General features: G+C 67.9%; 55 protein-coding genes and 4 tRNA genes (1 of these 59 cut by a window edge). 44 read left to right on the forward strand and 15 right to left on the reverse strand.

The window, feature by feature from the left end; genetic code table 11:
- Positions 1 to 118: 118 nt before the first annotated feature.
- On the reverse strand, positions 119 to 1,222 hold the full coding sequence (sepH, locus tag ACQCX5_RS00590) for a septation protein SepH (RefSeq protein ID WP_434540084.1): 1,104 nt from the start codon (positions 1,220 to 1,222) through the stop codon (positions 119 to 121).
- 188 nt (positions 1,223 to 1,410) lie between these two features.
- Positions 1,411 to 1,626 carry a DUF6458 family protein gene (locus ACQCX5_RS00595; protein ID WP_434540085.1) on the reverse strand — a complete coding sequence of 72 codons (216 nt, stop codon included), beginning with the start codon at positions 1,624 to 1,626 and terminating at the stop codon, positions 1,411 to 1,413.
- A gap of 275 nt (positions 1,627 to 1,901) precedes the next feature.
- On the opposite strand from ACQCX5_RS00595, the gene ACQCX5_RS00600 reads away from it, so the two are divergent.
- Positions 1,902 to 2,198 carry a DUF4193 domain-containing protein gene (locus ACQCX5_RS00600; RefSeq protein ID WP_434540086.1) on the forward strand — a complete coding sequence of 99 codons (297 nt, stop codon included), beginning with the start codon at positions 1,902 to 1,904 and terminating at the stop codon, positions 2,196 to 2,198.
- A 117-nt stretch (positions 2,199 to 2,315) separates the two neighbouring features.
- Here the strand turns inward: ACQCX5_RS00600 and ACQCX5_RS00605 are convergent, their stop codons facing one another.
- The gene (locus tag ACQCX5_RS00605) at positions 2,316 to 2,609 is read right to left on the reverse strand and encodes a DUF4235 domain-containing protein (protein WP_434540087.1); all 294 of its coding nucleotides are present in this window, start codon (positions 2,607 to 2,609) and stop codon (positions 2,316 to 2,318) included.
- A 48-nt stretch (positions 2,610 to 2,657) separates the two neighbouring features.
- Here ACQCX5_RS00605 and ACQCX5_RS00610 point away from each other — a divergent pair, with 48 nt between their 5' ends.
- The 4 genes from ACQCX5_RS00610 to ACQCX5_RS00625 all read left to right on the forward strand — a co-directional run bounded on the left by ACQCX5_RS00610 (position 2,658) and on the right by ACQCX5_RS00625 (position 4,970).
- Positions 2,658 to 3,221 carry a DUF3093 domain-containing protein gene (locus ACQCX5_RS00610; RefSeq protein ID WP_434540088.1) on the forward strand — a complete coding sequence of 188 codons (564 nt, stop codon included), beginning with the start codon at positions 2,658 to 2,660 and terminating at the stop codon, positions 3,219 to 3,221.
- Positions 3,214 to 3,672, forward strand: coding sequence for a dUTP diphosphatase (gene dut, locus ACQCX5_RS00615; RefSeq protein WP_434540089.1), 459 nt, complete (start codon positions 3,214 to 3,216; stop codon positions 3,670 to 3,672). The genes ACQCX5_RS00610 and dut overlap by 8 nt, the downstream gene beginning before the upstream one ends.
- A gap of 90 nt (positions 3,673 to 3,762) precedes the next feature.
- Positions 3,763 to 4,581, forward strand: a complete 819-nt coding sequence (locus ACQCX5_RS00620) for a DUF3710 domain-containing protein (protein WP_434540698.1) — start codon at positions 3,763 to 3,765, stop codon at positions 4,579 to 4,581.
- Between the two features lie 2 nt (positions 4,582 to 4,583).
- Entirely contained in the window at positions 4,584 to 4,970 is a 387-nt protein-coding gene (locus ACQCX5_RS00625) for an OB-fold nucleic acid binding domain-containing protein (RefSeq protein WP_434540090.1), read from the forward strand.
- Positions 4,971 to 5,018: 48 nt separating this feature from the next.
- On the opposite strand, the gene ACQCX5_RS00630 is transcribed toward ACQCX5_RS00625, so the two are convergent.
- Together ACQCX5_RS00630 and ACQCX5_RS00635 are read right to left on the reverse strand one after the other, a co-directional pair.
- Positions 5,019 to 5,738: a potassium channel family protein gene (locus ACQCX5_RS00630; RefSeq protein WP_434540091.1), complete on the reverse strand. Its 720-nt coding sequence runs from the start codon at positions 5,736 to 5,738 to the stop codon at positions 5,019 to 5,021.
- A 29-nt stretch (positions 5,739 to 5,767) separates the two neighbouring features.
- On the reverse strand, positions 5,768 to 6,415 hold the full coding sequence (locus ACQCX5_RS00635; protein WP_434540699.1) for a potassium channel family protein: 648 nt from the start codon (positions 6,413 to 6,415) through the stop codon (positions 5,768 to 5,770).
- Positions 6,416 to 6,601: 186 nt separating this feature from the next.
- On the opposite strand from ACQCX5_RS00635, the gene ACQCX5_RS00640 reads away from it, so the two are divergent.
- Complete coding sequence (locus ACQCX5_RS00640; protein ID WP_434540092.1) at positions 6,602 to 7,828, forward strand: dicarboxylate/amino acid:cation symporter; 1,227 nt, start codon at positions 6,602 to 6,604, stop codon at positions 7,826 to 7,828.
- Between the two features lie 39 nt (positions 7,829 to 7,867).
- Here ACQCX5_RS00640 and ACQCX5_RS00645 read toward each other — a convergent pair whose 3' ends face one another.
- From ACQCX5_RS00645 to ACQCX5_RS00655, 3 genes are all read right to left on the reverse strand, one after another.
- A complete protein-coding gene (locus tag ACQCX5_RS00645; RefSeq protein ID WP_434540093.1) occupies positions 7,868 to 8,728 on the reverse strand; it encodes an oxygenase MpaB family protein in 861 nt (286 codons plus the stop codon).
- Between the two features lie 110 nt (positions 8,729 to 8,838).
- Positions 8,839 to 9,789: a transketolase family protein gene (locus ACQCX5_RS00650; protein WP_434540094.1), complete on the reverse strand. Its 951-nt coding sequence runs from the start codon at positions 9,787 to 9,789 to the stop codon at positions 8,839 to 8,841.
- Complete coding sequence (locus ACQCX5_RS00655; RefSeq protein ID WP_434540095.1) at positions 9,786 to 10,628, reverse strand: transketolase; 843 nt, start codon at positions 10,626 to 10,628, stop codon at positions 9,786 to 9,788. The genes ACQCX5_RS00650 and ACQCX5_RS00655 overlap by 4 nt, the downstream gene beginning before the upstream one ends.
- A 145-nt stretch (positions 10,629 to 10,773) precedes the next feature.
- Here ACQCX5_RS00655 and ACQCX5_RS00660 point away from each other — a divergent pair, with 145 nt between their 5' ends.
- The 19 genes from ACQCX5_RS00660 to dxs all read left to right on the forward strand — a co-directional run bounded on the left by ACQCX5_RS00660 (position 10,774) and on the right by dxs (position 35,417).
- On the forward strand, positions 10,774 to 12,804 hold the full coding sequence (locus ACQCX5_RS00660; RefSeq protein WP_434540096.1) for an APC family permease: 2,031 nt from the start codon (positions 10,774 to 10,776) through the stop codon (positions 12,802 to 12,804).
- Positions 12,805 to 13,143: 339 nt separating this feature from the next.
- Entirely contained in the window at positions 13,144 to 14,349 is a 1,206-nt protein-coding gene (locus ACQCX5_RS00665) for a substrate-binding domain-containing protein (protein ID WP_434540097.1), read from the forward strand.
- 46 nt (positions 14,350 to 14,395) lie between these two features.
- A complete protein-coding gene (locus tag ACQCX5_RS00670; protein ID WP_434540098.1) occupies positions 14,396 to 15,175 on the forward strand; it encodes an ABC transporter ATP-binding protein in 780 nt (259 codons plus the stop codon).
- Positions 15,172 to 16,038: an ABC transporter ATP-binding protein gene (locus ACQCX5_RS00675; protein WP_434540099.1), complete on the forward strand. Its 867-nt coding sequence runs from the start codon at positions 15,172 to 15,174 to the stop codon at positions 16,036 to 16,038. Before ACQCX5_RS00670 ends, ACQCX5_RS00675 begins: the two co-directional genes overlap by 4 nt.
- A complete protein-coding gene (locus ACQCX5_RS00680) occupies positions 16,035 to 16,910 on the forward strand; it encodes a branched-chain amino acid ABC transporter permease (protein ID WP_434540100.1) in 876 nt (291 codons plus the stop codon). Before ACQCX5_RS00675 ends, ACQCX5_RS00680 begins: the two co-directional genes overlap by 4 nt.
- Entirely contained in the window at positions 16,907 to 18,061 is a 1,155-nt protein-coding gene (locus tag ACQCX5_RS00685; protein ID WP_434540101.1) for a branched-chain amino acid ABC transporter permease, read from the forward strand. The genes ACQCX5_RS00680 and ACQCX5_RS00685 overlap by 4 nt, the downstream gene beginning before the upstream one ends.
- Positions 18,048 to 19,604 carry a class I adenylate-forming enzyme family protein gene (locus ACQCX5_RS00690; protein WP_434540102.1) on the forward strand — a complete coding sequence of 519 codons (1,557 nt, stop codon included), beginning with the start codon at positions 18,048 to 18,050 and terminating at the stop codon, positions 19,602 to 19,604. Before ACQCX5_RS00685 ends, ACQCX5_RS00690 begins: the two co-directional genes overlap by 14 nt.
- On the forward strand, positions 19,601 to 20,221 hold the full coding sequence (locus ACQCX5_RS00695; RefSeq protein WP_434540103.1) for a TetR/AcrR family transcriptional regulator: 621 nt from the start codon (positions 19,601 to 19,603) through the stop codon (positions 20,219 to 20,221). The genes ACQCX5_RS00690 and ACQCX5_RS00695 overlap by 4 nt, the downstream gene beginning before the upstream one ends.
- A complete protein-coding gene (locus ACQCX5_RS00700) occupies positions 20,221 to 20,967 on the forward strand; it encodes a 3-hydroxybutyrate dehydrogenase (RefSeq protein WP_434540104.1) in 747 nt (248 codons plus the stop codon). The genes ACQCX5_RS00695 and ACQCX5_RS00700 overlap by 1 nt, the downstream gene beginning before the upstream one ends.
- Positions 20,964 to 21,944 (forward strand): alpha/beta fold hydrolase, encoded by a 981-nt coding sequence (locus ACQCX5_RS00705; RefSeq protein WP_434540105.1) that lies wholly within the window; start codon positions 20,964 to 20,966, stop codon positions 21,942 to 21,944. Before ACQCX5_RS00700 ends, ACQCX5_RS00705 begins: the two co-directional genes overlap by 4 nt.
- Complete coding sequence (locus tag ACQCX5_RS00710; RefSeq protein ID WP_434540106.1) at positions 21,944 to 22,732, forward strand: CoA transferase subunit A; 789 nt, start codon at positions 21,944 to 21,946, stop codon at positions 22,730 to 22,732. Before ACQCX5_RS00705 ends, ACQCX5_RS00710 begins: the two co-directional genes overlap by 1 nt.
- 1 nt (position 22,733) lies before the next feature.
- The gene (locus tag ACQCX5_RS00715; RefSeq protein WP_434540107.1) at positions 22,734 to 23,381 is read left to right on the forward strand and encodes a CoA transferase subunit B; all 648 of its coding nucleotides are present in this window, start codon (positions 22,734 to 22,736) and stop codon (positions 23,379 to 23,381) included.
- Positions 23,378 to 24,457, forward strand: coding sequence for an alpha/beta fold hydrolase (locus ACQCX5_RS00720; RefSeq protein ID WP_434540108.1), 1,080 nt, complete (start codon positions 23,378 to 23,380; stop codon positions 24,455 to 24,457). The genes ACQCX5_RS00715 and ACQCX5_RS00720 overlap by 4 nt, the downstream gene beginning before the upstream one ends.
- On the forward strand, positions 24,454 to 25,641 hold the full coding sequence (locus ACQCX5_RS00725; RefSeq protein ID WP_434540109.1) for a thiolase family protein: 1,188 nt from the start codon (positions 24,454 to 24,456) through the stop codon (positions 25,639 to 25,641). Before ACQCX5_RS00720 ends, ACQCX5_RS00725 begins: the two co-directional genes overlap by 4 nt.
- A gap of 27 nt (positions 25,642 to 25,668) precedes the next feature.
- The gene (locus ACQCX5_RS00730) at positions 25,669 to 26,844 is read left to right on the forward strand and encodes a class I SAM-dependent RNA methyltransferase (protein WP_434540110.1); all 1,176 of its coding nucleotides are present in this window, start codon (positions 25,669 to 25,671) and stop codon (positions 26,842 to 26,844) included.
- A 170-nt stretch (positions 26,845 to 27,014) separates the two neighbouring features.
- Positions 27,015 to 29,690 carry an aconitate hydratase AcnA gene (gene acnA / locus ACQCX5_RS00735; RefSeq protein ID WP_434540111.1) on the forward strand — a complete coding sequence of 892 codons (2,676 nt, stop codon included), beginning with the start codon at positions 27,015 to 27,017 and terminating at the stop codon, positions 29,688 to 29,690.
- A gap of 266 nt (positions 29,691 to 29,956) precedes the next feature.
- Positions 29,957 to 32,833 carry a cation-translocating P-type ATPase gene (locus ACQCX5_RS00740; RefSeq protein WP_434540112.1) on the forward strand — a complete coding sequence of 959 codons (2,877 nt, stop codon included), beginning with the start codon at positions 29,957 to 29,959 and terminating at the stop codon, positions 32,831 to 32,833.
- A 115-nt stretch (positions 32,834 to 32,948) separates the two neighbouring features.
- Entirely contained in the window at positions 32,949 to 33,419 is a 471-nt protein-coding gene (locus ACQCX5_RS00745; protein WP_434540113.1) for a hypothetical protein, read from the forward strand.
- 81 nt (positions 33,420 to 33,500) lie between these two features.
- Positions 33,501 to 35,417 (forward strand): 1-deoxy-D-xylulose-5-phosphate synthase, encoded by a 1,917-nt coding sequence (dxs, locus tag ACQCX5_RS00750; protein ID WP_434540114.1) that lies wholly within the window; start codon positions 33,501 to 33,503, stop codon positions 35,415 to 35,417.
- A 14-nt stretch (positions 35,418 to 35,431) separates the two neighbouring features.
- On the opposite strand, the gene ACQCX5_RS00755 is transcribed toward dxs, so the two are convergent.
- The 3 genes from ACQCX5_RS00755 to msrB all read right to left on the reverse strand — a co-directional run bounded on the left by ACQCX5_RS00755 (position 35,432) and on the right by msrB (position 37,855).
- On the reverse strand, positions 35,432 to 36,742 hold the full coding sequence (locus ACQCX5_RS00755; RefSeq protein ID WP_434540115.1) for an HRDC domain-containing protein: 1,311 nt from the start codon (positions 36,740 to 36,742) through the stop codon (positions 35,432 to 35,434).
- Positions 36,732 to 37,328, reverse strand: coding sequence for a DUF3000 domain-containing protein (locus ACQCX5_RS00760; RefSeq protein WP_434540116.1), 597 nt, complete (start codon positions 37,326 to 37,328; stop codon positions 36,732 to 36,734). The genes ACQCX5_RS00755 and ACQCX5_RS00760 overlap by 11 nt, the downstream gene beginning before the upstream one ends.
- A 62-nt stretch (positions 37,329 to 37,390) precedes the next feature.
- A complete protein-coding gene (msrB, locus tag ACQCX5_RS00765; protein WP_434540117.1) occupies positions 37,391 to 37,855 on the reverse strand; it encodes a peptide-methionine (R)-S-oxide reductase MsrB in 465 nt (154 codons plus the stop codon).
- 67 nt (positions 37,856 to 37,922) lie between these two features.
- Here msrB and ACQCX5_RS00770 point away from each other — a divergent pair, with 67 nt between their 5' ends.
- Entirely contained in the window at positions 37,923 to 38,900 is a 978-nt protein-coding gene (locus ACQCX5_RS00770) for a polyphosphate kinase 2 family protein (RefSeq protein ID WP_434540118.1), read from the forward strand.
- 21 nt (positions 38,901 to 38,921) lie between these two features.
- Here ACQCX5_RS00770 and ACQCX5_RS00775 read toward each other — a convergent pair whose 3' ends face one another.
- On the reverse strand, positions 38,922 to 39,755 hold the full coding sequence (locus ACQCX5_RS00775) for a sirohydrochlorin chelatase (protein ID WP_434540119.1): 834 nt from the start codon (positions 39,753 to 39,755) through the stop codon (positions 38,922 to 38,924).
- Between the two features lie 166 nt (positions 39,756 to 39,921).
- A tRNA-Val gene (locus ACQCX5_RS00780) sits at positions 39,922 to 39,996 on the reverse strand.
- Between the two features lie 421 nt (positions 39,997 to 40,417).
- On the opposite strand from ACQCX5_RS00780, the gene ACQCX5_RS00785 reads away from it, so the two are divergent.
- The 18 genes from ACQCX5_RS00785 to ACQCX5_RS00870 all read left to right on the forward strand — a co-directional run bounded on the left by ACQCX5_RS00785 (position 40,418) and on the right by ACQCX5_RS00870 (position 53,098).
- Positions 40,418 to 40,490, forward strand: a tRNA-Gly gene (locus ACQCX5_RS00785).
- A gap of 46 nt (positions 40,491 to 40,536) precedes the next feature.
- Positions 40,537 to 40,607: transfer RNA gene (locus tag ACQCX5_RS00790), tRNA-Cys, on the forward strand.
- Between the two features lies 1 nt (position 40,608).
- A tRNA-Val gene (locus ACQCX5_RS00795) sits at positions 40,609 to 40,684 on the forward strand.
- Between the two features lie 138 nt (positions 40,685 to 40,822).
- On the forward strand, positions 40,823 to 42,859 hold the full coding sequence (thrS, locus tag ACQCX5_RS00800) for a threonine--tRNA ligase (protein WP_434540120.1): 2,037 nt from the start codon (positions 40,823 to 40,825) through the stop codon (positions 42,857 to 42,859).
- 3 nt (positions 42,860 to 42,862) lie between these two features.
- Positions 42,863 to 43,432: an HIT family protein gene (locus ACQCX5_RS00805; RefSeq protein WP_434540121.1), complete on the forward strand. Its 570-nt coding sequence runs from the start codon at positions 42,863 to 42,865 to the stop codon at positions 43,430 to 43,432.
- Positions 43,425 to 44,066, forward strand: coding sequence for a phosphatidylinositol phosphate synthase (gene pgsA / locus ACQCX5_RS00810; RefSeq protein WP_434540122.1), 642 nt, complete (start codon positions 43,425 to 43,427; stop codon positions 44,064 to 44,066). Before ACQCX5_RS00805 ends, pgsA begins: the two co-directional genes overlap by 8 nt.
- Positions 44,066 to 44,959 carry a phosphatidylinositol mannoside acyltransferase gene (locus tag ACQCX5_RS00815; protein WP_434540700.1) on the forward strand — a complete coding sequence of 298 codons (894 nt, stop codon included), beginning with the start codon at positions 44,066 to 44,068 and terminating at the stop codon, positions 44,957 to 44,959. The genes pgsA and ACQCX5_RS00815 overlap by 1 nt, the downstream gene beginning before the upstream one ends.
- A 20-nt stretch (positions 44,960 to 44,979) precedes the next feature.
- Positions 44,980 to 46,143, forward strand: coding sequence for a glycosyltransferase family 4 protein (locus tag ACQCX5_RS00820; RefSeq protein ID WP_434540123.1), 1,164 nt, complete (start codon positions 44,980 to 44,982; stop codon positions 46,141 to 46,143).
- 9 nt (positions 46,144 to 46,152) lie between these two features.
- Entirely contained in the window at positions 46,153 to 46,782 is a 630-nt protein-coding gene (locus tag ACQCX5_RS00825) for a CDP-alcohol phosphatidyltransferase family protein (protein WP_434540124.1), read from the forward strand.
- 22 nt (positions 46,783 to 46,804) lie between these two features.
- The gene (locus tag ACQCX5_RS00830) at positions 46,805 to 47,644 is read left to right on the forward strand and encodes a DUF881 domain-containing protein (protein ID WP_434540125.1); all 840 of its coding nucleotides are present in this window, start codon (positions 46,805 to 46,807) and stop codon (positions 47,642 to 47,644) included.
- Positions 47,641 to 47,973 carry a small basic family protein gene (locus ACQCX5_RS00835; RefSeq protein WP_434540126.1) on the forward strand — a complete coding sequence of 111 codons (333 nt, stop codon included), beginning with the start codon at positions 47,641 to 47,643 and terminating at the stop codon, positions 47,971 to 47,973. The genes ACQCX5_RS00830 and ACQCX5_RS00835 overlap by 4 nt, the downstream gene beginning before the upstream one ends.
- Positions 47,966 to 48,712, forward strand: coding sequence for a DUF881 domain-containing protein (locus ACQCX5_RS00840; RefSeq protein WP_434540127.1), 747 nt, complete (start codon positions 47,966 to 47,968; stop codon positions 48,710 to 48,712). The genes ACQCX5_RS00835 and ACQCX5_RS00840 overlap by 8 nt, the downstream gene beginning before the upstream one ends.
- Positions 48,713 to 48,794: 82 nt before the next feature.
- Complete coding sequence (locus ACQCX5_RS00845; protein WP_434540128.1) at positions 48,795 to 49,187, forward strand: glycine cleavage system protein H; 393 nt, start codon at positions 48,795 to 48,797, stop codon at positions 49,185 to 49,187.
- A 164-nt stretch (positions 49,188 to 49,351) separates the two neighbouring features.
- Entirely contained in the window at positions 49,352 to 49,843 is a 492-nt protein-coding gene (locus tag ACQCX5_RS00850) for an FHA domain-containing protein (protein WP_434540129.1), read from the forward strand.
- Positions 49,843 to 50,547, forward strand: a complete 705-nt coding sequence (ftsR, locus tag ACQCX5_RS00855) for a transcriptional regulator FtsR (RefSeq protein WP_434540130.1) — start codon at positions 49,843 to 49,845, stop codon at positions 50,545 to 50,547. The genes ACQCX5_RS00850 and ftsR overlap by 1 nt, the downstream gene beginning before the upstream one ends.
- A 21-nt stretch (positions 50,548 to 50,568) precedes the next feature.
- Positions 50,569 to 51,033 (forward strand): bifunctional nuclease family protein, encoded by a 465-nt coding sequence (locus tag ACQCX5_RS00860; RefSeq protein WP_434540131.1) that lies wholly within the window; start codon positions 50,569 to 50,571, stop codon positions 51,031 to 51,033.
- Positions 51,034 to 51,215: 182 nt separating this feature from the next.
- A complete protein-coding gene (locus ACQCX5_RS00865; RefSeq protein ID WP_434540132.1) occupies positions 51,216 to 51,803 on the forward strand; it encodes a MerR family transcriptional regulator in 588 nt (195 codons plus the stop codon).
- Between the two features lie 35 nt (positions 51,804 to 51,838).
- Positions 51,839 to 53,098, forward strand: coding sequence for a YihY/virulence factor BrkB family protein (locus tag ACQCX5_RS00870; protein WP_434540133.1), 1,260 nt, complete (start codon positions 51,839 to 51,841; stop codon positions 53,096 to 53,098).
- A 16-nt stretch (positions 53,099 to 53,114) separates the two neighbouring features.
- Here ACQCX5_RS00870 and meaB read toward each other — a convergent pair whose 3' ends face one another.
- A complete protein-coding gene (meaB, locus tag ACQCX5_RS00875) occupies positions 53,115 to 54,137 on the reverse strand; it encodes a methylmalonyl Co-A mutase-associated GTPase MeaB (protein WP_434540134.1) in 1,023 nt (340 codons plus the stop codon).
- Positions 54,130 to 55,936 carry the 3' portion of a methylmalonyl-CoA mutase gene (scpA, locus tag ACQCX5_RS00880; RefSeq protein ID WP_434540135.1) on the reverse strand. The gene runs 380 nt beyond the window's last position, so 1,807 of the gene's 2,187 nt are visible here — the last part of the coding sequence; its start codon lies beyond the right edge, outside the window; the stop codon is at positions 54,130 to 54,132. The genes meaB and scpA overlap by 8 nt, the downstream gene beginning before the upstream one ends.

Below are 55,936 nucleotides of genomic sequence, written 5' to 3' on the forward strand. Positions count from 1 at the left end.
TCCGGTGGCGACGGGGGAGTAGCCCCGTCAGAAAAAGAGAGCCTGGGGTGGTGCGGTGTCGAACCGTTGGTAGTCGAACGGTTCGACACCGCTGTGACGGCTGATGAACCCGACTGGCCTACTCCTGGTCGGGGCGCGGCCCGCCGAAGACGATCTCGTCCCAACTCGGTACGCTGGCGCGGCCCTTCCGGGCCCGGTTGCGGTTGCGGACGCTGACGGTCGGCTCGTCCAGTGCCACCAGGGCGTCCTGCTCGGGTTCGGCAGGCTTCGGCTCGGCAGGCTTTGGCTCAGCCGGCTGTGATTCAGCCGGCTGCGATTCAGTGGCCTTCGGTTCAGTCGGCTTCGGGGCCCCGGCGGCGGCAGCCGCCGCTGCGCTGGTGCGCCGCCCACCGCGCTTGCGGGGGGCCGGACGCGGCGCGGGTGCCGGGGTGTCCGGCGCCTCCGACTCGATGTCGACCGGAACGTCACCCCCCTCGGGTTCGTCATCGGTCACAGGGCGCGACAGGTCCGCATACACGTTCACGGAATCCTCGTCGAAGCTGCTCAGCATCTCGTAGAGCACGTCGAGCTGGGAGCTGTGGCCCACCAGGTCTTCGCGCGAAGCCTCGACCGTGAGTTCCAGTTGCTCGACCAGCGCCGACGGGTCATCACCCTGCGGCACCGGACGGGCCGGGAACCCGGGGGACGCCTGCTGCGCCGCCCCAGCAGGTGCCGTGGGCTGCCGCTCGTCGTCCTCGCCCAGTCCGACCGTCGGTTCATTGTCCGGGTCGGGAACGGCAGGGGAAGCGGCCACTGGCTTCGGTTTCGGCTCACCGATGACGTGCTTGGCGAGGTCGTTGCGCGCCACGCTGAATCGTCCCCGCACGTCGAACAGGAACTCAGCCTGCTGCGGCTCGTCATCGCGGGCCCAGGTGGCCTTGAGGAACCAGCGACGGTCGAGGTCGCGCCAGGCGCTCCACACCAGCGCGTCCGGGTCCTGGCCTTCACGTCGCAGGTTCTCGGCGACAACGGCGCGCAGCGATCGCACCGAGCTCGACTCGCCGGTGCGACGCACGGGCGCCGCGAGTGCCTGTCCGACGACATGTTCGATCTCGGCCAGCACGGGTGCGGCGAACGGCTCGATCTGTTCCACGGGCACGCCAGCGATCGCGGCGACGTCATCGAGTGACTCGCCACCGCGGATCCGGCTCTGGATCTCGCGTGGGCTGAGTGCGCTGTCCATCCGACTCTCCTGTAGCTGTCCTTGATTGTCGAGCGATGGTGGGCCGTGCGGGCACAACCCACCGTCGCGTCAACCTATCAAGCGTGACCAATCACGCACAGGCCCAACACCCCCAACGCTTGACAGTTGGTCGAGGGATTGGGGTGGTCGAGGGATTGGGGTGCTCGAGGGATTGGGGTGGTCCGGGATCAGCGCGGGGTGGTGTCGATGTTGCGGTTCTCGTGGGTGGTGTGCACCCGGTTGCGCTGGGCCTGGGCGATGAACGAGAAGATGACGGCGGCGACACCGGCCACGATCAGGATCCAGCCGAGGATGCCGTCGGTCACGCCCGGAACATCTACCTGCAGGGCCCAGTTGAGCACGGCGCCGATGATGATCAGCACGATGCCGAGTCCGATCCACATGGGGTTCTCCTTCTGTTGTGGGTGACGGTGACCGGCTGCTCCTGGACGGGTTTGCCGGTTCGCTGCGACTGTAGGTGAGGCTGGCTGGCACATGGGGCGACACTCGCGAATCACCAGCAAATCTTGGGGGACTCTTCGTTGGCACACCCCACCCGCAGCCCCCCGACGGTCGTCTGCCGGTTGGCCCGTGGAGCTGGGTCTTGACACGTGTGATATGAATGCGGCGACATGGCCACACCCGACTGGTGGCCGCGCAAGTTGGTGGAGAGGACACGATGGCGACTGATTACGACGCCCCGCGCAAGACTGACGAGGAGATGAGTGAGGACTCCATCGAGGAGCTCAAGACTCGTCGCAATGACCAGAACTCGGGCAAGGTCGACGAGGACGAGGTAGAGGCAGCGGAGGCATTCGAGCTTCCGGGCGCCGACCTGTCCCATGAAGAGCTGACCGTTCGCGTGCTGCCGCGCCAGGCTGATGAATTCACCTGCGCCTCATGCTTCCTGGTCAAGCACCGCAGCCAGGTCGCCGAGATCAAGGGCGACAAGATCTACTGCGTTGACTGCTACTGAGGTTGGTTGCTGCTGAGGTTCTGTGCCGCTGAGGTTCTGCCGGGATGAACACCGGACGACGGTCGGTGACGGGGTGACCCGTCGCCGACCGTCGCCGTGTTGCGGGGCTTGAGTGGCTCAGACCTTGATGACGGTCGGCACCGGCTGCTCGGCCTCGACGCCCTGCAGCCGGGCAAACCGGCGTGCCACGTGTCGCGTCGTGGCCAGCTGTGCCGCGCCCATGCCGACAGCGCTCGACAGCGCCCAGATGAACGCCTCGGTGGCCGGCACGTCCGGATCGCCCGGCGTGGGCGGCTCGTTGCCGGTGGCAACCTTCCAGGCCGACTTCAACAGCTTCTGCACCGCAAACGTGACGCCCGCACCCAGCGCGATCGCGTACACCTTGTGGATGATCTTCTCCGACAGGTCCATGCCGCCATCCTAGGACGACGGCGCAGGGGCGGGCGGTAGGTTGGACACATGAACGACGCTGCCCCGTCGCAGCAGCCTGCTGCGCGTCATGACGACCCTCCCCTGCACGATGAACGGTTGTGGGCGCCGCTGTGGTGGTGGCTCGTCGGCGGGCTGGTGGCGTTCACGTTCGTGGTGGCCGTCTGGTGGGTGCTCACTGATGCGTGGGCCATCGGTGCCGCCGTCGTGTTCTTCGGTGGGCTCGCGGCCGTACTGCTGGGGTCTGGACGAGGCAGGGTGCGGGCCGACGAGACGAGCCTGCATGCCGGCGGTGCCAACGTCGAGTGGGAATGGGTCTCGGGTGCCGTGCCGCTGAACGCGAAACAGTCGGACGAGGCACTGGCCCGCGCCGATGATGGCCGCACCTGGCTGTTCACCCGCCCCTGGCTCAAGACGCACGTGCGGGTACGACTGGCCGACCCGGCCGACCGCAACAGCTCCTGGCTGGTGGCGACGCGTCGTCCCAGGCAACTCGCCACCGTCGTGCTGGCGCATGCGGGCGCGAGGCGTCCCGACGATGGGGCTGCTCAGGGAGCCGACCAGGCAGCACCCGCGGGGAACTCGCATGCCTGACAACCCGATCGAGCTGCAGGTGCACCAGCTTGACCCCGACCTGCCGCTGCCCGGTTATGCGCACCCCGGTGACGCGGGTGCCGACCTGTACGCGAGGGTCGACGTGCACCTGGCGCCGGGGGAGCGGCAGCTGGTGCCCACCGGCATCGCCCTGGCCATCCCGGCCGGCTATGCCGGGTTCGTGCACCCACGCTCGGGCCTGGCGGCGCGGCACGGGCTGGGCATGGTCAACGCCCCCGGTGTGATTGATGCGGGCTACCGGGGTGAGATCCTCGTCAACCTGGTCAACCACGACCCGCTCACCCCGATCCACCTGCGTCGCGGCGACCGCATCGCCCAGCTGGTCGTGCAGGCCGTGGTGACCCCCCGGTTCACGGCAGTGGACGCGCTCGACCAGACCACCCGCGGAACAGGCGGCCACGGGTCTTCCGGCGGCGTTTCCGGTTGGTAGGCTGGTCTGCGGTTGCGCGCGACGCGACCCCACAGATTTTCCAACCCAGACTTTCCAGAATCCCTCGATGTGTGAAAGGCCTTCATCGTGATCTTTGGCCGCAAGAAGAAGCAGAAGCTCGCTGAGGAGGACATCCTCGACGAGAACGAGCTGCTGGAGGATGGCGCCGCCAACGGTGAGGACGAGGACCTCGAGGACGAGGACCTCGAGGACGAGGTCGAGCAGGACGACGCTGATGGTGTCGACGAGGACGACGACGAAGAGCTCGATGAGGACGCCGTCGACGAGCAGGACGGTGAGGATGACGACGACACCGACGTCGACCACGACTTGCGTGAGGACGGCCCCTTCGACATCACCGAGGTCGACCTGGAAGCCGACGAGATCGAACGCCTCGATTTCGGTGCACTGATCCTGACCCCGTTCGACGACATGCAGATGCAACTGCAGGTCGACCAGAGCACCGGCCAGGTGCAGTCGGCGCTGGTGATGGCGGGCCAGTCCGCCATCGAGGTGGCCCTGTTCGCCGCCCCGGCCCGCACGTCGATGGTCTCGGACGTGATCGATGAGATGGCGGCTGCGGCGACTGAGGCGGGTGGCGAGTCGGGCGTGCACGATGGCCCGTTCGGCCCCGAGATCCGCCGCATGATCCCCGTGCAGACCGAAGAGGGCGAGGCCTACCACGTCTCGCGCACCTGGTTTGCGCAAGGACCCCGCTGGCTGCTGCGCGGCGTGCTGATGGGCGAGGCCGCGCAGACTGGCGAAGCTGAGCTCGAGGGCGACGGTGAACTGCTCTTCGAGTTCTTCTGCAATGTGGTCGTCAAGCGTGGCGACGAGCCGATGGTGCCCGGCGACCTGATCCCGATGGAGTTGCCGCCCGAGCTGGCGGCGCAGCAGCAGGAGGCCTGAGAATGGGCAGCGAGGTGGTCGGCAGCCGCCGGCCGGTGGGTATGTGGGGCCGCGCCGTGCGTCGGCTCACGTCGTCCAACGACGAATTCGAGAACGCGGAACTTGCCGACATGGCCCGGGTGTCTGGTTGCCAGACGCTCGCTGACTGCGGTGCACGCACACTGGTGACGCTCCAGGGGCGCATCGCGATGGTGAAGCTGAGCCCCCGCGGCCAGCGGTCCTGGCTCGAGGCCGACCTGCAGGACGGCACGGGCCAGGTGACGCTGGTGTGGATGGGGCGCCGCTCGATCCCCGGCATCGATGCGGGGCGGATGATCCGCGTCAGCGGGCGCCTGGTGAAGCAGGGGCGCCAGGTGATCTACAACCCCAACTACGAACTGCTGAGCTGAGGGGCACGGCCACCGGTCAACTACCGGTGGCCGGTCACGTCCAGTTGGTCACATCCAGGTTTCGCGGTCGTTCGGCGGCGTCTGCTGGCGCTCGTCCTTGCGCTGCTTGATCTTTGGCACGAGCATCTCGGCCAAGGCCTGCTCGTGCGTGGGCGAGACCACGAACAGCACCTCGTCGAGTGCCTCCAGGGCGCCATCGCGTTCCGGCGAGCGGCCCACGCCATCGCGGATCACCGACACCAGCACGGCATCGCCGGGCAGTTGCAGGTCACGGATGGGCACACCGAGGACGGGGCTGTCCTCGGGCATGGTCAGCTCAACCAGGTTGGCCGATCCCTCGCGGAACGTGAACAAGCGCACCAGCTCGCCCACGGTGACCGCCTCTTCGACCAGGGCGCTCATCATCCGCGGGGTCGAGACGGCCACGTCCACACCCCACGACTCGTCGAACATCCATTCGTTGCCGGGGTGGTTCACCCGTCCGACGGTGCGCGGCACCCCGAACTCGGTCTTGGCGAGCAGTGAGTGCACCAGGTTGACCTTGTCATCACCCGTGGCGGCGATCGAGACGTCGAACGTGTCGAGCTGGGCCTCTTCGAGTGAGTCGAGTTCGCAGGCGTCGGCCAGCAGCCAGTCGGCGTCCGGGACGGATTCGGTCTTGATGGCATGAGGGTCACGGTCGATCAGCAGGATGCTGTGGCCGTTGGCGATGAGTTCCTTGGCGATCGAGCGGCCGACATTCCCGGCCCCGACAATGACAACGCGCATGGTTCAACTGCTCCTTGTGTGCCGCTGGGTCAGTGCCGCTTCGGCGGGGCCGCCAGCATGGACTCGACGTCGCTGAGGGTGTCGGACTCGACCGCCGCGAAGACGAGGTCACCGTCCTGCAGCATGGTCGCCTGGGTGGGCACCATGCCCCGTCCGAATCGAAGGACGAAGGGGATCGGCACCCCGACGGCCTGCTGCATGGTGTGGATGCGGGTGCCGATCCAGTCCTCGTGGGTCTTGACCTGCACGAGCTTCGCATGTCCGGACGGATCGGCCCAGACCGGTTCGGAGCCTTCGGGGAGCAGGCCGCGCAACACCTGGTTCGCGGCCCACCGCACGGTCGCCACGGTGCGGATCCCGAGGCGTTCGTAGACCTCGGCGCGGCCCTGGTCATAGATGCGGGCAATGACGTTGTGCAGTCCGAACTCTTCACGCACCACCCGGGCGGCGAGGATGTTGGAATTGTCACCGCTCGACACGGCGGCGAACCCGTCTGCTTCGCGGATGCCCGCCTTGATGAGCACGTCCCGGTCGAACCCGGTGCCCTTGACGGTGATGCCCTTGTACTCGGCGCCGAGGCGGCGGAAGGCGTTGACGTCAAGGTCGATCACGGCCACGGAGTGGTCGCGCTTCTCAAGGGACTTGGCCAGGCTGGCACCCACCCGGCCGCAGCCCATGATCACGATGTGCACGTGGGTCTCCTCCGACGAAGTAGTGGCACGGCGCACACGCTACTCCTGTCCGGGGAGCGCGGTGAACACGGCGACACGAGTCCTGGGGTCCACCCCGCGACACCCCCGCAGGCTGCATTGCGCCCGGTGGTTGAATAAGCCGTTCTCATTCCCACGGCGCCAGGAGCCCCCATGGCCAAACGACTCAAGTTCAACCTGCTCATCCTCGTGCTGGCAGCCATCGTGCTCGGCATCGCGCTGGGCTCGTTGTTGCCCGGCTGGGTGGTGCGTGTCTTCGTCACGTTCAACGGGCTGTTCGGCAACTTCCTGAGCTTCGTCGTGCCGCTGCTGATCGTCGGACTGATCACGCCGGCGATTGACGAGCTGGGCAAGGGTGCTGGCAAGTGGCTGGCTGTGACTGCAGGCATCGCGTATGCCTCGACGATCATCGCGGGTCTGCTCAGCTGGGGCACCAGCATGCTGGCATGGCCGCGCCTGCTGCGCGGCAACGACATCACCGAACTTGCCGACCCCGAATCGGGGCTGGTGACCCCGTTCTTCACCATCGACATGCCGCCGATGTTCGGCGTCATGTCGGCGCTGGTGTTCGCGTTTGTCGTGGGCGTGGCGCTCACCCAGTTCGATGCCCCGGCGCTGCACCAGGTCTTCAGTGACTTCCGTGAGGTCATCAACATCGTCATCAGCAAGGTGATCGTGCCGCTGTTGCCGCTCTACATCTTCGGCATCTTCTTGAACATGACCCATGCCGGCCAGGTCTGGTCGGTCATCCGGTCGTTCTTCCCGGTCGTGCTCGTCGTGTTCGCCCTCACGCTTGTCTACCTGGTCATCCAGTACTCAGTCGCGGGTATGGTCGCCAAGCGCAACCCCTTCACGATGCTGCGCGCGATGATGCCCGCCTACGCCACCGCGCTCGGCACGTCGTCGTCGGCAGCGACCATCCCGGTGACCCTGCGCTCGGCGATCAAGGCCGGGGTTTCCGAGAACATCGCCTCGTTCGTCATCCCGCTGTGCGCGACCATCCACCTGGCCGGCTCGACCATCAAGATCACCGGCTTCGCGCTGGCCATCATGGTGATGTTCGGCATGCCCACGCCTGCCCCCATGATCCTGGGCTTCATCTTCCTGCTCGGCATCGCCATGGTCGCCGCCCCCGGCGTGCCGGGTGGTGCGATCGTCACGGCCGCAGCGCTGCTCGAGAGCCAGCTCGGGTTCACGCCCGAGCAGGTGGGCCTGATGATCGCGACCTATATCGCCATTGACTCGGTGGGCACCGCGGCCAACGTCACCGGCGATGGTGCGATTGCCGTGATCGTCGACAAGCTCGCGGGCCACCCGGGCCACCGCGACCTTGGCCTGCACCTGCCGCACGAGGACGAGCCACAGCCGGCGAACGCCTGAGGTGCACGGGGTGCGGGCGCACGGTCAGGCCAGAACAGATCAGGCTGCCGGCGGCGTCCGCCCGGCACTGACCCCGGCCAGCCCCCACCGCACGGCCGCCACCCCGGCTCGACCACGGGCTCGTCCAGTTCTTGGCTGGGCGAGCCCCAACTGGTCGGACGCCCAGCCCTGCAGCACCGCCAGCCCGCCTGCGGCCAGCAGGCCGTAGGCGGGGCGGGCCCACCAGGCCAGCGGCGGGGTGTGCAGCAGGAACCTGGCAGCTTCGGTTGCAGCGGGGCTGACCTCAAGCTCGGGGCGGTAGCAAAGGATCGCCGCCTCGAGCCCGGCGACCGACGTCGGCGGTTCGATGACCCCGAGCTTCGCGGCCGCCAGGCCACACTGTTCGACGTAGCGGTCTTCGTCAGCGGGGGACAGCGGGTCGACGCCATAGGCCCGGTGGCCGGCCAGGAAGGCCCAGATCTCGGCGATGTGCACCCACCTCAGCAGGTGCGGGTCGCCGGCGCGGTAGGGGCGGCCGCGAAAGTCCATGCCGCGCACCCGGTCGTGCACCGCCCGCACTCGGGCGATCATCGCCTCGGCGTCGGCGATGGTGCCGAACGTGGTGCGGCCGATGTAGTCGCTGGTGCGGGCCAGCCGTCCCCAGGGGTCGGACTTGTAGCCCGAATGCCCAGCGACGCCGGCCATCGCCAGCGGGTGCAGGGATTGCAGCAGCAGGGCGGTGACGCCGCTGGCGAACATGGCGGCGTCGTCGTGCACGCGCCAGATGGGGTCGGCGGGGGTGAACCACCGTGGGCCCGGCTTGTCGACGGTGTCGGCACGCCGGGCCAGCGGGTCATCGCCGCCGACGCGACTGAGCACGGCCATGCCTACGCGCCGCTGCAACCCGGTGATGGGGGACATGTGCCCAGCGTATGCGGGGCCCGTCGGACCTTCCCGAACCGGCCGACACTGATTGGTTTGACGTCAGTTCCGACGTCAAACCACTCAGTGTCGCCGCGGCTGGCCCGGGCTCACTTGCTCGCGCGCCTGGCCACCAGATCCGTGATCCGTGCCACCAGCGAGGCCGCGTCCAGCCCTTGTTGCTGCTGCAACCCAGCGTAAGTACCCGTGTGGACGAAGCCATGGGGCACCCCGATGATGTCGACCACGGCGCCACCTTCACGAGCGATCAGCTCGCTCACGACGCCGCCCAGGCCACCCCGGTCGTAGTGCTCCTCGACCGTGACCACATGCCCCGTCCGACGGGCCGACTCGAGCACCAGTTGCTCGTCCAGCGGGATGATCGTGCCCAGGCAGATCAGGTCGACATCGATGCCCGCGGCAACCAGCTCGTCGACGGCCTTCATCGTCTCGATGGTCTGGTAGCCGGCCGAGACCACGCTCACCTGGCTGCCCTCACGCACGTGCCGGCCCTTGCCGATCTCAAAGTCCTCGTCGAACAGCGCCGGCACATTGCCGGCACCGATGCGCATGTAGACCGGACCGTCGTGCTCGATCATGGCCTTCACACCGGCGCGGATCTCGGAGTAGTCCTGCGGGGCGAGGATGGTCACGCCGGGGATCATCCGGATGATCGCGTAGTCCTCGAGGGAATGGTGCGTCGAACCGAGGTCGGCATAGGTCATGCCACCGTTGCGTCCCACGATCTTGACGTTCTGGCCCATGTAGCCGATGTCGTTGCGGAACTGCTCGTAGTTGCGGGCGGTCACGAACGGCGCGATCGCGCAGAAGACCGGCACCTTGCCCGTAGTTGCCAGGCCGGCGGCCATGCCGGTGGCGCCCTGTTCTTCGATGCCCACCTCGAAGTAGCGCTCGGGATGGGTCTTGAGGAACTCGCCGAACCCCGACGACTTGCCCGAGTCGGTCGAGATCACGACGACGCGCTGGTCAGCCTCGGCCACCTCGGCGACGGCGCGGCCGAACTCCTTGCGGGGGTCGTAGGTGGGTTCATCGGTGCTCATCGGGCGGCCTCCAGGGTCGTGATCAGTGCGTCGCTCTCGGTGACTGCCTCGGCCAGCTCGTCGGCCTTCGGCTTCCAGTAGTGGCTGGGCACGGTGCCCTCGATCGAGCTGACGCCCCTGCCCTTGGTGGTGCGCGCCACGAAGACGGTCGGTTTTCCGGGCTGGGTGGGGGCCGAGTCGAGCGCAGCGGTGATCTCGGCCATGTCGTGACCGTCGATCTCGGACGCCGACCAGCCGAAAGCGCGGAACTTCTCGACGACCGAGGCCATGTCCATGACCTCGGCGGTGGTGCCCGAGATCTGCATGCCGTTCAGGTCGACGAAGACGATGATGTTGTCGAGCTTGTGGTGGGCGGCGATGGCGGCGCCCTCCCAGTTGCTGCCCTCGGGCAGTTCGCCGTCACCCATCATCACGAAGATGCGCGCGTCGGGGTGCTCGTGGCGCAGCCCCAGGGCCATGCCGCAGGCGATGGGCAGCCCGTGGCCGAGTGCGCCGGTGTTGGCCTCGATGCCCTGCAGCAGGCTCATGTTGGGGTGGCCGGGCACGGGGGAGGACAGTGCCCCGTACTGGTCGAGCACCGACGCGTCGATGATGCCGCGTTCGGCGAGCACGGCGTACTGGCCCATCGCCTTGTGGCCCGCCGAGAGCAGGAACCTGTCGCGCCCGGGGTCGTCCACGCCGTCTGCGGGCCGCATCGCGTGGAAGTAGATCGCGGTGATCATGTCGATCGCCGACATCGAGCCACCGAGGTGGCCAGAGGGGTTCGCGACCAGCATTCTCAACACATTGCGGCGCGCACGGGCGGCGTGCAGTCGCAGGTCGTCCAGTTCGGAAGTCATGTCTGTCCCGTGGTCAGGTGGGTGTGCTGGCGACCAGCGCTGCCCACAACTTGTCTACTCCAATCGTAGACAACTAGACAGGTATATACAAGCATGTCTTGCGCTGATGCGCGCAACTCGTGGCAACAGGCGTACTGTGCTCGGCGTGAACATTGTCGATGGGCTCAAGCGGCTCGTCATCGGACGAAAGCTCGCCTCGACCCAGCTGGGGGAGACCCTGCTGCCGAAGCGGATCGCACTACCGGTCTTCGCGTCCGATGCGCTCAGTTCCGTGGCCTACGCGCCGGACGAAATCCTGCTCACCCTCTCGCTGGCTGGCATGGCGGGCTTCGCCTTCTCGTGGCAAATCGGCCTGGCTGTCGCCATCGTGATGTTCGTGGTGGTGCTCAGCTATCGCCAGAACGTGCATGCCTACCCCAGCGGTGGCGGCGACTACGAGGTGGCGACCATCAACATCGGCCCGAGCGCGGGCCTGACCGTGGCCAGCGCCTTGCTGGTCGACTACACGCTGACGGTGGCCGTCTCGGTGTCGTCGGGTGTGCAGAACGCCAAGGCCATGCTGCCTTTCATCGAGGGCCACGAGGTCTGGATCGCCACCGGCGTGATCTTCGTCCTCGCCCTGGTCAACCTGCGCGGCGTGCGGGAGTCGGGGACGATCTTCGCCATCCCGACCTACGGGTTCATGATCGCGGTCATCGGCATGGTGATCTGGGGGCTGACGCGCATCTACGTCTTTGGTGACGCCGTGCTGTCGCCCACCGCCGACTGGACCGTGGTGGGCGTGGACCAGTACACCAACCTCGAGGGCTTCGCGATGGTTGCGCTGCTGGCGCGGTCATTTTCGTCCGGCTCTGCGGCCCTGACCGGTGTCGAGGCCATCTCGAACGGTGTGCCGGCCTTCAGGGCTCCGAAGTCTCGCAACGCCGCGGCCACGCTTGCCCTGTTGGGCACCATCGCCATCTCGATGCTCATGGGCATCCTGATCCTGGCCAACAAGGCCCGCGCACACCTGATCGACGAGCACGGCGGCTCGTACTATGTGCTGCCCGACGGGTCAGTGCAGCATGACCCCGGCATGACCGTGATCGGCCAGCTGGCACATGCCGTCTTCTATGACCAGTTCAGACCCGGGTTCTACATCGTGCTGGGCTTCACGATGATCATCCTGGTGCTGGCCGCCAACACCGCCTTCAACGGCTTCCCGGTGCTGGGTTCGATCCTCGCCAAGGACGGGTTCCTGCCGCGGCAGCTGCACTCCCGCGGTGACCGGCTGGCCTATTCGAACGGCATCGTCACCCTGGCGATCGCGGCGATCGTGTTGGTGGTCATCTTCCAGGCCTCGGTCACCGCGCTGATCCAGCTCTATGTGGTGGGTGTGTTCGTGTCGTTCACCGTGAGCCAGTTCGGCATGATGCGCCACTGGACGAGGCACTTGTTGACCGAACGGGACCCCGTCGAGCGCAGCCGCATGAAGCGCGCACGAGTCATCAACGCCATCGGTTTCACCATGACGGCGACCGTGCTGGTGATCGTCCTTGTCTCGAAGTTCGTGCATGGCGCCTACCTGGCTGTCATCGCCATGGCGGTGCTGTTCATGCTCATGCGGGCCATCCGGCGCCATTACGACGCCGTCGCCCGCGAACTCAAGGTCACCGACGTGACCGAACGCAGCATGCCGTCGCGGGTGCATGCCGTGGTGCTCGTCAACGGCGTCGACCTGCCGACCGTGCGGGCTGTGATGTATGCCAAGGCGACCCATCCGAGCAGGATCGAGGCGGTGCATGTGGCCGTCGACGACGACGTCTCGAACCGCACGTTCGACGACTGGGAGGACCAGGACTTCGGGGTGCCGCTGCGCGTCGTGGCCTCGCCATACCGTGAAGTGACCACGCCCTTCATCAACTACGTCAAGACCTTGCGGTCCGACAGCCCGCGCGATGTGGTAATCGTCTACATCCCCGAGTACGTCGTGGGCCACTGGTGGGAGGGGCTGCTGCACAACCAGACGGCCCTGTTGATCCGCACGCGGCTGCACTTCATCCCCGGTGTGATGGTGACCAGCGTGCCCTACCGGCTGCAGAGTTCGTCGCGCGCGCTCGACCAGATCAAGCGCGACCACCCTTCGGCGTGGCGACGGGCCGGTGTGGCCGCCCACGAGATCGACCGGACCACATAGGCGTCGCGCCCGACTGGGCCCGGGGGGACAATCACAGGAAATGTTCCCCGAGCCGATCCCTCAGACCCAAGGAGTCGGCGCACCGGCGGGGGCCGGAGGACAGTGCCGGGGGCCTTCCCCCCGGGCCCTGTCCTTCCTGCTCTTACTGGGGTCGAGTTCAGTAACGAATCGGTAACGCATTACCCGTGTGGGGGGTGACATCCGTCACATTCAGGGCTAGGTTTCTGATACCTGAACCACCTGTCAGGTTTTGGTCATCGATGACCATCACCGGCACCCCCGCACCGTCCGGTCACCGCTGACCGGGCTGCACACCGAACACTGCTCGAAAGGCATCCCATGCTGAGTCTCTCCCGCCGGTCGCTGGGGCTCGCGGCCGCCGCCACCCTGGTGCTGTCCGCCTGCGCCCCCGACGAGAACGGCACCGGCACCTCCAGCCAGGATGGCGGTGGCTCGACCACGGCCATCAACGTCGCCATGATCACCTCGATCACCGGGGCACTGGCCGCCTACGGCGCCGCCTACAAGGCCGGCTTCGAGGCCGGCTGGGCCCATGTCACCAACGGCACGGGCAAACTCGACGGTTACGACGTCACGTTCAACTGGCTTGACGACCAGGGCAACCCCGACACTGCCGTGAACCACTTCAAGGACCAGGTCGGCAAGGACGCGAAGATCGTCGCGGGGCCCGCATCCTCGGGTATCGCCGCCCAGCTCGCCGGCCAGGCCGAGCAGAACAAGACGCTGTTCATCTCGGGTGCCGCCGCAGCCGATGCCATCACCGGCATCAACAAGTACACGTTCCGTTCCGGGCGCCAGACCTACCAGGATGTCGCCACTGCGGGCACCATGCTCGACGACCTCAAGGGCAAGAAGATCACGGTCTTCGCCCAGGACAACGCGTTCGGCCAGGGCAATGTGGCCGGCGTCAAGGCCGTGCTCGGCGGCAAGGGCGCCACCGTCAGTGAGATCCTGGTCGCCGAGGACGCCAAGGAGTTCACCCCCTTCGCCACCCAGATCATCAATGCCAAGCCAGACCTGGTCTTCGTGGCCTGGGCCGGCGCCACCACCGCCGCGATGTGGCAGTCGCTCAGCCAGCAGGGTGTCTTCGACAAGACCACCGTCGTCACAGGTCTGGGTGACGTGGCCTCGTACCAGGCCTACGGCGCCGCCTCAGAGAAGCTGCAGTTCCTCAACCACTACTTCAGCGGCGCAGCCGGCACCGAGATCGAGAAGGCCATGATCGATGCCGTCACCAAGGCGGGTGCCGTACCCGACCTGTTCACCCCCGACGGCTTCGTCGGCGCCCAGATGGTGGCCCGCGCCATCAGCGAGGGCAAGGGCGAGACCGATGCCATGATCGCCGCGCTCGAGGGGTGGGAGTTCGACTCCGTCAAGGGCCGGATCACCGTGCGCAAAGAGGACCACGCCATGTTGCAGCCGATGTACCAGGCGAAGTTGGTCAAGGGCGCCGACGGCAAGTTCGCCCCCCAGAAGATCGCCGAGGTCAAGCCGGACGAGGTCGCACCACCGGCCAAGGCCTGACCTGCCCGACGCGCACCACATTGCCGCAGACCCCGAAAGCGACCAGATGAACCAGCCTGCCCCCGCCGGCACCCACACGAGTCCCGCCCTTGCCCTCCACGGCATCAGCCTGCAGATCGGCGGCGCCCAGATTCTTCGGGGCGTCACCCTGTCGGTCAACCGTGCAGAGATGATCGGGGTGATCGGCCCCAACGGGGCCGGCAAAACCACCCTGTTCAACATCATCTCAGGCGTGGTCACCCCGACCGGTGGACGGGTGGAGGTCGAGGGGACAGACGTGACGACCCTGTCGATCCCGCGGCGGGCAAGGTTGGGCCTGGGGCGCACCTTCCAGACCTCGAGCGTCTTCCAGACGCTCAGCGCCCACGAGAACGTGCGCCTGGCCGCCCAGGCCAAGCTTGGCCGTGCCACCAGCCCGTTCGTCTTTCCCCGCCGGGGTGACGCCGCCAGCACCATCGCCGACGAGAAGCTCGACGAGGTGGGGTTGGCGCACCACGCGCAGACGATCTCGGGCGTGCTGAGCCACGGTGACAAGCGCAAGCTCGAGATCGCGATGCTGCTGGCCACCGACCCGCAGGTGATCCTGCTGGACGAGCCGATGGCCGGGGTGGGCTCGGGTGATGTTCCGGGGCTGGTCGAGGTCATCCGCCGCGTGCACCGGGGCGGACGCACCGTCCTGCTGGTCGAACACCACATGGAGGTGCTGCTGGGCCTGGTCGAACGGGTGGCGGTGCTGCACCACGGTGAACTGCTGGCCTTCGACTCACCCGACGTCGTCATGAACGACGCCACCGTCAAGCAGGCCTACCTGGGCAGTGCGGCATGAGCGGCACCCACACCCACAGCGGGGGTCCCGCCATCCTCGAGGTCAGTGGACTGCACGCCCGCATCGCCGGCCAGCTCGTCGTCGAGGACGTGAGCTTCACCGTGCCGGCGCACGGTGTGACCGCCCTGCTGGGGCGCAACGGTGTCGGCAAGACCTCGACGCTGAAGGCGCTGCTCGGGCTCAACGACCGCACCGGGACCGTCATCTACCAAGGTCGCCGCATCGACCACTGGCCGACGCACAGGATCGTACAGGCGGGCATCGGCTACGTGCCCGAGGACCGTGAGGTCTTCCCGGGGCTGACCGTCGAGCAGAACCTCAAGTTGGCCGAGCGCACCGCCCGGCCGGACTACTCCGTCGTCGACAGGCTCTTCCCCGAACTGCGGCAGCGCGCCGCACAGCGTGCAGGCACGCTGTCGGGTGGCCAGCAGCAGATGGTCTCGCTCGCCAGGGTGCTGATCAACACCAACGACCTGCTGCTGGTCGACGAGCCCACCAAGGGGCTGGCGCCGCGCATCGTCCACGAGGTGACCGGGGCGCTGCAGGTCGCAGCCGCCACCACCCCGATGCTGCTGGTCGAACAGAACCTGGCCGTGGTGCGTGAACTCGCCGACACCGTGGTGGTGCTCTCGGGTGGCCGGGTGGTGCACGCCGGCAATGCCACGGCATTCCTCGACGACCCGCACCTGGTCAACGCACACCTCGGCGTCTCGACGGGCGCCCCCGAACAGCAGCACCTTGCCGCCACCGCCGGACAGGTCGCCCACCACGAGGACCACACCATGCCCCCACACCTCACCGACCCCGACCAGGCTGCGGCCATGGCCGACACCGGCACCGAGCACCCGGGGGGACGAGCGTGAGCACCGTCATCCTGCTCGCCATCACCGGCATCGGCCTGGGCGCGCTGTACTTCCTGGTCGCCAGCGGCCTGTCGCTGACCTATGGCCTGATGGGCGTGCTGAACTTTGCCCACGGCAGCTTCCTGACCCTCGGCGCCTTCATCGGCTGGGAGGTCAGCCGCCGCATGGCCGACGGCACCTGGGGCGGCCTGCTGCTGGCCCTGCTGGTCGGTGCCCTCACCGGGGCCGTCTTCGCCGCCATCACCGAATTCTTCTTCGTGCGCCGCCTCTACAACCGCCACATCGAACAGGTGCTCGTGACCGTCGGCATCGGACTGGCCACCGTCGCCCTGTTCGAGGGGATCTGGGGCACCGACCCCATCCACACCACCCAGGTGCCCTGGCTCGACGAGACCACCACCGTCCTGGGGGCCCGCGTGCCGAACGACCGGTTCCTGCTGATCATCTGTGCCGCCCTCGTGCTCGCCGCCATCGTCGCGTTCCTGCGATTCACCCGCTATGGCCTGATCATCCGCGCCGGGGTGCAGAACCGGACGATGGTGACGGCCCTGGGCATTGACGTGCGCCGCTCATTCACGCTGGTCTTCGCCATCGGTGGCGCGGCTGCAGGACTGGGCGGTGTGCTGGCCTCGGTCTACGACGGCTACGTGTCGCCCCACCTCGGGGGCGCCCTGCTGATCTATGCCTTCATCGTGACCGTCATCGGTGGCATGGGCTCACTCGCCGGCGCCGCGATCGCCTCGGTGCTGGTCGCGGTGGTGCAGCAGTTCGCCAACTACTACGCCGGCGGTACCGGTGACCTCGCGGTCGTGCTTGCCCTGGCCGTCGTGCTGTTGGTCCGTCCCCGCGGACTGATGGGAGCCACGGCATGAACTCGGTGCGCGCATTCTTCTCGTCCACCATGGGCAGGATCGCCCTGCCGGTCGCGCTGGTTGCGTTCGCGGCGCTGCTGCCGATGCTGAACATCTACGTGCCGGGCGTGATGCCCGGGCCGAGCTACCAGGCCGGTGCCCAGCAGATGTTCGCCTATGCCTTCCTGATCGCCGCCCTGGCCCTGAGCTACCACCTGATGTTCGGTCTGGCCGGCATGCTCAGCTTCGGCCATGCGATGTTCTTCGGCCTCGGCGCCTATGGGCTGGCCATCTCGCTGAAGCAACTCGCCCCGCGGGACTGGGGCACCCCGGTGACGTTCGTGGTCGCGATCGTGTTCACCCTGGTGCTCGGGTTCGTGGTCGCCACGATCGCCGGGGCCGTCGCCCTGCGCGTCAGCGGCATCACGTTCGCCATGGTGACGCTGGCGTTCGCCCAGGCCCTCAATGTGCTGGTCCGCCGCAACCCGGGTCGGTTGACCGGAGGTGAAGAGGGCATCTCGGTGACGACCTCGGTCGTGCCCGATGCCCTGGTGGGCGTGCGCAATACCGAGAACCTGTACTGGATGGCGCTCGGCGTGCTCGTGCTGGTCTACCTGATCACGCTGTGGGTCGAGAAGTCACGCGTGGGCACCGTCACCGCAGCCGCCCGCGACAACGACCTGCGGGTGCGGGTGCTCGGCCTGCAGCCCTACCTGGTCAGGCTGTTCGTGGCCACTGCAGCGGCGGTGCTCGCCGTCATCGCCGGCATCGCGTTCGTGCTGCTGCAGTCGGGCACCACCCCACGCGTGACGACATCGGACTTCACGCTGACGCTGCTGGTCATCGTCGTGCTCGGCGGGGTCGGGTACCGCTGGGGCGCCATCGTGGGTGCACTCGTCTATACCCTGCTCGACCAACGGCTCTCGTCACTGGCCAACAGCGAGTTCGTCGAGAACCTGCCGCCGGTGCTGCATGTGCCCCTGTCCGAACCGCTGTTCATCCTCGGCACCCTGTTCGTGCTCGTGGTGATGTTCGTGCCGGGTGGCATCGCCGGCACCGTCACCCGGCTGGGACGACGTCCTGCGCACCAACCCGGGATCGACGCGCTGGACACAGCGGAAGAGTCGACGGCGAAGGCCGGCGGAGCAGGATTGGGCCATGCCAATGCCTGAGAAGACCACCCGCGAGGGACTGCACACGCTGGGTCGCTGGCCGGCCCACCGGGCGGCACTCGACCCCGACCGCATCGTGCTGGTCGACCGTGGACTGCCGATGACCGCTGCCGAGCTCGAGCACCGCGCGAGCCGGCTTGCCGACCGCCTGCGCGGTGCCGGGTATGGCCCCGGCAGCGTGCTGGCCACCGTCTCTGGCAACAGCGCCGACCACGTGGTGCTGCTGTTCGCCTGCGCCAAGGCTGGTGTGGCCATGGCGCCGCTGAGCTGGCGGCTGACCCCGCACGAACTGGCGGGGCTGCTCGAGGTGGTCGTGCCCGACCTGGTCGTTGCCGAACACACCTTCTCGAGCATGGTCGACCTGGTCGAGGCGCTGGGCACCAGTTGGCCTCGCGTCGAGCTCGGCGAGCACGGCATCGAGGGCTACGCCGTCCTGCCACCTGTGACGCGACCCGGCACCGACGCAGCCGACCCACGCCCGGCAGCCGATGACGATGCGCTGCTGCTCATCCCGACGGCGGGTACCACCGGCGTGCCCCGGGTCGCGGTGCTGACCCAGGCGAACTGCGACTGGACGAACCGTGCCCACGGTGAAGCCATCGGCATGGGCAGCGCCGACGTCGTGCTGTCGGTGCTGCCCCAGTACCACGTGGGTGGCTGGAACATCCACCTGCTGCAGGCCCTGCGCGTGGGTGCCCTGGTGGTGCTCGAACGTTCCTTCGACCCGGGCCGCGCGTTGCGGCTGATCGACGAACACCGGGTCACCGTGATGATGGGGGTGCCGTCCAACTACGCGTTGATGGCCCAGCACCCGGACTTCGACATGGCCGCGCTGACCAGCCTGCGCGCCGTGGTCAGTGGGGGAGCGGCGCTGCCGACCAGTGTCGCCGAACGCTGGGCCGGTCGCGGGGTCGTGCTGCAGCAGGGCTACGGGCTCAGTGAGGCCTCGCCCAACGTGTTGTTGCAGTCACGCGACGACGCGTTGTCCCGGCCGGGTGGGGTCGGGCGTCCCTACCCGTTCGTCGAGGTGGCGCTCGCGGACCCCGCGACCGGCGCCCACCTGCAGGGTGCCGCTGAAGGTGAACTGGTCGTCCGGGGTCCGAACGTGTTCGCGGGCTACCACCGCGACCCGATCGCGACCGCCGACGTCGTGCGCGACGGGTGGCTGCACACCGGTGACCTCGCGCGCCGCGACGCCCAGGACCGGTACTGGATCGTCGGACGCCTCAAGCACATCTTCATCTCGGGTGGTGAAAGCATCGCGCCCGCAGAGATCGAGGCCGTGCTGCGGCTGCACCCGGCAGTTGCCGACGCAGCCGTGCTCGGCGTTCCGGACGAGCGCTGGGGTGAAGTGCCGGTGGCGTGGGTCGTGGCGGCGGGGCAGGTCGAGGCCGATGACATCCTGCGGCTGGCCCGGGCACGGCTGGTCGGCTTCAAGGTGCCCACCCGCGTGCTGTTCGTCGACCACATCCCGCGCACGGCACTGGGCAAGGTGCGCCACGACGACCTGCTCACGCTCTGGCAACAACAGGGGGCCCGATGAAACCCGAACCACGCACCGCCAAGGGGCGCCAGACCCGCCGCAATCTGCTCGAGGCCGCTGAACACGTGTTCGCCGAACTCGGCTACCAGGAGGCGTCGATCACCAGGATCACCGAGCGTGCCGGCGTCGGACAGGGCACGTTCTACCTGTACTTCGATTCGAAGCTCGACCTGTTCAGCCAACTCGTGGACGACCTCAGCTCCCGCGTGCGCCGCGCCATGGCCGAGGGCGCGGCACCGGGTGCCAGCCGCATCGAGGTCGAGCGGGCCGGTTTCGCCGGCTTCTTCCGGTTCATCGTCGAGCACCCCGGTTTGTACCGCATCATCCGTGAGGCCGAGTTCGCCGCCCCCGATGCGCACCGGCGGCACTACACCAAGCTCAGCGATGGCTACATCGCCGGCCTGTCGCGGGCGCGCGCCGCCGGTGAGGTCGGCGACATCGACCCCACCGTTGCCGCCTGGGCCCTGATGGGTGCCGGTGAGCTGATCGGCAAGCGCTGGGTGCTCTGGAACGGCAGTCCCCAACCCCTGTCCGATGACGACCTGGACGCGGTCGTCGCCTTCGTGGCCTCTGCACTGGGGGCCACTACATCCGCCAACACCCGCAAGGAGAACTGATGACTGACCTGACCGGCAAGCATGCCGTCGTCACCGGTGGTGCCTCCGGCATCGGACGCGCCATTGCCGCCGCGTACGCCGCCGCCGGGGCCCGCGTCACCGTCGCCGACCGTGACGAGGCCGCCGCCAACACCGTCGCCGCCGAGATCGGCGGCACCGCCTGGGTCGCCGACCTGGACGACACCGCCTCACTCGAAGGCCTCAGCCTCGACGCCGACATCCTGGTCAACAACGCCGGCATGCAGGTGATCAACCCCATCCAGGACTTCGACCCCGCCGCCTGGCGACGCATGCACCGGGTCATGCTCGAGGCCCCGTTCCTGCTGATCCGCGCCTGCCTGCCGCACATGTACGCCAACAACTGGGGCCGGGTCATCAACATCAGCTCGGTGCACGGCGTGCGGGCCTCGCCGTTCAAGTCGTCCTATGTCGCGGCCAAGCACGGCCTCGAGGGCCTGAGCAAGGTCACGGCGCTCGAGGGCGGCCCGCACGGGGTCACCAGCAACTGCATCAACCCGTCCTATGTGCGCACCCCGCTGGTCGAGAACCAGATCGCCGACCAGGCCCGCATTCACAACATCGCCCCTGAGGATGTGGTCGAGAAGATCATGCTCACCGAATGCGCCGTCAAGCGGCTGATCGAACCGGACGAGGTCGGCGCCCTCGCGCTGTTCCTGGCCTCGGATGAGGCCGGCATGGTGACGGGCGCCAGCTACCTGATGGATGGTGGGTGGACTTCCCGATGACCGCATCCCTGATCGGGGCTGCCGAGGCCACTGAGGCGGTCCCCGTCCGCGGCGGCCTCATGCACGTGGGCGCCTGGCACCGCGCAGCCCCCGGGCTGCCGGTGCTGGCCGTGCACGGCATCACCGCCAGCCACCAGTCGTGGGCACGGGTCGCCTCGCACTTGCACGACGTGGCCGTGGTGGCCCCCGATCTGCGTGGCCGTGGCCGTTCGCGTGACCTGCCCCAGCCCGGTCGCCTGGACGACCACGCCGACGACCTGGTGGCCGTGCTGGACCAGTTCGGCATCGAGCGAGCCGTGCTGGTCGGGCACAGCATGGGCGCTTTCGTGACGACCCGCTTCGCCCAGCGCCATGGCGACCGACTGGCCGGGGCGTTGCTGGTCGACGGCGGCTGGCCGCTGCCGCAGCCCGCGCCACGGGCCGACGGCAGCCTGCCCCGGGCCGATGAACTGCTGGGCCCGGCCATCGACCGGCTCTCGATGACCTTCACCGACCCCGAGCAGTACCGCGAGTTCTGGCGCCAGCACCCGGCCTTCGGGCCGTTCTGGGACGACTGGTTGCAGGCATATGTCGACTACGACCTCATGGGCCGGCCCCCAGAGCTGCACCCCTGCTCGCACCCCGATGCCGTCAGGGCGAACCTGCTGGAACTGGCCGACGCGCCGGCGCACCTGGCTGCACTGGCCAGCCTGCCCGAGGGCACTGAACTCGTCCGGGTCGACCTGGGACTGCTGAACGAACCCGCGGGGCTCTACCCCCGCGACCACGCCGCGGCGCTGGTCGGCCAACTGCCACACCTCAGGCTCACGAGCGTCGAGGGCCCGAACCACTACACCATCGTGCTGGGTGAGCCCGGCGCGTCCCTCGTGGCCCGGGCCACCCGGCAGGCGCTGGCAGCCGCTGAGGCGCGGCTGGGCACCCCGGGCGACCACCACCTCGTCCCGGCGGCTGCTGCCGCCCCGTTGGAAGGACACTGATGGCCATCGACAAAGTCGTCGCGACACCGGCCGAGGCCGTGGCCGACATCCCGGACGGGGCGCTGCTCACCGTCGGCGGGTTCGGCCTGTGCGGCAACCCCATGGCGCTGATCACCGCGCTCGTTGACCAGGGCACGACCAACCTCACCGTCGCCAGCAACAACTGCGGCGTCGACGACTGGGGCCTGGGGCTGCTGCTGGCGACGGGCCAGATCACCCGCATGATCAGCTCGTACGTCGGCGAGAACAAGGAGTTCGAACGCCGTTACCTCACGGGGCTGCTCGAGCTCGAGCTGGTTCCCCAGGGCACGCTGGCCGAACGCATGCGCGCCGGCGGCTCAGGCATCGCCGCGTTCTTCACCCGCACCGGCGTGGGCACGCAGGTCGCCGACGGCGGTCTGCCCCAGCGCTACCACCCGGACGGGTCGGTGGCGAAGGCCTCGGCCCCCAAACAGGTGCAGACCTTCGACGTCGACGGCACGCCGCAGGACTTCGTGCTCGAGACCGCCATCCGCTCGGACTTCGCGCTGGTGCACGCCCGTTTCGCTGACCGGCACGGCAACCTCGTCTTCCACGCCGCGGCGCGGAACTTTTCCCCGGTCGCCGCGATGGCCGGCAAGGTGTGCATCGCCCAGGTCGAAGAGGTCGTCGAGCCGGGCCGGCTGGGCCCTGACGAGATCCACCTGCCGGGTGTGTTCGTGCACCGGGTCGTCGAGGTGGGAACCGACATCGAAAAGCGCATCGAGAAGCGCACCGTGAGCGCGCAGACCGGCCAGGAAGGGGCATGACATGGCACTGACCCGCCATCAAGTGGCGGCCCGCGCCGCACGCGAGCTTGCCGACGGCATGTACGTCAACCTGGGCATCGGCATGCCCACGCTGGTGCCGAACTACGTCCCCGAGGGGGTCACCGTGGTGCTGCAGAGCGAGAACGGCATCCTGGGGGTGGGGCCGTACCCGACTGAGGATGCCGTCGACCCCGACTTGATCAACGCCGGCAAAGAGACCGTGACCCTGCTGCCCGGGGCGAGCTTCTTCGACTCCGCCACATCGTTCGGCATGATCCGTGCCGGCAAGATCGATGCCGCGATCCTGGGCGCCATGCAGGTCTCGGCCGGCGGCGACATCGCCAACTGGATGATCCCCGGCAAGATGGTGAAGGGGCCGGGCGGGGCCATGGACCTGGTACACGGTGCCGCGAGGGTGATCGTGCTGATGGAACATGTCGCCAAGGACGGCTCACCCAAGATCCTGCCCGAGTGCTCCCTGCCGCTGACCGGCAAGGGGGTGGTCGACCGCATCATCACCGACCTGTGCGTGCTCGACGTCGCCGCTGACGGGCTGCGGCTGGTCGAACTCGCCCCTGACGTCACGCTCGACCAAGTGCGCCGGGGCACCGGTGCCCCCATCATCACCAACGAGGAGGACGCCGCATGACCACCATGCTGGACGGCATCACCGGCGGGATCGTGGACACCCCTCGCGGTGGCTTCCACGTGATCCGCGCCCATGCCAACCCGTCGGGGCCCTACGACCCCGCAGACATCCCGGTCGTGTTCATCCACGGCAACGTGTCGAGTTCGCTGTTCTACCAGCCGACCATGCTCGGCCTCGGCAGGGACAGCCTGGCCACCGACCTGCGCGGCTTCGGTGACTCCGAGACGCTGCCGGTCGATGCGACCCGGGGAGTGCGGGACTTCTCGGACGATGTCGCCGCGGTGCTCGACTCACTGGGCATCGCCCGGGCCCACCTGGTCGGGTGGTCGATGGGCGGTGGGGTGGTGCAGCAACTGCTGCTCGACCGCCCCGACCTGGTCGCCACGCTCACCCTGATCTCGCCGGTCTCGCCCCACGGCTTCGGCGGCACCCGCCTGGACGGCAGCCCCCTCAGTGTCGACGCGGCCGGCACCGGCGGCGGGGGAGCCAATCCCGAGTTCGTCGCGTCCCTGGCCGCGCAAGACACCTCGGCCGACACACCGACCACGGCCCGCTCGGTGTTCCGCACCACCTATGTGGCCCCCGGCTACTCGTCCGACCTCGAAGACCTGTGGGTCGAGTCGATGCTGTCGACCGCGCTGGGCGACGACAACTACCCGGGCACCACAGCTGCCTCGGCATCGTGGCCCGGTTTCGCGGCTGGCACGCGGGGGGTGCTCAACACCATGGCACCGACGTACTTCAACACGGCTGGCATCGTCGAAAGTGCCCACAAGCCGCCGGTCCTGTGGGTGCACGGCGAGCTGGACGCCATCGTGGGCGACGAGACCTTCTTCGACCTGAACACCTTGGGCAAGCACGGCATCATCCCGGGGTGGCCCGGCGACGAGGTGGCCCCACCGCAACCCATGGTCGCCCAGACCCGCGCAGTGCTCGACGCCTACCGCGCCAACGGTGGCGATTGCACCGAGCTGGCCCTGCCGGGGGTGGGGCATTCGGCCCACCTGGAGCGTCCTGAACAGTTCCGCGAGGCGCTGCTGGCACACATCGACGGCGGGGAACAGGGGCAGTCATGAGCCTCGATCCCGGCGCCATCGTCATCGTGGGCGGCGCGCGCACCCCCGTGGGTTCCTTCGGTGGCAGCCTCACGGGCGTCCCGGCCCACGAGCTCGGCGCCACGGCCGCCCGTGCCGCCCTGGCACGGGCAGGGCTGGGCGCCGCCGACGTCGGCGAGTGGGTCGTCGGCTGCGTCGGCCAGACGGGCAAGGACGCCTACATCGCTCGCCGGGTGGCCCTCGCGGCCGGTGCCCCGACCACCAGCACCGCGTTGACCGTGAACCGGATCTGTGGTTCGGGGCTGCAGGCGCTTGTCAGCGCCGCCGATGAACTGCGCCGCGGCGACAGCGATGTCGTGGTCGCCGGTGGGGCGGAGTCGATGTCCCGACAGCCGTTCCTCGACGTCTCTGCCCGCAGCGGGTACCAGCTGGGTCACCGGACAGTGCTGGACGGCACCCTGAGCCTGTTGACCGACCCGTTCACCGACGTGCCCATGGGCATCACCGCCGAGAACGTGGCGGCCCGGCACGGCGTCTCGCGCGACCAGCAGGACGAGTTCGCGGTCGAGTCGCAGCGCCGCGCCCAGGCAGCGCTCGCGGACGGAGCGGTCGCTGCTGAAATCGCCCCGGTCACCATCGCCGGGCGCAAGGGTGACGTGGTCGTCGACGTCGATGAGCACCCGCGGGCCGGCATCACCGTCGAGAAGCTCGCGGGCATGCGACCGGCATTCCAGGCCGGGGGCAGCGTCACGGCCGGCAACTCGTCGGGCATCAACGACGGCGCGGCCATGCTCGTCGTGACCACCGCCGGGGTGGCAGCCGAGCGCGGGCTGACGCCGATCGCGGAGTTCGTCGGCGCAGCCAAGGCCGGCTGTGACCCTGACGTGATGGGCTATGCGCCGAAACCGGCGATCGAGAAGCTGTTGGGCCGCCACCAGCTGGGCACCGGTGACCTCGACTGGATCGAGCTCAACGAGGCATTCGCGGCCCAGGCCGTCGCGGTGGTGCGTGATGCGGGGCTCGACCCCGAAAAGGTGAACCCGCTCGGCGGTGCCATCGCCTGGGGCCACCCCATCGGGGCGACCGGGGCCATCCTGACGTTGCGCACCGCCACGAACCTGCACGGCCGCGGTCTCGAATGGGGGTTGGTCAGCCTGTGCATCGGCGGGGGGCAGGCACTGGCTGCGTTGTTCAGGGCGGTGTGAGCAAGGTGCCGCGATAGGGTCGTGGCTGTGACGCAGCACCAGTTCAATGCACTGCCCGGCCCCGGTGATGTCGTGGGACCGGTTGAGGTCGGACCGGTGGCCCACGGGGGTCACTGCGTGGCCAGGCTCGACGGACGGGTGCTGTTCGTGCGCCACGCGGTCCCCGGCGAGACGGTCACCGTGCGGCTCACCGACACCGGCAAGGCCAAGTTCTGGCGCGGTGACGTGGACGAGGTCATCACCGCCAGCCCCGAACGGGTGCGGCCACCCTGTCCGGTGGCAGGTACCTGCGGGGGCTGTGACTTCCAGCACGTGACGCCTGTCCACCAACGCGAACTCAAGCGCCGCGTCGTGGCCGAACAGTTGCAGCGGCTCGCGGGCATCGAGTGGAACGGCAAGGTCGAGCAGGTGGGGGAGCCGCTGGGCTGGCGCTCGCGGATGCGCTATGTCACCGAGACCGGCATGGCCGGCCTGCGCCAGCACCGCTCGCATGACGTGGTTGAACTGCCCACCGGGGGCTGCCGCATCGCCGATCCCACCGGTCCCGATGTCGAGACGCTGCACATCCTCGCCCGTGAGGCCGGGGGCATGGACATGTCGGTTGCCGTCGCTGAACCGGTGTCGGTCGTCGCGGGGCGCCAGGTGCTGCAGGGCTCGCGCAGCGTCCGGGAACAGGTGCGCGACCACGTGCTGCAGGTCTCGACCGACGGCTTCTGGCAGCCGCACCGCGACGCACCCGAAGTGTTGACGAAGGCGGTGCTGCAGGCGCTCAAGCCGAAGGCGGGCGAGGTCGGGCTCGACTTGTATTGCGGCGTCGGGTTGTTCGCCGCTGCCCTGGCAAATGCCGACGTGCGCGTCGTGGGCGTCGAGCAGGACCGGCGCGCGGCGTCCTGGGCTGCGCGCAACGTGCCCGGCGCCGAGATCATCTCGGGACCGCTCGAACGCCACCTGGCCGACCTGCCCCACGCCGTCGACATCATCGTGCTCGACCCGCCGCGCACCGGCGCCGGTCAGAAGGTGGTCACCCGGCTGGCAGCGCTGCGGGCACGGGCGATCTGCTATGTCGCATGCGACCCGGCGGCGCTGGCACGAGACCTGGCGACGTTTGCCGAGCTGGGTTACCGGGCAGAGCAGGTGCGGGCGTTCGACCTGTTCCCGATGACGCACCACATCGAGTGCGTGGCGTTGATTGTCCCTGCCTGAGTCTGCCCGGGATTGGTGCGCCTGACCTGCGCAGTGACGTCGGGTACGGCAGACTGTGAGCTGTCTTGCAGGCATGGTATCTTGATGTCGAGAGATATTGAGGAACATGTGTCTGACCGCGGCGTGGCAACGCACGACATCGCCGCGAACCACACCTGAAGAGGAGAGCCATGAGCGTCAACAGCTTTGGTGCCAAGTCCACGCTTGACGTGGACGGGACCAGCTATGAGATTTTCCGACTGGACGCAGTCGAGGGCCACGAGTCGTTGCCCTTCAGCCTGAAGGTGCTGCTCGAGAACCTGCTGCGCACCGAGGATGGCGTGAACATCACCGCCGATGACATCAAGGCGCTGGGCCAGTGGGACTCCGACGCCGAGCCGAACCGTGAGATCCAGTTCACCCCCGCCCGCGTGATCATGCAGGACTTCACCGGTGTGCCCTGCGTTGTCGACCTGGCCACCATGCGCGAGGCCGTGGCCGACCTGGGCGGCGACCCCGCCAAGGTCAACCCCCTTTCGCCCGCCGAACTGGTCATCGACCACTCGGTGATCGCCGAGGTCTTCGGCACCCCCGAGGCCTTCGAGAAGAACACCGAGATCGAGTACCAGCGCAACCGTGAGCGCTACCAGTTCCTGCGCTGGGGCCAGACCGCATTCGACGACTTCAAGGTCGTCCCCCCGGGCACAGGCATCGTCCACCAGGTCAACATCGAACACCTCGCCCGCGTGGTCTTCCCGCGTGAGGTCAACGGCGTGCTGCAGGCCTATCCCGACACCTGTGTGGGCACCGACTCGCACACCACGATGGTCAACGGCCTCGGCGTCGTCGGCTGGGGCGTGGGCGGCATCGAGGCCGAGGCCGCCATGCTCGGCCAGCCCGTCAGCATGCTCATCCCGCGTGTCGTCGGCTTCAAGCTGACCGGCAAGCTCAACGAGGGCACGACCGCCACCGACCTGGTGCTGACGATCACCGAGATGCTGCGCGAGCACAAGGTCGTCGGCAAGTTTGTCGAGTTCTACGGCGAAGGCGTCACTGAGGTGCCGCTGGCCAACCGCGCCACCATCGGCAACATGTCGCCGGAGTACGGCTCGACGATCGCCGTGTTCCCGATCGACGAGAAGACCACCGACTACATGCGCCTCACCGGCCGCGACGAACACCAGATCGCACTGGTCGAGGCCTACGCCAAGGCCCAGGGCCTGTGGCATGACGCCGCCCACGAGCCGCGCTACTCGGAATACCTCGAGCTCGACCTCTCGACGGTCGTCCCCTCGATCGCCGGCCCGAAGCGCCCGCAGGACCGCATCAAGCTGGACGAGTCGAAGGCCAACTTCGCGCAGAACCTGCCCACCTACAGCAAGGCCGGCGACACCCAGGTGCCCGTCACGCTCGAGGACGGCACCAGCTTCGACCTGGCCAACGGCGCCGTCGCGGTGGCCTCGATCACCTCGTGCACCAACACCTCGAACCCCTCGGTGATGCTCGGCGCCGGCCTGCTCGCCAAGAAGGCCGTCGAAAAGGGTCTGACCCGCAAGCCGTGGGTCAAGACCTCGCTGGCACCGGGTTCGCAGGTCGTGACCGACTACTACTCGAAGGCCGGCCTCGACACCTACCTCGACGCCCTGGGCTTCAACCTGGTCGGCTACGGCTGCGTGACCTGCATCGGCAACACCGGCCCACTGATCCCCGAGATCTCGCAGGCCGTCAACACCGAAGACCTCGCCGTCAGCGCTGTGCTCTCGGGCAACCGCAACTTCGAGGGCCGCATCAGCCCCGATGTGAAGATGAACTACCTGGCGAGCCCGATGCTGGTCATCGTCTATGCCATCGCGGGCACCATGAACATCGACCTGTTCAACGACCCGATCGGTCAGGACAGCGATGGCAACGACGTCTTCATGAAGGACATCTGGCCCACCCAGGAAGAGATCGACGAGGTGATCAACTCCTCGATCAACTCCGAGATGTTCGTCGACCGCTACGCCGACGTGTTCAAGGGCGACGAGCGCTGGCGTTCGCTGCCGACCCCCGACGGCAACGTCTTCGACTGGGACAGCGAGTCGACCTACGTGCGCAAGCCCCCGTACTTCGAGGGTATGCCTGCCGATCCCGCGCCTGTGGGCGACATCAGCGGCGCCCGGGTGCTGCTGAAGCTCGGCGACTCCGTCACCACCGACCACATCAGCCCTGCCGGCAACATCAAGGCGGACAGCCCCGCCGGCCAGTACCTGACCGAGCATGGCGTGGCGCGTCGCGACTTCAACTCCTACGGCTCGCGCCGTGGCAATCACGAGGTCATGATCCGCGGCACGTTCGCCAACATCCGGCTGCGCAACCAGATCGCCCCCGGCACCGAGGGTGGTTTCACCCGCGACTTCACCCAGGCCGACGGCCCGGTGACCACCGTCCATGACGCGTCGGTCAACTACGAGGGTGCGGGCACCCCGCTCGTCGTCCTGGCCGGCAAGGAGTACGGCTCGGGCTCGTCGCGCGACTGGGCGGCCAAGGGCACCGCCCTGCTCGGCGTCAAGGCCGTCATCGCCGAGAGCTACGAACGCATCCATCGCTCGAACCTGATCGGCATGGGCGTGCTGCCGCTGCAGTTCGCCGACAACGACTCGGCCGAGTCGCTGGGCCTGAGCGGTGAAGAGACGTTCGACATTGCCGGCGTCACCGCGCTCAATGACGGCACCACGCCCGACACCTTGAAGGTGACCGCCACCGCACCCGACGGCAAGGTGACCACCTTCGATGCGGTGCTGCGCATCGATACCCCGGGGGAGCGGGCCTACTACACCAACGGCGGCATCATGCAGTACGTGCTGCGCAACCTCGCCAAGGCCTGAGGCCCCGCGCAACCCGGTCTGAACAACCACCACCGGCCCCGTCCTCGTTCGTCGAGGGCGGGGCCGGCACCGTGATGGCCCAGCTGCGGCCTGGCCCGGCACCTTTGTGCACGGTGTCGCGCACGGGGCCGGACATCCGCCCCACGACGTGATCGAATGCAAGGGTCAAATACAATGGTGAAAACAAAACAGAAAACGGACCCTGCCAAATGCGCAATCGCAGGCGTGCAGATTCGACACGGCAGCGGCCCGCTGAGGAGAGTGTTGTGAGCCAGACTGCCCTGCCGTCCGATCAGACCGACACCGACTGGACCCTGCTGCCCGCCGACGAGGCGGCCGCCATGTGGGGGACCGATACCGAGGGCGGCCTCACCGCCGCCCAGGCCAGTGCCGCGCTGGAACGCCACGGGCCCAACGAGCTGGCCGCCAGCACCCCCGAACCGGCATGGCGCAAGCTGCTTCGCCAGTTCCAGGACCCCCTGATCTACCTGCTGCTGGCAGCGATCGTGATTTCGGTGGTGGCGTGGTTGTTCGAAGGGGCGAGCGGGGTGCCGGTCGACGCCCTCGTGATCCTCGTCATTGTGATCTTCAACGCGTTGCTCGGCTACTTCCAGGAGGCCAGGGCGGCCGACGCCGTCGCAGCCCTGCAGACGATGACGACTGTCTCGTCCACCGTGGTGCGCGACGGGCGCACAGAGCGCATCCCGTCGAGTGAGTTGGTGCCCGGCGACATCCTGCTGTTGGCCGAGGGCGACTCGGTGGGCGCGGACGGGCGGCTGCTCAGCTCGTCGTCGCTGCAGATCGCCGAGGCGGCACTGACGGGTGAATCGATGGCGGTGACCAAGAGCCCGGAGGCACTGGCAGAGCCGGTGCAGCTGGGTGACCGCCTGAACATGGTCTTCAAGGGGACCGCGGTGACCCAGGGGGTGGGCCGGGTGCTGGTCACCGGTACCGGCATGGACACCGAGATGGGCCACATCGCCACGCTGCTCGCCGGCACCGAAGAGGAGAAGACCCCGCTCAGCAAGCAGATCGACCAGATTGGCAGGACGCTGGGGATTGCGGTGATCGTCATCGCTGTCGTGGTGGTGGCAGCGATCTTCATGACGTCGGACATCTCGACGGTGCAGCAGGCCGTCGACGTGCTGCTGGTGGGGGTCTCGCTGGCGGTCGCGGCAGTCCCGGAGGGTCTGCCCGCGATCCTGTCGGTCGTGCTCTCGATCGGTGTGCAGGCGATGAGCAAGCGGAATGCCATCGTCAAGAACCTCAGCTCGGTCGAGACGCTGGGGTCGGCATCGGTGATCGCCTCGGACAAGACCGGCACGCTGACCAGGAACGAGATGACCATGGTCAAGGTGCGGTCGCGCTCGGGGGAGTCGAGCATCACCGGCGTGGGGTACGCCCCACGGGGCGAGGTGGTGCTGGGTGAGACCCCGCTGCTGCAGACCGACCCCGAGCTCGACCTGCGCGAAGAGGACATTGTCGTGCTCTCAGGGGGCACGCTGGCCTCGAACGCCGAACTGCGCGAGTCGCCGGACGGCACCTGGGAAGTGATCGGTGACCCGACCGAGGCGGCCTTCGTCGTGGCCGAGCAGAAGGCCGGCATCAGCGCACGGCGCCAGCAGCGGTTCCACCGCATCGGCGAGGTGCCGTTCACCTCGGCCCGCAAGATGATGTCGGTCGTGGTGGTCGACCACGACCACCCCAGCAATGACAACCTGGGCGGTACCCCGGTGCTGATCGCCAAGGGTGCCCCCGATGTACTGCTCGACAAGTGCACGAGGTTCCGCGAGGGGCTTGAGGTGCGTGAGCTGGAAGCGCACCACCGCGAGCAGGTCAATGGCGAGGTCGCGGCAATGTCGCAGCAGGCGCTGCGCACCCTGGCCGTGGCCTACCGCGAATTGGACGAGGGGGAGTACGCCCGCTACACCACCGGGGGCACCTTCGATTCCGATGCCGGCCTGGAGCTGGAACGTGACCTCATCTTCGTCGGCACGGTCGGCATCATCGACCCGCCGCGCAGTGAGGCCGCCGAGGCCATCACCGAGGCACACCGGGCAGGTATCCGGGTGGTGATGATCACGGGCGACCACCCTGACACGGCGCTGCGGATCGGCCGGGACCTCGGCCTCGCCGGGCCTGAATCCCGCTCACTGACGGGCAGGCAGCTCGACGAGTTGACCCCCGGGCAACTGCGCGAAGAGGTCAAGCAGGTCTCGGTCTTCGCCCGGGTGGCGCCCGAGCACAAGCTGCAGATCATCCAGGCCTTCCAGGACAACGGCCACGTCATCGCGATGACCGGCGACGGGGTGAACGATGCCCCGGCGCTGAAGAAGGCCGACATCGGCGTCGCGATGGGGATCACCGGTACAGAGGTCTCGAAGGAGGCCGCAGCGATGATCCTCACCGACGACAACTTCTCGACGATCGTGGCTGCGGTGCGTCAGGGCCGGGTGATCTTCAACAACATCCAGAAGTTCTTGCGCTACCTGCTCTCGTCCAACATGGGCGAGGTGTTCACCATGTTCTTCGGCGTGCTGTTCGCCGGCTTCCTGGGCCTGACCGGCCACGGTGAAGAAATGGTGGTGCCGCTGCTGGCCACCCAGATCCTGTGGATCAACCTGATCACCGATTCGGCACCGGCCCTGGCGATGGGCGTCGACCCGGAAACCGAAGACGTCATGGCGGCCTCGCCGCGCAAGCAGTCTGAATCGGTGGTCTCGCGGCAGATGTGGGGCGGCATCGTGCAGATCGGCCTGGTGATGGCGATCGCGACGCTGACGGCGATCGACCTGTACCTGCCGGGCGGGCTGTTCGAGGGCGGCGATTCGGTGACAGTCGCCCGCACCGCGGCCTTCACGACACTGGTCTTCGCCCAGCTGTTCAACGCGTTCAACTCCCGCTCCGAGCATGTTTCTGCCTTCCACATGATGTTCACCAACAAGTGGCTGTGGCTGTCGGTCGCCTTCGGGGTGCTCACCCAGGTGCTGGTGGTGCACGTGCCGCTGCTGCAGCAGATGTTCCAGACCGCGGCGTTGACATGGCAGCAGTGGCTGGCGTGTCTGGCCCTGGGCTCGGCCGTGCTCTGGTACGACGAACTGCGCAAGATCGTGATCCGGGCACGGCGGCGGGCACGGGCCTGAATCTTCGCTGGGGCGGGGGCTTGTGCTGGGTGGGATGTTCGAGTACATTCGTACATGTGTTCGAGTGATTGCCGGGGATGCCGGCGTCATCCACCCACCTTCGAGGAGGACTCCCATGAGCACAACCCTTTTCCGCCGCGACTGGAGCAGTACCGACGAAAACGGCCATCCCACCGGACCGCAGGCGCGACAGCGCACGAAGCCTGTTGCCGAGCACAGCCGAATGTTCATCCCCGCAGGCTGGCCGACCGACGTGTTGCCACCGTCCGAACCTGAATGGGAGCACTCGGCCATCGGCTTCCTGCTGGACTGCTGCCCGGCCGACTACCGCGCCTATCCCTTGCTGCGTCGTCAGCCGGTCGTGCTGGCCCGGTTCGCCGCACAGTTCGTCGAGAGCCAGCTGCGGGCGACCCGCGACGGCATCGCCCAGGCACGATCGAGCCTGGGCGACTACGTCGATGCTCCCGTCCTTGATGATTCGGTCGAAGTGCTGCAGCGCGAAGAGGCCAGGTTGGTGCGGCTGCGGCGCTCGGTGATGCTCGTGGAGGAATCGCTGCGTGGCAAAGTCTTCATCGCCAGGTTGTGAGGCTGCGATCTTGTTGAGAGGTGAACGGCCGCTCGCGCCGTTTGCGTGGCGGCAAGGGTGGCGGGGCCTAGACTGGGGCGCATGGCCTTGCTCGATTCCATCACCACGCCTGCCGACCTGCGCGCCCTCAACCGGGCCCAGCTCGATGCGTTGGCCGAAGAGATCCGGGCCTTCCTCGTGCAGAGCGTCAGCCGTACCGGCGGCCACCTGGGCCCGAACCTGGGTGTCGTCGAACTCACCATCGCACTGCACCGGGTGTTCGATTCACCCAAAGACCCGATCATCTTCGACACGGGGCACCAGAGTTACGTGCACAAGCTGTTGACCGGCCGCCGCGACGGATTCGAGAACCTGCGCCAGAAGGGCGGACTGTCGGGCTACCCGGCGCGATCGGAATCCGACCATGACTGGGTCGAGAATTCCCATGCCAGCACTTCACTGTCGTGGGCCGAGGGCATGGCCAAGGCCTTCCGCCTGCGCGGTGAAGACCGTGTCGTCGTCGCGGTGATCGGTGATGGTGCCCTGACAGGCGGAATGGCCTGGGAGGCGTTGAACAACATCGCTGCCCAGGACGACCTGCCGCTCGTCGTGGTCGTCAACGACAATGGCCGGTCCTACACCCCGACGGTCGGCGGTGTCGCGAACCACCTGTCGGCGCTGCGCACCAGCCGTGGGTACGAGCAGGCCCTGGGGCTGATCAAGCGCAACGTCAGCCGCACGCCGCTGGTGGGCAAACCGACCTACGACATGCTGCACGGCATCAAGACCGGCATCAAGGACATCCTGGCCCCGCAGAGCATGTTCAGCGACCTGGGGCTCAAGTACGTGGGACCCATCGACGGTCACGACGAGGCAGACCTCGAACTCGTCCTGCAGCGGGCCCGCACGTTCGGCGGGCCCGTGATCATCCACTGCATCACCCGCAAGGGCAACGGATTCCGCGCCGCCGAAGAGAACGAGGAGGACCGCTTTCACGCCGTCGGCAAGATCGACGCCGAGACCGGTGCCCCCCTTGCCGTCTCGTCACAGGCCACCTGGACCGATGCCTTCGCCGAAGAGATGGTGCGCATCGGCCACGAGCGCGAAGACGTGGTCGCCCTGACCGCAGCAATGCTGAACCCGACCGGACTGGCACGGTTCGCCGCCGCCTACCCAGACCGGACCTTTGACGTCGGCATCGCCGAGCAACACGCGGTCACCTCTGCCGCGGGTATGGCCATGGCGGGTCTGCACCCCGTCTTCGCGGTCTACGCCACGTTCCTGAACCGCGCGTTCGACCAGGTGTTGCTCGACGTGGCGCTGCACCGCCTCGGCGTCACGTTCGTGCTCGACCGTGCCGGCATCACCGGCACCGACGGGGCCAGTCACAACGGCATGTGGGACATGAGCCTGGTGGGCATCGTGCCCGGCCTGCGGCTGGCCGCACCCCGCGACCAGCAACGCCTCGCCGAGGCGCTTCGCACGGCCATCGACGTCGATGACGCCCCGACGGTGGTGCGCTACTCCAAAGAGAAGTTGCCCGATCCGATCCCCGCCATCGCGTCGCGGGACGGCATCGACGAACTGCTGCGCGCCGGTGAGCCGGAAGTGCTCGTGGTGGGGATCGGCCAGTTCGTGGGCCTCGCCGTCGAGGTGGGGCAGCGATTGGCCGAGCAGGGCATCGGCGTGCGCGTGGTCGACCCTGTGTGGGCCCTGCCGACCAACCCGGCGCTCACCGCGCTGGCCTCGCGGCACCGGCTGGTCGTGAGTGTCGAGGACAACGTGGTGGTTGGCGGGATCGGTGACCACCTGGCGCAGGCCCTGCGGCATGCGGGTCACGACGTTCCCGTGATGGACTTCGGGATCCCCGACGAGTTCCTGCCGCACGCCGCGCGCGGCGAATTGTTGGCCGACCTCGGCCTGACGGCGCAGCAGATTTCGCGGGCCGTCATCGAACGACATGTGCGCCTGGGTGAGCCGACCATCCAGCAGGACACCGCCCACCTGCCGCTCGGGTGATCCCGGTACCGGCGCTAGTTGGTCTCGTCCAGACCCTCGAGCAGCACCGGCACCACCAGGTCGCGCTGCCAGGGCCGCACTCCCAGCCCGGCCAGCGCCTCGTCCAGTGATGCATCACTGAGCGCCTTGGGCGGGCTGTAGGTCACCCGGCGCAGCGCGTCCGGGCTCAACAGGTTCTCGGCTGGCAGGTGCAGTTCGTCGGCCAGCGAGTTCACCGCGGGGCGCACCCGGTTCCAGCGTTCGAATGCCTCGGGGGCGTGACGTTCCCAGGACTTGGGGGGCGGGGGGCCGTCGTCGTTGCGGGCACGCATGGGCGGCAGCTGGGCCGGTTTCATGGCACTGACCCGCTCGATGGCAGCGATCCAGGTGGACTCGTGGCGATGTGCCTGCCGCCGCCTGAACCCTTCGATCCTGCGCAGGTCGTCGCGCCCCGGCAGGGGGCCGCCCCGTTTGATGGTCGAGGCGAGTTCACTGATGGCGCGGTCCTGCAGCACCTTGCCCGGCGCCAGGTCGTTGCGACGGGCCACCTCGTCGCGGGCCGTCCAGATCTCTCGCACCACGGCGAGGCCCACGGGTGACTTCACGTGGTTGATGCCTGAGGTGCGCCGCCACGGGTCGGCGCGCGCCGCACCCGGTGCGGCGAAGGATACGAGCACGTGGCTGAACTCCTGGCGCGCCCACTCGTCCTTGCCCGCAGTGCGCAGTTCGTCAGCCATGATGTCGCGCAGTTCGATGAGCAGTTCGACGTCGAGGGCGGCATAGACCAGCCAGTCCTGCGGGATCGGACGCTGCGACCAGTTGGCGGCCGAGTGCTCTTTGAGCAGCCGCGTGCCGAAGTAGCGTTCAACCATGGCACCAAGACCGACTCGGTCGAGCCCGAGCAGTCGCCCGGCGAGTTCGGTGTCGAACAACTGGCGGGGGTACAGCCCGCCCATCCGAAGGCACGGCAGGTCCTGGGATGCGGCGTGGATGATCCATTCGGCGGGCGCCAAGGCGTCGGCCAGTGGTGTGAGCCCATTCGGCTGGTGCTCCGCGGCGCCCAGGTCGGCCTGGGAGTCGTCGTCGAAGGGCAGCGGGTCGACCAGCAATGTGCCCGACCCCTGTCGCCGGAACTGCAGCAGGTAGGCCCGCGAGCTGTAGCGGAAACCCTGGGCCCGCTCCGTGTCGACGGCAACAGGTCCGCTGCCCGCAGCCAACGCTGCCGTGGTCTCGGCCAGCGCTGCGGGGGTGGTGACCAATGGTGGCAGGCCGTCTCGTGGCGCGTTCAGCACCGGCAGGTCGATCTCGTCGGGGGTGGGCGGACTGCTGGGGGAATCAACGGCCACGCGTCGACCCGATCCGCGGGGTGAGCAGCACGACACCTTCTGGCAGGGGAGGCAGTCCGGCCGTGAGGCACAACAGGTCCTGCCAGGCGTTGAGGTGGGCCTCCAGCTGGGTCCAGTCATCGATGAGCGGGGTCCACGACGCGCGGATCTCGATCTCGGCGCGGTCGGGCTCGTCCTGCATGCCGCCGAAGCAGCGGCTCGACACTGCGGTGACCGTGCCCGATGCTGCGGTATGCGCGGCATGACGCTGCTCGAGGGCTTCGGTGAGCCATCCCCAGCCGACCTCTGCCAGCAGGGGATCGGTGACCATGTCGAGGTCGACGTCGGCGCGTGCGTAACTGACCAGCCGCGATGTGCCATCCCAGGCGTCGTTGCCGGCCGGGTCATGCAGCAGGACGAGGCGTCCGCTGCCGACCTCGTCCCCATCAACGGCGACCTCGGCCGAGATGGCCGCGGCGTAGGGCGCAATGCGTTGTGGTGACGGAATCTCGGTCACGCTGACCTCGCCCCGCCACCGGTGGGCACGCATCAGCGCCACCGCCGTGTCGAAGCTGGAGCCACCATGCGTGGCGGGTGGGACTGTCACATCGTTCAGATTAGGTGGGAACGTGCAGGAACCCGTGGCAGCCGCGCCGGGTGGAGGCCGGTTCAGGCCGAGGGGGTGGCGGACGGCTCGAGGGTCAGCGACACCGAGTTGATGCAATAGCGCAGGTCGGTCGGGGTGTCGTAGCCCTCACCCTCGAAGACGTGCCCCAGGTGGCTGTCGCAGGTGGCGCAGCGCACCTCGATGCGAGGACGACCCGGCAGCGAGCGGTCCTCGATGTAGACCACCCGGTCTTCAGCGAGCGGGGCGAAGAAGCTCGGCCAGCCGCAGTGGGAGTGGAACTTTTCACCGCTGCGGAACAGCTCGGTGCCGCAGCCGCGGCAACGGTAGACGCCTTCGGTCTCGGTGTCGGTGTACTCACCGGTGTAGGCGCGCTCGGTGCCCGCCTCGCGCAGCACGTGGTACTCGAAGTCGCTGAGCTGGGCGCGCCATTCCTCGGGTGTCTTGATGACCCTGGGGCGAACGGTCGACTCGGTGCTCGTGGGCTCGTTGGTGGCGGGATTGCTCATGGTGTCCTCCTGGAGATGAGTTCAACTATGCCCGACGCCCGAAGCGGTGGTGCGACAGAATGTGGGGATGCCAAAGACGAAGCGCACGCCGAAGACGGCGTCGGCGAAGAAGACGTCCGTGAAGAAGCCTGTGAAGAAGCCCGTCCAGGCGGCACCCGAGTCGGCGTCGCCCATCCCCAGGATCCCCTCGGTGGTGCCGAACAGTGGTCTGGCCGACAAGCTGCGCCTGCCGCCCGGCCCCGTCGACCTGGCCTCACTCGACCCCCGCTCCACCGTCGGGTTCCCCGGCAAGGGCAAGGATGACGCACCCAACGTCCAGGCCGACATGGTCGGGCGGCTCTCAGAGGTGCAGGAGCGACTTTATGCACAGGGACGCGAGTTGCCCGCGACGGCCCCGCGGGTACTGCTGATCCTGCAGGGGCTCGACACCTCCGGCAAAGGCGGGGTGATCCGCCATGCCATTGGCATGGTCGACCCGCAGGGGGTGCACATCAAGGGCTTCAAGTCACCGACCCCCGAGGAACTCGAGCACGACTTCCTGTGGCGGATCGAGAAGGAGCTGCCAGCCCCGGGCCAGATCGGGGTCTTCGACAGGTCGCAGTACGAGGACGTGCTGGTCGTCCGCGTTGAGCAGTTGGTGCCGCGCGAGGAGTGGGAGTCGCGCTACGAGCGCATCAACGAGTTCGAGTCTCGCCTGCGCGACCAGGGCATCACGGTGATCAAGTGCTACCTGAACGTGTCGAAGGATGAGCAGAAGGCGCGGCTCGCGGAGCGGCTCGAACGCCCCGACAAGTACTGGAAGTACAACCCGGGCGATCTTGGGACGCGTGCCAAGTGGGACGACTACCAGGCCGCCTACGCCGATGCGCTGGGGCGGTGCAACACCGACCACGCGCCGTGGTACATCATTCCCGCTGACCGCAAGTGGTACCGCAACTGGGCAGTGGCCCAGTTGCTGCTGGAACACCTCGAGGGCCTGGACCTGCAGTGGCCCGCGGCCGACTTCGACGTCGAGGAACAGAAGTTGCTGCTCGCCCGGGCGTGAGCCGTTGGGGATGCTTTCGGGTCAGATGTCCTCGGACAGGTCGTCGCCGTCATCGCCGGGGATGTCCTCGGCGGTCGTGAGCACGGTGACCTCGGCGGGTTCGCCGGGGATGTCGTCCAGCATGTCCATGGCCGCGTAACTGTAGCGCGACATGACGAGTTCGAGCACGCGGTCATCGGCACCGAGGGGTGCGCTGACGGCGAGGGCGCCCGCCGCGCGAGCCTGTTCGGCCTGGCTCGTGAACGCGGACGTCTCGCCGATGAACAGGCTGCCCACGGCGATGTGTCGCCGGCCCTGGGCGCGCAGTGCGGCGATGGCGTTGGCCGGGCTCGGGCCCGAGCCATCGGCCACCGAGACGACCACCGGCAGCTTGTGGTGGTTCGACCACTGCCGCGCGCGTCGGGCAACCAGCGCATTGCCGCGGGCGTCCCCCGACTGCGGCAGTGACAGCACGAGCCCGTCGAGCTCGACGGTGTGGGTGGCACGCAGTGCGGCTCGCAGGCGCTCGTCGATCACGCCCAGCAGGCTGGTCGCGGGACCGATGGGGCGCGAGGTCTGGATGCGGATGCCCGGGTGGTGCTGGCGCACCAGGTCGACCAGTGCGGTCGTCTGCTCGTCCGGTTCGACGGCGCGGGACAGGTCAAGCGGGATCACGACGACTTCGTCGTGGCCCTGTGCGGCGAGTGCGTCGACCACCTCGTCAGCGGTGGGCGTACCGGGGGAGAGGAAGGCAAGATCGATCGACAGCGTCGGACGCATGGCCTTCAGCCGCTGTGCCAGATCACGGACGACCCGTTCACTGCGCTGCTCGTCGGACCCATGGGCCAGCAGCACGAGTGCTGGGGCTCCTGTCATCGAACGACACCTTTCCCCGAATTTGGGCCAGTATCTGGCCCTGAGCATCGTGCTGGCAAGCCCTGTGTCCACTGAGTGGGATCGCAGTCTCAAATAGTGAGTCAGCGCGAGAGTTGCAGCGAAACGACAGCGGGCCCGGTTCCATGAGAACCGGGCCCGCTGCAGGTGGTGGTCGATACTGGGCTCGAACCAGTGACCTCTTCGGTGTGAACGAAGCGCGCTACCACTGCGCCAATCGACCGCTGCGAGGGTTTACTCTAGCGCAGCCCGCCGAGGGTGCCAAATCGCAGGTTCGGTCCGCGAGGGCGAGGCGCGTCCATGCACGTCCACCGCGTGGTCCGTGGGTGCGCGCCGACACCTTTGTGGACGCGCTGACACCTGTCGAACGGTGTCTGCGTGCACACAAGGGTGTCGACGTGCGCGGACGGGAAGCCGGACCTTCCGCCGCCGGCACCACCCCGACCCTCAGGGGCCACCGATGGTGTCGGGTCAAAGAAATTTCCCGAGAGCAAATGCCCTAGTCAGCGCGGCATTGAGCCGTGCGCTGGGCTCGTCTCGACCCGCTTGGCCGCCCCCCGTTTTGCAAACCCGGTTTGAAGTGGGCTATGGTTTCCAACGCCCCGAGAACGGGAGGCCGGGAACGGCCAAGCAATCCAGGGCATGCGGACGTGGCTCAGTTGGTAGAGCATCACCTTGCCAAGGTGAGGGTCGCGAGTTCGAATCTCGTCGTCCGCTCGGAAGGGTTCTCAGCCCACTCCACGGCTCGAGCTCACTTCTCCTTGGTGGAGTGGCCGAGAGGCGAGGCAACGGACTGCAAATCCGTGTACACGGGTTCAAATCCCGTCTCCACCTCGGGCGGTTGGCGCAGCTGGTAGCGCGCTTCCCTGACACGGAAGAGGTCATCAGTTCAAATCTGGTACCGCCCACCAACGAGATGAAGGTCAGTCCTGACGGGCTGGCCTTTTCTCATTCCTGACGCCGGACGACGCCGACGCGCAGCACCCGCGGTTACCACCACCGTGCCGTGTGCGGCAGAATGACCAGTGGCCGCAGCCGCGTCCGTCGTCATGAGAGGAACACCGGTGTCAATCACAGTCTCCGTCGTCCGTGCAGGTGAAACTAACCAGCAGGCGGTCGAGACGACTACCACCGGTCTTGACCTGTTCGGTGACGACCGGACGATCGTCGCCATGAGGGTCAACGGCGAGACCCGCGACCTGACCCGCGAACTGGCTGACGGCGACGTGGTCGAACCCGTCGAGGTGACCAGTGCCGAGGGCCTGTCGATCGTGCGCCACTCCGCGGCCCACGTCACCGCCCAGGCCGTGCAGAACCTCTTCGCCGAGGCCAAGCTGGGCATCGGCCCGCCCATCACCGACGGCTTCTACTACGACTTCCAGGTCGACCCGCTCACCCCGGAAGACCTGAAGGCCATCGACAAGCAGATGATGCGCATCATCAAAGAGAGGCAGCGGTTCGTGCGCCGCGTCGTCTCGGACGACGAGGCCCGCGCCGAACTCGCCGACGAACCGTTCAAGCTCGAGCTGATTGGTCTCAAGGGCAATGCTTCTGAGGACGATGGCTCTTCAGTCGAGGTCGGCGCCGGCGAACTCACCATCTATGACAACGTGCACCGCGACGGTTCCGTGGCCTGGAAGGACCTGTGCCGCGGGCCGCACGTGCCCCACACCGGCTACATCAATGCGGTGCAGCTGACCCGCACGTCGGCCGCCTACTGGCGCGGTGACCAGCGCAACGCCTCACTGCAGCGGGTCTATGGCACGGCGTGGGCGTCCAAGGACGACCTGACCGCCCACCTGACCCGGCTCGACGAGGCTGCCAAACGCGACCACCGCAAGCTCGGCACCGAACTCGACCTGTTCAGCTTCCCCGACGAGATTGGTTCGGGGCTGCCGGTCTTCCACCCCAAGGGCGCGATGATCCGCATGGAGATGGAGGAGTACAGCCGCCGCCGCCACATCGAGGCCGGCTACTCGTTCGTCACCACCCCCCACATCACCAAGGCGAACCTGTTCGAAACCTCGCGGCACCTCGAGTGGTACGCCGACGGCATGTACCCGCCCATGCACATGGACGAGGAGCGCGACGACGCGGGCAACGTCACCAAGCAGGGCGCGGACTACTACCTCAAGCCCATGAACTGCCCCATGCACAACCTGGTCTACCGCTCGCGTGGGCGCTCGTACCGTGAGCTGCCGCTGCGGTTGTTCGAGTTCGGCAACGTCTACCGCTACGAGAAGTCTGGTGTGGTGCACGGCCTGACCCGCGCCCGTGGGTTCACCCAGGACGACGCGCACATCTACACCACCCGTGAGCAGATGAAGGACGAACTCACCTCACTGCTGCAGTTCGTGCTTGACCTGCTCAAGGACTACGGCATGGACGACTTCTACCTGGAGCTGTCGACGCGTGACCCCGAGAAGTCGGTGGGTGACGACGCGACCTGGGAAGAGGCGACCCGCACCCTCGAAGAGGTGGCCCAGGCCTCGGGCCTGAAGCTGGTGCCCGACCCGGGCGGTGCGGCCTTCTACGGCCCCAAGATTTCGGTGCAGGCCAAGGACGCCATCGGGCGCACCTGGCAGCTCTCGACCATCCAGCTCGACTTCTTCGAGCCGGGGCTGTTCGAGCTGGAATACACCGCCAGCGACGGCAGCCGCCAGCAGCCGGTGATGATCCACCGTGCGCTGTTCGGCTCGATCGAACGCTTCTTCGGGGTGCTCACCGAGCACTATGCGGGCGCGTTCCCGGCCTGGCTGTCGCCGGTCCAGGTCGTGGGCATCCCCGTCGCCGAGGAGTTCAACGCCCATCTCGAGCAGGTCGCCGAGAAGTTGGTGGCCCAGGGCATCCGGGTCGAGCTCGACCTGTCCGACGACCGGTTCGGCAAGAAGATCCGCAACGCCCAGAAGGGCAAGGCACCGTTCATGCTGATTGCCGGCGGTGAGGACCGTGACGCTGGTGCGGTCTCGTTCCGGTTCCGCGACGGCTCGCAGCGCAATGGCGTGCCGGTCGACGAGGCGGTGGCGCTGATCGTCGAGCATGTGCGCTCACGCTCGAACGTGAACCCGTCGGCCGGGGAGGGCTGAGCAGTGGCCGGGGTCGAGCAGGCCGCCGACTTCGCGGGGGACCCCGACCACATTGAGCGGCTGTGGACCCCCCACCGGATGGCGTACATCAACGGTGAGAACAAGCCGAAGACCGCCGACGAGGGCAAGGAGTGCCCGTTCTGCCGGGCGCCGCGCCGATCTGACGAGGACGGGTTGGTGGTCCACCGTGGTGAGACCTGCTATGTGGTGCTGAACCTGTACCCGTACTCGCCGGGCCACCTGCTTGTCTGCCCCTACCGCCACGTCGCTGACTTCACCGAGCTGACCGATGACGAGATGGTTGAGATCGGACGACTCACGCGCCAGGCCATGACGACCATCCGCACCACCTCGCAGGCGCAGGGTTTCAACCTGGGCATGAACCAGGGCGCCGTGGCGGGGGCGGGCATCGCAGCGCACCTGCACCAGCATGTGGTGCCCCGCTACCAGGGCGATTCCAACTTCCTGCCCATCGTGGGCCAGACCCGTGCGCTGCCGGTGCTGCTGGCCGATACCCGCAGGTTGCTGGCCGACAACTGGGTTGACGACGGGGGAGTGCTGCCGCGTGCTTGAGCGTTTCCGTGCGGGATGGGCCGCAGCGATGACCCCGCCCGCGCGGTTGCTCATCGCCCTCAAGGTGCATCCCGACGCCGTCACCTGGGCCGGCACGCTCATCACGGTCGTCCTGGCACTGGTGTTCTTTCCACAAGGCTGGCTGTGGCAGGGCACGCTGCTGATCACCGCGTTCATCTTCAGCGACGGCATCGATGGCCAGATGGCACGCCTGCTCAACCGCAAGTCGCAGTGGGGGGCCTTCCTCGACTCGAGCCTGGACCGGTTCGGCGACGGTGCCCTGTTCATGGGCCTGGCACTGTTCTATGCCGGTCCCGGCGACTCGACGACCTGGGCCGGGTTCGCCATCGCGGCCCTGGTGCTGGGCCAGGTGACCAGTTACGTGAAGGCGCGCGGTGAGGCGCTGGGCATGACGGTGCGCGGGGGGCTGGCCGCACGGGCTGATCGCATCCTCGTGTTGTTCCTGGGCTCGCTGCTGACGGGGCTCGCGATCGATGGGCACGTGCCGTCGGTGCTGCGCTGGGCCCTGCCCGTGGCGTTGTGCTGGCTGGTCATCGCCGGCGTGATCACTGTCGGCCAGCGCATGGCCCAGGTCAAGGGACAGGCGGCACCGGCGACCAGTTTCGAGGCGTGATGGCCAGCCGCACCGGACAACTGCGCGCCCGTGGCTGGCAACTGGCGGCGCGCATCCCGTGGCCGCTGTGGTGGCCGCTCGTCGGGGTCGGTTGCCTGGTGATGACCGTCTTCCCCGCCAGGGCCGTCCACCAGTGGGCACGCAATTTCGCCACGGTGACCGGCCGGGCGCCGCAGCGCTGGGACGTCATGCGTGGCCTGTGGTCCTGGGCCCGCAACAGCGTCGGCTCGATGCAGGTCGGCCACCTGCCTGCCGGGCAGATCGACCACGTCGTGTTGATGCCGGACGACGACCGCCTGACCATGCAGCGCGAGGTCGGCGGCCGCGGCCTGGTGGTGGGCCTGCCGCATTCGGGTTCATGGGACCTGGCCGGGGTCTGGGCCTGTCACCATGGCATGCCCGTCTCGACGGTGGCTGAAGAACTGGTGGCCGAGGAGTTCCAGACCTTCCTCGAACACCGGCGCCGGTTGGGGTTCACGGTCTATGGCCATCGCAACCCCAATGCCCTGCGCCACCTCGTTGACGACGCCCGCACCGGCCACCTCGTCTGCCTGCTCGCCGACCGCGACTTCTCGGTGCGCGGCGTGCCCGTGACATGGCACCTCGGCTCGGGTGACCACCCCGCCACGATGCCGGCCGGCCCGGCCCAGGTCGCGCTGCGCTCGGGGGCAGCGCTGCGCGGCGTGGCCTGCCACTTCGACGGGCGGCGGATGCGGCTGGTGCTCTCACCCGGGATCGTCCCCGACCCCGCAGCCACCACCCAGCGGCAGCGGATCAGCTCGATGACCCAGCAGCTGTGCGACTTCTTCGCTGCCGAGATCCGTCGGCACCCGCATGACTGGCACATGATGCAGCCGTTCTTCACCAGCGATATTGCTGGCGGTGGCCGATGAGGGACAACCAGCACCTATCGATGGGTGGACGACCGGTGGCCCACCGGTCCGGCGGCCTGACCATCGGCATCGTGTGCCCCTATTCGTTCTCGACCCCCGGAGGGGTGCAGAACCATGTGCTGGGGTTGGCCGGTTGGCTCTCGGCGCACGGCCACCGCGTGCACATCTTCGGGCCGGGCGCGCCCGACCCCGCTGCCCTGCACGCGGTGGGACTCGCCGAGCACCAGTTCACCAGCGCCGGGGGAGCAGTCGCCGTGCGCTACAACGGATCAGTGGCCCGCATCAGCTTCGGCCCGCTCGAGGCCGCCCGCGTGCGGGCCTGGCTGCGTCGCATCAATCCTGACCTGTTGCACGTGCACGAGCCGATCACCCCCAGCGTGTCGATGCTGGCGGTGTGGAACGCCACCTGCCCGATGGTCGCCACCTTCCACACCGCCACCCCCGGGTCACGGGCCATGGCCGTCGCCCGACGACTGCTGCCGCGCACCATCACCGCGGTGCGCCACGGCATTGCCGTCTCGAGCGTGGCACAGGGGGTCGTCCACGACCACATCGGTCTCGTGCCCCGCATCATCGGCAATGGGATCAGTCTGCGGCCACGCCCGGACGACCTCGACCGCACGACATGGCGTGGTGGCGACCACCCCACCATCGGGTTCGTCGGCAGGTTCGATGAGCCACGCAAGGGCTTCGACGTGTTCACCCGGGCACTGCCGCAGGTGCGCCACCGGTTCGCCAACGCCGACGTCGTGGTGATCGGCGACGGCACCCCCCGGTCAGCGCCGGGGGTCAGGTTCACCGGGTACGTCGACGACGCTGCCCGTGATGCGGCGTTGGCCGCGATCGATGTGTACGTCGCGCCGCACACCGGGCGCGAGAGTTTCGGCATCGTCATCCTCGAAGCCCTCGCGGCGGGCGCCGACGTGGTGGCCAGTGACCTGCCGGCCTTCCGCGAGGTGTTGACCGACCGCCACGGCATGCTCGTCGGACGGCTGGCCCGCACCGGCGACCATGCCCAACTGGCCCAGGCCATCATCGCAGCCCTCGAGCGTCCCGATCCTGCGCCCCGCACCGCCGGCTACGACCATGCCGCCACCTTCGACTGGTCGCGGGTCGGCAGCCGGGTGCTGGCGGTGTACCACGAGGCCCTGTCCGCCCGCAGCACCCCCGTGCGTCGTCGGTAGTCTGGAGCCGTGACCAGCACGCCCGCCACGAGGGTTGACCCGCCAGCCCCGACGTATGACACCGACCGGGTGTTCACCGTGCCGAACCTGCTCTCGTTCGCCCGGTTGGCCGGGGTGCCGCTGTTCGTGCTGGTCGTGCTGCTCCCGCCCGCGTGGCTTCCCGCCGCCGACGTTGTCGCCGTGCTGGTGCTGGCTCTGGCTGGTTTCACCGACTGGCTCGACGGATTCCTCGCCCGCCGCTGGCACATGACCTCGCGTGTGGGTCAGATGCTCGACCCCGTGGCTGACCGGCTCTACATCCTCGCGATCGTGATTGCACTGGCGTTGCGTGACCTGGTGCCGTGGTGGCTACTGGTCGTGCTGGCGCTGCGCGACCTGGTGCTGGCCGCCATCGTGCCACTGCTGCGCAGCCGCGGCTACACCAGCCTGCCGGTGCACTTCATCGGCAAGTCGGCCACGTTCGCCCTGCTCTACGCGTTCCCGCTCGTGCTGCTGGGCGATGGGACGAGCACCTCGCACATGATGGCCAAAGTGGTCGGGTGGGCCTCGGCGCTGTGGGGTGCCGGGCTCTACTGGTGGGCCGGGGTGCTCTATGTGCGCCAGACCTTCGACCTGATGCGCCGCGAGCCGCGCCGCTGACCCGGCACATAGACTGGCGGCCATGGCTACCGAGACCAAGCACCCCGATCACCGGGAGGGCGCCGAGGCGGCCACCGGCAACGGTCGGCGTCCTGATGCCAGCATGTCGCTGCTGACCGACGTGGTCGCCACCAGCCTCGACCCCGGCTATCGTGCCGCCCACGCCTCGGGGGCCGCACCCCGTGCGCGTGGCCTGCTGCTGGTGACGCTGCTGATCGCCGGTGTGTTGATCGGCCTGGCGGTCGTCCAGAATTCTGCACAGCAGCCGCAGGCCGCCAAGGAACGCGCCGCGCTGATCAAACAGGTGCAGGACCAGCAGCAGGCCCAGGCCGAGCTGCGGCGCAACCTGGCCGGTGTGCAGGCCGAGGTCGACGCTCTCCAGGTCGAGGCGATCGGCAAGGATTCCAGCACCAATGCCATGCTGGGCATGCTGGGCGCCACGTCGGGTGCCGTGGCCGTCACCGGACCCGGGATCGTCATCACGACTGACGATTCGACCCGGCTGTCCGGCAGCCAGGCCCAGGTGCTCGACCAGGACCTGCGCCAGCTCGTCAACGGCCTGTGGTCGGCTGGTGCCGAGGCGATCGCCATCAATGGCCACCGCCTCTCGTCGCGCACGGCCATCCGCGGTGCAGGCAGCGCCATCACCGTCGACTACACGTCGCTGACCAGGCCCTACATCGTCGAGGCCATCGGCGACCCGAACACCCTGCCCGCCCAATGGGCCCGCAGTTCGGGCGCGACGTGGTGGGACTACCTGAAGCAGAACTACGGCATGCGCTACGAGGTGGCGAGCCGGGCAGCGCTCAACCTGCCCGCGGACCCCGGACTGGGCGTGCAGAAGGCGGGGCCGCAGCGATGATTGCCGTACTCGGACTGGCTGCCGGCGTGGTGCTCGGGCTCGTCCTCGAGCCGACGCTGCCGGCCTTCCTGGCCCCCTACCTGCCCATCATGATCATCGCCGCGCTGGACGCCCTGTTCGGTGCCGCCCGGGCCTACCTCGAGGGCACTTTCGCCGACAAGGTGTTCGTGGTCTCGTTCTTCAGCAATGTGCTGATCGCGGCGCTGATCGTCTGGCTCGGCGACCTCATCGGCGTGGGCGCCCAGCTGTCGACAGGTGTGGTCGTCGTGCTGGGCATCCGCATCTTCAACAATGCCGCCGCCATCCGAAGGGCCATCCTGCATGCCTGAGACGCCAGATGTCCCCGACGTCCCCCGGCGCAGCCTCGGCAGTGCGCTCAGGTCATTCCTTCGACCCAGCCGGGTGCAGTTCGTGCTCGCGATCGTGCTCGGCCTGGTGGCGATGGCGACCGTGTGGCAGTTTCGGGCCCATCGCGCCGATGAGACGTTCTCGTCACTGCGCCGCGACGAGCTGATCGGACTGCTTGACCAGCTGAACGGCAGCAACAATGACCTGCGCAAGCAGGTCGCCGAGCAGGAGGAGGCGCGCCGTCAGTTGCAGGCGGGTGCCGACAGCCGACGGGTGGCCGCCGAGCGCGCCCAGAAGCGCATCCAGGACCTGTCGATCCTGGCCGGTACCGCCCCGGCCCAGGGCCCGGGCATCACCATCACCATCCAGGACCCGCAGGGCAAGGTCACCCCCCAGCTGCTGCTCGACGGCATCGAAGAGATGCGCGATGCCGGTGCCGAGGTGATGGAGCTGAACGGCGTGCGCGTGGTGGCATCGACCTGGCTGTCGTCGCTGGACGGGGTGGTCGTCGTTGACGGTGTGCGGATCCGGGCGCCGTACGTGCTGCGGGCGATCGGCGAGCCCCACGCCCTCGAAGAAGGCGCCCGGTTCCGCGGCGGGTTGGTCAGTCGAGCCCAGGCGCCCGATGTCGCTGCGGCGGTCACGATTGTGGCGTCCGACCAGATCACCATCACCAGCCTGCACCGGGTGACCGACCCGCGCTGGGCAAAGCCTGCCTGAGCACCCGCGCCGACAGGCGGTGCGGCTACGCTTGGCGCAGGTGCCCCCGTGTACCGGCGCCCCGGTCTGACAAGGAGTTCGAGTGTCCCGATTCCCCGATGACGTGTCCTACAGCCTGCAGCACCTGTGGGTGCGCGGCAGTGACGGCAGTGACCTGCGCGTGGGTGCCACGGACTACTGGGTCGAAGCCCTCGCCCAGGTCGTGCACGTGAGCCTGCCCACCGTGGGGGTGGCGTTGCAGGCGGGTGACGAGTGCGGCGAACTGGTCGCTCCCGTGGCCAGTGAGCCCATCATCGCCCCGGTGAACGGCGTGGTCACCGCAGTCAACACAGCACTGGAGTCCCAGCCTGAACTGGTGCGCCGTGACCCGTACGGCGAGGGCTGGCTCTTCGAGGTCGAACTCGGCGGCGACCAGCTGCACGTCGAGGCGCCGCTCATGGATTCCGACGGATACGAGAGCCACGTGGGGGAGTGAACACGGGAGTCACCACGAAGCCAGGGGCATCATGGTGTTTCGATTCGACCTCAGGGCGTGTCACCCGCGAAACCCAAGAAGCTCCTTAGAATGGAACAAACCCGTGGCCCGTCGTCCACACCACCAGTGACGAGGCTGCACCAGTGATGAGGAAGTGAATAGAGATGGTCGACTGCCCGGCTTGTGGCCACGCCAACGCGGTGGGGAGCAACTTCTGCTCACAGTGTGGTGAGAAGCTGACCAAGCTCACGGACGCGACCCGCACCATTCCCGTCGTTTCCGACGACGGCAGGCCCATCCAGGAGCATTCCACCGATCTGGCCGAAGTGGCCCGCGGGTTGCCTGCGGGCAATGCCCTGCTGCTCGTCGAGCGCGGTCCTGATGCCGGGGCGCGCTACCTGCTGGACACGGACCGGGCCACGGTGGGACGCCACCCGTCCTCAGACATCTTCCTCGACGACATCACGGTCTCACGCCACCACTCTGTGTTCACGCGGACGGCGGAAGGCTTCGCGATCGCCGACCTGGGATCGCTGAACGGCACCTATGTGAACCGGGTGCTGGTCGAGGGGGTCACACCGCTGCGGCAGGGCGACGAAGTGCAGATCGGCAAGTTCCGCATGATCTTCTGCGTGAGTGACGCTGGAATGAACTGATGGCATCACCGATGCGCAGCATCGGGCAGGTGCTCTCGATCCTCAAGCCCGAGTTCTCAGACATCTCGATCTCGAAGATTCGTTTTCTCGAGAGCGAGGGTCTGTTGTCGCCCGAGAGGGCACCCTCGGGCTACCGCAAGTACGCCCAGGTCGACATCGACAGGCTCGCCTACATCCTGCGGGTGCAGCGCGACCACTACCTGCCCCTGAAGGTCATCAAGGAACACCTCGACGTGATGGACGCGGGCGGGGAGCCACCGTCGCTCGAGGCCCCTGCAGCGCAGGCGACGCCGCTCGCCGCACCCGCGCCATCCCACACCCCCGAACCGGCACGCACCGAGCGCCAGCCACCGAAGCCGGTGCGCATGTCCCGCCGTGAACTGATCTCGGCGAGCGGCATTTCCGAAGCCACGCTGCTCGACCTGGAACGGTTGCAGATCGTCGGCCCCAAACGGGGCACCAGCTATTACGGCCGCGAGGCGCTCACCATCTGCGTGGTGGCGAACAAGCTGATGCCCTATGGCATGGACGTCCGCCACCTGCGCGCCATCAAGCAGTCCGCCGAGCGTGAGGCCGGCCTCGTGGAACAGGCCATCGCGCCGTTCGTGCGGCGGCGCACCCATGCGAACGAAGCGGCGTCGGAAGTCACCCGACTGGTGCTGCACGCCCATGCCGCGATGATGCACACCATGCTGGAACACTGACCAAGTGGGTAGTCTGGACGCATGCGCAAGCTCGACGTCATCGGTGTGGTCATGGACTGGGCGGGGCAGGCCCCGACCCTGCTCCTGAGGGAGCAGGACGGTCCACGCCAACTGAGCATCTGGGTGGGTCACGGTGAGGCCCGTGCCATCCTGACGGCGTTGGAGGGCCAGGTGCCGCCGCGCCCCCTGACCCATGACCTGCTCGCTGAACTGCTGACCGAACTCGGGCACACGTCGTCCCTCGAAGGACGACTGACCGACTGCACAGACGGTGTCTTCAATGCCGAACTGCACGTCGACGGCCATGTCATCGCGGCGCGGCCCTCTGACCTTGTCGCGCTCGCGGTGCGCAACGGCATGCCCCTGACCTGTACCGACGAACTGCTGGCACAGGTGGGCATCACCGAGGAGCCCGTGCCCGAGGACGACGTGGAGAAGTTCCGGGAGTTCCTCGACAACGTGAACGCCGACGACTTCGAGGCGTAAACTCTCAAGCTGTAGTTCACCACATGTAACTTTCAAAACCCCTAGTCAGAGACTAGTTCCTTGGCGAGGTGGTGACGTTCGACCCACATGGCGGCGTGTCCGTGGCGACGTGGGGACGTCGCGGGGTAGTTTCTTCGATGTCGAGTGGGGCATTCGGCCAAGGCACAACAGAGGAGCTCGAGATGAGCGGGACCGCAGGATCGCAGCGATCCGACAACACCCCTGGGGTTGACCTGCAGGGCACGTTGTTCGACGGTGACTTTGCGCCCCTGCCCGAAGACCTCGGGTTCCGCGGGCCGGTGGCCTGTGGCGCCGCCGGCATCACCTATCGACAGCTCGACTACTGGGCCAGGACCAAGCTGGTGACCCCGGGTGTGCGTTCCGCCGAGGGGTCCGGGTCGCAGCGACTCTATTCCTTCCGCGACATCCTGCTGCTCAAGGTCATCAAGAAGCTGCTGGACGCCGGCGTCTCGCTGCAGCAGATCCGGGTGGCCATCGACCACCTGCGCCAGCGTGGCGTCAAGGACCTGACCCAGGTCACGCTGATGAGCGACGGCATCTCGGTCTATGAGTGCACCTCGAACAACGAGATCATCGACCTGCTCAACGGTGGCCAGGGCATGTTCGCCATCGCGCTCGGTGGCGTCTGGCGCGACCTCGAGGGTTCGCTGGCACAGCTGCCCACCGAACGCGCAACTGTGGCCGACGAGGCCGAACTGGCCCACGGCGACGACGAGTTCTCGCGCCGACGACGCAAGAAGCTTGCCTGAGGCCCCGCTGGGGCCCGCCACGCCGGGGAGGAATTGTGAAGCGCACGATCAAGGCGATCATGGCCAAGCCTGCGGTGGCCCACCTGATGCGGGGCAACCTGCGCTTCGGCAACCGCATGGGCAACCAGTTCGCGGCGGCCATCACCTACTTCTCAGTGCTGGCCATGGTGCCGATCCTGATGTTCGCGTTCTCGATGCTCGGCATGACGCTGACCACGCTGCGCCCCGAATGGATGCAGACCGTCTCTGATGCCCTCGTCCAGCGGCTCGACTCGACCGCAGGCGCCCAGGTTGCCAACCTGGTCACCGAGTACCTGCGCAACTGGCGTGCTGTCGGCATCATCGGCCTGCTCTCGCTGTTCTATGCCGGCAGTGGTTGGGTGGGCAACCTGCGGGGCGCCATCCAGGCCCAGTGGCGTCCCGAGTTTGAATACGTTCCCGACAAGCGCAACATTGTCGTGGCCACCGTCGAGAACATGGTGACGCTCGTGCTGCTGCTGTTGGGGGTGTTCATCACCTTCGCCTTCTCGACGGGCGGCACCTCGTTGACCCACGTGCTCAGCCGCCAGCTCGACATCGCGGACTGGCCCGGGGGAGTGCTGCTGCTGCGACTGACCACCTATGTGCTCACCATGGCGAGCGCCTGGGTGCTGTTCATGGTGCTGTATGTGCTGCTGCCCGACGACCACCGCATCACGCGGGCCAAGATGGCGGGGTCTGTGATCGGTGCGGTCGCCTTCACCGTGCTGCAGATCGGCGCCGGCGCCCTGATCGGTGTCTTCCAGAACAACCGTGCCGCTGCGCTGTTCGGCCCGGTGATCGTGCTGATGCTGTTCATGAACCTGTTCGCCCGCATCACCCTGCTCATCGCGGCATGGATCGCCACCAGTCGGCAACCGGCGGTCGCATTCCACTACAACGAGGCGGACGAGCCGTTGCGCGGTCGCAGTGGCACCGTGACGGCCGAGGACCACTGGGCCACCGCCGACCAGGAACGGGCCCAGAAGCGCGCTGAGCAAGCCGTGTCGGTGCCCGCCTCAGAGATGCCGTCCGTCGTGTCCACGGCACGCCCCCGCCGCGCCACGCCGTACCGCCCCCGGGTGGTGACACTCGACGACTACCCCAGGCCCAGCAAGGACCGGATGGTCTCTGAACCTGTGGCAGCCAGGTCGGTCCGGGCCGGCATGCGCGCGGGCTGGGTGGCCGGTGCCGCCACCGGGGTGGGCATCGGCGCCGGGTTGGCGGCGCTGGTGAAGGGCCTGGGCTCGCTGCGGCAGAAGTCCGGCCGCGACTAATCGGGCAGCCGTCCGCTCACAGTCGCAGCTGGCCCGCGTGCCCGTCGACGACATCGCTGCGCCAGGCATCCAGCACCTGGCCGACCCCCTCGAGCGCGCTCAGGTGGCCGGTCGCGATCTGCTGCTCCAGGTCGGCGCGGATGGCACCCACGGCGGGGCTGGAACGCAGGCTCGAGCGCACCTCTTCGTCCGCCATCGACCACAGCCAGTCGACCTGCTGCTGGGCACGTCGTTCGCCGATACCGCCCGATTTCTCGAGGCCCTCGCGGTGCCGCAGCACCGCCTGCCAGAGTTCGTCGAGGCCAAGGCCGGTATAGGCGCTGCAGGGGATGACCTCGGGAATGCGGTCCTCGGTCGCCGACGAGATCAGCTTCATGGCGATGCGCATCTCGCGTGCCGCGACCCGTGCCGGGCCCTCGCCGTCGCCGTCGGCCTTGTTGATGCCGATCAGGTCGACCATCTCGAGGATGCCCCGCTTGATGCCCTGTAGCTGGTCACCGGCGCGGGCCAGTCCCAGCAGCAGGAACGTGTCGACCATGCCCGACACGGCGACCTCGCTCTGGCCGACGCCAACCGTCTCGACGATGATCACGTCGAAGCCCGCCCCTTCGAGCACCAGCATCGACTCGCGGGTGGCACGGGCCACCCCACCCAGGTGGTTGCCCGACGGCGAGGGCCGGATGTAGGCATTTTCACGGCTGGCCAGGTTGGCCATGCGCGTGCGGTCGCCCAGGATCGAGCCGCCCGTGCGTGAACTGGACGGGTCGACCGCCAGCACGCCCACCTTGTGGCCATCGTCGACCAGCCGCACCCCGAGGGCATCGGTGAAGGTCGACTTGCCGGCACCCGGAACACCCGAGATGCCCAACCTGATGGTGTTGTGCTGGTCGCGGGCCGCGAGCCGCTTCAGCAGCTCACGGGCCCGTTCGCGGTGCGCGGGCAGCTTCGATTCGACCAGCGTGATGGCCCGTGCAACATGCGGGCGGGACCCTTCCAGGATCCCGCCCAGCAAGTCGTCCACGTTGTATGGATCAGGCACGGGCCTCGTCCAGCCGCTCCCGCAGCCGCTTCAGCAGCGACACGGCAGCCTCAGGAATCACGGTGCCGGGCGGGTAGATGTCGTCTGCACCGTTGGCACGCAACTCGTCGAAGTCCTGCTCGGGGATCACACCGCCGACGACCACCATGATGTCGGGACGACCCATCCTGTCCAGTTCTTCGCGCAGGGCGGGCACCAGCGTGAGGTGACCGGCGGCCAGCGATGAGACACCCACGATGTGCACGTCGGCCTCGATGGCCTGGCGGGCAGCCTCTTCCGGCGTCTGGAACAGCGGGCCGACATCGACGTCCATGCCGAGGTCGGCATAGGCGGTCGCGATCACCTTCTGGCCGCGGTCGTGGCCGTCCTGGCCCATCTTGGCGACCATGATGCGCGGGCGACGTCCCTCGACCTGCTCGAACTGCTCGACGAGCGTGCGGGCCTCGTCGACTGTCGGGGTGTCCCCGGACTCCTTGCTGTACACGCCACTGATCGTACGGATCTGGGCCTGGTAGCGGCCATAGACCTTTTCGAGCGCGTCCGAGATCTCGCCCACGGTCGCCTTGGCACGCGCGGCGTCGATGGCGAGCTTCAGCAGGTTGCGTTCGGGGTCAGTGGCATCGGGGTTACCGGCAGCCCAGGTGAGCTTGGCCAGGGCGTCCGAGACGGCCTGCGCGTCTCGCTCGGCGCGCAGTTGCTCGAGCTTGGCGATCTGGCTGCGACGCACCTCGGCATTGGCGATCTTCAGCACATCCAGCGGCGGCTCGTGGTCGAGCTGGTACTTGTTGACGCCGATGACCGGCTGGCGGCCCGAGTCGATGCGGGCCTGGGTGCGGGCTGCGGCCTCTTCGATGCGCATCTTCGGGATGCCGGCCTCAATGGCCTTGGCCATGCCTCCGGCGCGCTCGACCTCCTGGATCCGTTCCCACGCCTGACGGGCGAGGTCGTAGGTCAGGCGTTCCACATAGGCCGAACCGCCCCATGGGTCGATGACGCGGGTGGTGCCGGACTCCTGCTGCAGGAACAGCTGGGTGTTGCGGGCGATGCGGGCCGAGAAGTCGGTGGGCAGTGCAATGGCCTCGTCCAAGGCGTTGGTGTGCAGCGACTGGGTGTGGCCCTGGGTCGATGCCATGGCCTCGACGCAGGTGCGGGTCACGTTGTTGTAGACATCCTGGGCGGTCAGCGACCAGCCCGAGGTCTGCGAGTGCGTGCGCAGGCTCATCGACTTCGGGTTCCTGGCGCCGGCATCGCGGGTCAGACGCGCCCACAGCAGGCGACCGGCCCGCATCTTGGCGACCTCCATGAAGAAGTTCATGCCGATGGCCCAGAAGAACGACAGCCGCGGTGCGAACTTGTCGATCTCGAGGCCGACCGCCTGACCCGCGCGCAGGTACTCCACACCGTCGGCCAGGGTGTAGGCCAGTTCGAGGTCGAGCGAGGCACCCGCCTCTTGCATGTGGTAGCCCGAGATCGAGATCGAGTTGAACTTGGGCATGTTCGCGCTGGTGTAGGCGAAGATGTCCGAGATGATCTTCATCGAAGGCTGCGGCGGGTAGATGTAGGTGTTGCGAACCATGAACTCCTTGAGGATGTCGTTCTGGATCGTGCCCGCGAGCTTCTCGGGGCTGACACCTTGTTCTTCTGCGGCGACCACGTAGAGCGCCAGCACCGGCAGCACCGCACCGTTCATCGTCATCGAGACCGACATCTGGTCGAGCGGGATGCCGTCGAACAGCTGGCGCATGTCCAGGATCGAGTCAACCGCCACACCCGCCATGCCGACGTCACCGGTCACGCGG

This window comes from Aestuariimicrobium sp. G57 (assembly GCF_050110855.1).
In the GTDB taxonomy this organism is placed as follows: Bacteria; Actinomycetota; Actinomycetes; order Propionibacteriales; family Propionibacteriaceae; genus Aestuariimicrobium.

Bases quoted from the DNA above. Each gene is read 5' to 3' on its own strand.
- sepH (WP_434540084.1), bottom strand. From the start codon at position 1,222: ATGGACAGCGCACTCAGCCCACGCGAGATCCAGAGCCGGATCCGCGGT.
- ACQCX5_RS00595 (WP_434540085.1), bottom strand. From the start codon at position 1,626: ATGTGGATCGGACTCGGCATCGTGCTGATCATCATCGGCGCCGTGCTC.
- ACQCX5_RS00600 (WP_434540086.1), top strand. From the start codon at position 1,902: ATGGCGACTGATTACGACGCCCCGCGCAAGACTGACGAGGAGATGAGT.
- ACQCX5_RS00605 (WP_434540087.1), bottom strand. From the start codon at position 2,609: ATGGACCTGTCGGAGAAGATCATCCACAAGGTGTACGCGATCGCGCTG.
- ACQCX5_RS00610 (WP_434540088.1), top strand. From the start codon at position 2,658: ATGAACGACGCTGCCCCGTCGCAGCAGCCTGCTGCGCGTCATGACGAC.
- dut (WP_434540089.1), top strand. From the start codon at position 3,214: ATGCCTGACAACCCGATCGAGCTGCAGGTGCACCAGCTTGACCCCGAC.
- ACQCX5_RS00625 (WP_434540090.1), top strand. From the start codon at position 4,584: ATGGGCAGCGAGGTGGTCGGCAGCCGCCGGCCGGTGGGTATGTGGGGC.
- ACQCX5_RS00630 (WP_434540091.1), bottom strand. From the start codon at position 5,738: ATGCGCGTTGTCATTGTCGGGGCCGGGAATGTCGGCCGCTCGATCGCC.
- ACQCX5_RS00635 (WP_434540699.1), bottom strand. From the start codon at position 6,415: ATGGGCTGCGGCCGGGTGGGTGCCAGCCTGGCCAAGTCCCTTGAGAAG.
- ACQCX5_RS00640 (WP_434540092.1), top strand. From the start codon at position 6,602: ATGGCCAAACGACTCAAGTTCAACCTGCTCATCCTCGTGCTGGCAGCC.
- ACQCX5_RS00645 (WP_434540093.1), bottom strand. From the start codon at position 8,728: ATGTCCCCCATCACCGGGTTGCAGCGGCGCGTAGGCATGGCCGTGCTC.
- ACQCX5_RS00650 (WP_434540094.1), bottom strand. From the start codon at position 9,789: ATGAGCACCGATGAACCCACCTACGACCCCCGCAAGGAGTTCGGCCGC.
- ACQCX5_RS00655 (WP_434540095.1), bottom strand. From the start codon at position 10,628: ATGACTTCCGAACTGGACGACCTGCGACTGCACGCCGCCCGTGCGCGC.
- ACQCX5_RS00665 (WP_434540097.1), top strand. From the start codon at position 13,144: ATGCTGAGTCTCTCCCGCCGGTCGCTGGGGCTCGCGGCCGCCGCCACC.
- ACQCX5_RS00670 (WP_434540098.1), top strand. From the start codon at position 14,396: ATGAACCAGCCTGCCCCCGCCGGCACCCACACGAGTCCCGCCCTTGCC.
- ACQCX5_RS00675 (WP_434540099.1), top strand. From the start codon at position 15,172: ATGAGCGGCACCCACACCCACAGCGGGGGTCCCGCCATCCTCGAGGTC.
- ACQCX5_RS00685 (WP_434540101.1), top strand. From the start codon at position 16,907: ATGAACTCGGTGCGCGCATTCTTCTCGTCCACCATGGGCAGGATCGCC.
- ACQCX5_RS00690 (WP_434540102.1), top strand. From the start codon at position 18,048: ATGCCAATGCCTGAGAAGACCACCCGCGAGGGACTGCACACGCTGGGT.
- ACQCX5_RS00695 (WP_434540103.1), top strand. From the start codon at position 19,601: ATGAAACCCGAACCACGCACCGCCAAGGGGCGCCAGACCCGCCGCAAT.
- ACQCX5_RS00700 (WP_434540104.1), top strand. From the start codon at position 20,221: ATGACTGACCTGACCGGCAAGCATGCCGTCGTCACCGGTGGTGCCTCC.
- ACQCX5_RS00705 (WP_434540105.1), top strand. From the start codon at position 20,964: ATGACCGCATCCCTGATCGGGGCTGCCGAGGCCACTGAGGCGGTCCCC.
- ACQCX5_RS00710 (WP_434540106.1), top strand. From the start codon at position 21,944: ATGGCCATCGACAAAGTCGTCGCGACACCGGCCGAGGCCGTGGCCGAC.
- ACQCX5_RS00715 (WP_434540107.1), top strand. From the start codon at position 22,734: ATGGCACTGACCCGCCATCAAGTGGCGGCCCGCGCCGCACGCGAGCTT.
- ACQCX5_RS00720 (WP_434540108.1), top strand. From the start codon at position 23,378: ATGACCACCATGCTGGACGGCATCACCGGCGGGATCGTGGACACCCCT.
- ACQCX5_RS00725 (WP_434540109.1), top strand. From the start codon at position 24,454: ATGAGCCTCGATCCCGGCGCCATCGTCATCGTGGGCGGCGCGCGCACC.
- acnA (WP_434540111.1), top strand. From the start codon at position 27,015: ATGAGCGTCAACAGCTTTGGTGCCAAGTCCACGCTTGACGTGGACGGG.
- ACQCX5_RS00745 (WP_434540113.1), top strand. From the start codon at position 32,949: ATGAGCACAACCCTTTTCCGCCGCGACTGGAGCAGTACCGACGAAAAC.
- dxs (WP_434540114.1), top strand. From the start codon at position 33,501: ATGGCCTTGCTCGATTCCATCACCACGCCTGCCGACCTGCGCGCCCTC.
- msrB (WP_434540117.1), bottom strand. From the start codon at position 37,855: ATGAGCAATCCCGCCACCAACGAGCCCACGAGCACCGAGTCGACCGTT.
- ACQCX5_RS00770 (WP_434540118.1), top strand. From the start codon at position 37,923: ATGCCAAAGACGAAGCGCACGCCGAAGACGGCGTCGGCGAAGAAGACG.
- ACQCX5_RS00775 (WP_434540119.1), bottom strand. From the start codon at position 39,755: ATGACAGGAGCCCCAGCACTCGTGCTGCTGGCCCATGGGTCCGACGAG.
- thrS (WP_434540120.1), top strand. From the start codon at position 40,823: ATGAGAGGAACACCGGTGTCAATCACAGTCTCCGTCGTCCGTGCAGGT.
- ACQCX5_RS00815 (WP_434540700.1), top strand. From the start codon at position 44,066: ATGGCCAGCCGCACCGGACAACTGCGCGCCCGTGGCTGGCAACTGGCG.
- ACQCX5_RS00820 (WP_434540123.1), top strand. From the start codon at position 44,980: ATGGGTGGACGACCGGTGGCCCACCGGTCCGGCGGCCTGACCATCGGC.
- ACQCX5_RS00830 (WP_434540125.1), top strand. From the start codon at position 46,805: ATGGCTACCGAGACCAAGCACCCCGATCACCGGGAGGGCGCCGAGGCG.
- ACQCX5_RS00835 (WP_434540126.1), top strand. From the start codon at position 47,641: ATGATTGCCGTACTCGGACTGGCTGCCGGCGTGGTGCTCGGGCTCGTC.
- ACQCX5_RS00840 (WP_434540127.1), top strand. From the start codon at position 47,966: ATGCCTGAGACGCCAGATGTCCCCGACGTCCCCCGGCGCAGCCTCGGC.
- ACQCX5_RS00850 (WP_434540129.1), top strand. From the start codon at position 49,352: ATGGTCGACTGCCCGGCTTGTGGCCACGCCAACGCGGTGGGGAGCAAC.
- ftsR (WP_434540130.1), top strand. From the start codon at position 49,843: ATGGCATCACCGATGCGCAGCATCGGGCAGGTGCTCTCGATCCTCAAG.
- ACQCX5_RS00860 (WP_434540131.1), top strand. From the start codon at position 50,569: ATGCGCAAGCTCGACGTCATCGGTGTGGTCATGGACTGGGCGGGGCAG.
- ACQCX5_RS00865 (WP_434540132.1), top strand. From the start codon at position 51,216: ATGAGCGGGACCGCAGGATCGCAGCGATCCGACAACACCCCTGGGGTT.